The sequence below is a fragment of the Catenovulum agarivorans YM01 genome (genome assembly GCF_000281085.1).
Taxonomy (GTDB): Bacteria; Pseudomonadota; Gammaproteobacteria; order Enterobacterales; family Alteromonadaceae; genus Catenovulum; species Catenovulum agarivorans.
On sequence record NZ_JH767523.1, the window covers coordinates 268,442 to 326,112 of the forward strand.

The 57,671-nt window shown below is 39.4% G+C and carries 50 protein-coding genes (2 of these 50 running past the window's edge); 36 read left to right on the plus strand and 14 right to left on the minus strand.

The window, feature by feature from the left end; genetic code table 11:
- From rlmN to tsaA, 8 genes are all read left to right on the plus strand, one after another.
- Window positions 1–137, plus strand: partial view of a dual-specificity RNA methyltransferase RlmN gene (gene rlmN / locus WSC_RS0105835; protein WP_016954979.1) — the final stretch only. 988 nt of this gene lie to the left of the window's left edge; only the last 137 of its 1,125 coding nucleotides appear in the window; its start codon lies beyond the left edge, outside the window; it ends in the stop codon at window positions 135–137.
- Entirely contained in the window at window positions 121–915 is a 795-nt protein-coding gene (pilW, locus tag WSC_RS0105840; protein WP_016954980.1) for a type IV pilus biogenesis/stability protein PilW, read from the plus strand. The genes rlmN and pilW overlap by 17 nt, the downstream gene beginning before the upstream one ends.
- A complete protein-coding gene (locus tag WSC_RS0105845) occupies window positions 912–1,817 on the plus strand; it encodes a RodZ domain-containing protein (protein ID WP_016954981.1) in 906 nt (301 codons plus the stop codon). The genes pilW and WSC_RS0105845 overlap by 4 nt, the downstream gene beginning before the upstream one ends.
- 2 nt (window positions 1,818–1,819) lie before the next feature.
- Window positions 1,820–2,938 (plus strand): flavodoxin-dependent (E)-4-hydroxy-3-methylbut-2-enyl-diphosphate synthase, encoded by a 1,119-nt coding sequence (gene ispG, locus WSC_RS0105850; RefSeq protein WP_016954982.1) that lies wholly within the window; start codon window positions 1,820–1,822, stop codon window positions 2,936–2,938.
- A gap of 89 nt (window positions 2,939–3,027) precedes the next feature.
- Complete coding sequence (gene hisS, locus WSC_RS0105855; RefSeq protein ID WP_016954983.1) at window positions 3,028–4,302, plus strand: histidine--tRNA ligase; 1,275 nt, start codon at window positions 3,028–3,030, stop codon at window positions 4,300–4,302.
- Window positions 4,303–4,312: 10 nt separating this feature from the next.
- On the plus strand, window positions 4,313–4,942 hold the full coding sequence (locus tag WSC_RS0105860) for a YfgM family protein (protein WP_016954984.1): 630 nt from the start codon (window positions 4,313–4,315) through the stop codon (window positions 4,940–4,942).
- On the plus strand, window positions 4,942–6,153 hold the full coding sequence (gene bamB / locus WSC_RS0105865; RefSeq protein ID WP_016954985.1) for an outer membrane protein assembly factor BamB: 1,212 nt from the start codon (window positions 4,942–4,944) through the stop codon (window positions 6,151–6,153). Before WSC_RS0105860 ends, bamB begins: the two co-directional genes overlap by 1 nt.
- Window positions 6,154–6,169: 16 nt before the next feature.
- Window positions 6,170–6,865 (plus strand): tRNA (N6-threonylcarbamoyladenosine(37)-N6)-methyltransferase TrmO, encoded by a 696-nt coding sequence (gene tsaA, locus WSC_RS0105870; protein WP_157447201.1) that lies wholly within the window; start codon window positions 6,170–6,172, stop codon window positions 6,863–6,865.
- Window positions 6,866–6,906: 41 nt separating this feature from the next.
- Here the strand turns inward: tsaA and WSC_RS0105875 are convergent, their stop codons facing one another.
- Window positions 6,907–7,485, minus strand: a complete 579-nt coding sequence (locus WSC_RS0105875; protein WP_016954987.1) for a hypothetical protein — start codon at window positions 7,483–7,485, stop codon at window positions 6,907–6,909.
- A gap of 104 nt (window positions 7,486–7,589) precedes the next feature.
- Between WSC_RS0105875 and serB the strand changes: the two genes are divergently transcribed.
- The 6 genes from serB (at window position 7,590) to WSC_RS0105905 (ending at window position 17,301) form a co-directional block, all read left to right on the plus strand.
- Window positions 7,590–8,621 carry a phosphoserine phosphatase SerB gene (gene serB, locus WSC_RS0105880; protein WP_016954988.1) on the plus strand — a complete coding sequence of 344 codons (1,032 nt, stop codon included), beginning with the start codon at window positions 7,590–7,592 and terminating at the stop codon, window positions 8,619–8,621.
- A 70-nt stretch (window positions 8,622–8,691) separates the two neighbouring features.
- A complete protein-coding gene (locus WSC_RS0105885) occupies window positions 8,692–13,521 on the plus strand; it encodes an NAD-glutamate dehydrogenase (protein WP_016954989.1) in 4,830 nt (1,609 codons plus the stop codon).
- Between the two features lie 75 nt (window positions 13,522–13,596).
- Entirely contained in the window at window positions 13,597–14,607 is a 1,011-nt protein-coding gene (gene pyrD / locus WSC_RS0105890) for a quinone-dependent dihydroorotate dehydrogenase (protein ID WP_016954990.1), read from the plus strand.
- Between the two features lie 53 nt (window positions 14,608–14,660).
- On the plus strand, window positions 14,661–15,200 hold the full coding sequence (locus WSC_RS0105895) for a cell division protein ZapC domain-containing protein (protein WP_016954991.1): 540 nt from the start codon (window positions 14,661–14,663) through the stop codon (window positions 15,198–15,200).
- Window positions 15,201–15,218: 18 nt separating this feature from the next.
- Window positions 15,219–15,974 (plus strand): Nif3-like dinuclear metal center hexameric protein, encoded by a 756-nt coding sequence (locus tag WSC_RS0105900; RefSeq protein WP_016954992.1) that lies wholly within the window; start codon window positions 15,219–15,221, stop codon window positions 15,972–15,974.
- A gap of 13 nt (window positions 15,975–15,987) precedes the next feature.
- Window positions 15,988–17,301 (plus strand): RsmB/NOP family class I SAM-dependent RNA methyltransferase, encoded by a 1,314-nt coding sequence (locus tag WSC_RS0105905; protein WP_026016695.1) that lies wholly within the window; start codon window positions 15,988–15,990, stop codon window positions 17,299–17,301.
- A gap of 20 nt (window positions 17,302–17,321) precedes the next feature.
- Here WSC_RS0105905 and WSC_RS0105910 read toward each other — a convergent pair whose 3' ends face one another.
- The gene (locus tag WSC_RS0105910) at window positions 17,322–18,653 is read right to left on the minus strand and encodes a dicarboxylate/amino acid:cation symporter (protein WP_016954994.1); all 1,332 of its coding nucleotides are present in this window, start codon (window positions 18,651–18,653) and stop codon (window positions 17,322–17,324) included.
- 137 nt (window positions 18,654–18,790) lie between these two features.
- On the opposite strand from WSC_RS0105910, the gene WSC_RS0105915 reads away from it, so the two are divergent.
- The gene (locus WSC_RS0105915; protein ID WP_040393984.1) at window positions 18,791–22,597 is read left to right on the plus strand and encodes an Ig-like domain-containing protein; all 3,807 of its coding nucleotides are present in this window, start codon (window positions 18,791–18,793) and stop codon (window positions 22,595–22,597) included.
- Here WSC_RS0105915 and WSC_RS21960 read toward each other — a convergent pair.
- A complete protein-coding gene (locus WSC_RS21960) occupies window positions 22,594–23,769 on the minus strand; it encodes an N-succinylarginine dihydrolase (protein ID WP_016954996.1) in 1,176 nt (391 codons plus the stop codon). The genes WSC_RS0105915 and WSC_RS21960 overlap by 4 nt on opposite strands.
- Before the next feature lie 195 nt (window positions 23,770–23,964).
- Between WSC_RS21960 and topA the strand changes: the two genes are divergently transcribed.
- On the plus strand, window positions 23,965–26,604 hold the full coding sequence (topA, locus tag WSC_RS0105925; protein ID WP_026016696.1) for a type I DNA topoisomerase: 2,640 nt from the start codon (window positions 23,965–23,967) through the stop codon (window positions 26,602–26,604).
- Between the two features lie 64 nt (window positions 26,605–26,668).
- Here the strand turns inward: topA and WSC_RS0105930 are convergent, their stop codons facing one another.
- Both WSC_RS0105930 and WSC_RS0105935 read right to left on the minus strand, forming a co-directional pair.
- On the minus strand, window positions 26,669–27,373 hold the full coding sequence (locus WSC_RS0105930) for an SDR family NAD(P)-dependent oxidoreductase (RefSeq protein ID WP_016954998.1): 705 nt from the start codon (window positions 27,371–27,373) through the stop codon (window positions 26,669–26,671).
- Window positions 27,374–27,387: 14 nt separating this feature from the next.
- A complete protein-coding gene (locus tag WSC_RS0105935) occupies window positions 27,388–28,311 on the minus strand; it encodes a 2-keto-4-pentenoate hydratase (RefSeq protein ID WP_016954999.1) in 924 nt (307 codons plus the stop codon).
- 150 nt (window positions 28,312–28,461) lie between these two features.
- Here WSC_RS0105935 and modA point away from each other — a divergent pair, with 150 nt between their 5' ends.
- The 6 genes from modA to WSC_RS0105965 are packed head-to-tail and all read left to right on the plus strand — an operon-like array spanning window position 28,462 to window position 33,351.
- Complete coding sequence (modA, locus tag WSC_RS0105940; protein WP_157447197.1) at window positions 28,462–29,199, plus strand: molybdate ABC transporter substrate-binding protein; 738 nt, start codon at window positions 28,462–28,464, stop codon at window positions 29,197–29,199.
- A complete protein-coding gene (gene modB, locus WSC_RS0105945; protein WP_016955001.1) occupies window positions 29,187–29,876 on the plus strand; it encodes a molybdate ABC transporter permease subunit in 690 nt (229 codons plus the stop codon). The genes modA and modB overlap by 13 nt, the downstream gene beginning before the upstream one ends.
- Complete coding sequence (gene modC / locus WSC_RS21965; RefSeq protein WP_016955002.1) at window positions 29,869–30,996, plus strand: molybdenum ABC transporter ATP-binding protein; 1,128 nt, start codon at window positions 29,869–29,871, stop codon at window positions 30,994–30,996. The genes modB and modC overlap by 8 nt, the downstream gene beginning before the upstream one ends.
- 42 nt (window positions 30,997–31,038) lie before the next feature.
- Window positions 31,039–31,629 (plus strand): SMC-Scp complex subunit ScpB, encoded by a 591-nt coding sequence (scpB, locus tag WSC_RS0105955; protein ID WP_016955003.1) that lies wholly within the window; start codon window positions 31,039–31,041, stop codon window positions 31,627–31,629.
- On the plus strand, window positions 31,622–32,500 hold the full coding sequence (rluB, locus tag WSC_RS0105960; RefSeq protein WP_016955004.1) for a 23S rRNA pseudouridine(2605) synthase RluB: 879 nt from the start codon (window positions 31,622–31,624) through the stop codon (window positions 32,498–32,500). Before scpB ends, rluB begins: the two co-directional genes overlap by 8 nt.
- A 2-nt stretch (window positions 32,501–32,502) precedes the next feature.
- On the plus strand, window positions 32,503–33,351 hold the full coding sequence (locus WSC_RS0105965) for a DUF3025 domain-containing protein (RefSeq protein ID WP_016955005.1): 849 nt from the start codon (window positions 32,503–32,505) through the stop codon (window positions 33,349–33,351).
- On the opposite strand, the gene WSC_RS24605 is transcribed toward WSC_RS0105965, so the two are convergent.
- Genes WSC_RS24605 through WSC_RS0105990 form a run of 5 tightly spaced genes read right to left on the minus strand, consistent with a single transcriptional unit; the run spans window position 33,348 to window position 36,198 of the window.
- On the minus strand, window positions 33,348–33,500 hold the full coding sequence (locus tag WSC_RS24605; protein WP_016955006.1) for a DUF2897 family protein: 153 nt from the start codon (window positions 33,498–33,500) through the stop codon (window positions 33,348–33,350). The two genes, WSC_RS0105965 and WSC_RS24605, sit on opposite strands and share 4 nt — an antisense overlap.
- Window positions 33,493–34,179 carry a M15 family metallopeptidase gene (locus tag WSC_RS0105975; RefSeq protein ID WP_016955007.1) on the minus strand — a complete coding sequence of 229 codons (687 nt, stop codon included), beginning with the start codon at window positions 34,177–34,179 and terminating at the stop codon, window positions 33,493–33,495. The genes WSC_RS24605 and WSC_RS0105975 overlap by 8 nt, the downstream gene beginning before the upstream one ends.
- On the minus strand, window positions 34,172–35,305 hold the full coding sequence (gene dapE / locus WSC_RS0105980) for a succinyl-diaminopimelate desuccinylase (protein WP_016955008.1): 1,134 nt from the start codon (window positions 35,303–35,305) through the stop codon (window positions 34,172–34,174). Before dapE ends, WSC_RS0105975 begins: the two co-directional genes overlap by 8 nt.
- A 6-nt stretch (window positions 35,306–35,311) precedes the next feature.
- Window positions 35,312–35,662 (minus strand): arsenate reductase, encoded by a 351-nt coding sequence (locus tag WSC_RS0105985; RefSeq protein ID WP_016955009.1) that lies wholly within the window; start codon window positions 35,660–35,662, stop codon window positions 35,312–35,314.
- Window positions 35,656–36,198 (minus strand): PTS glucose transporter subunit IIA, encoded by a 543-nt coding sequence (locus WSC_RS0105990; protein ID WP_016955010.1) that lies wholly within the window; start codon window positions 36,196–36,198, stop codon window positions 35,656–35,658. The genes WSC_RS0105985 and WSC_RS0105990 overlap by 7 nt, the downstream gene beginning before the upstream one ends.
- Window positions 36,199–37,214: 1,016 nt before the next feature.
- Here WSC_RS0105990 and sohB point away from each other — a divergent pair.
- Window positions 37,215–38,291, plus strand: coding sequence for a protease SohB (sohB, locus tag WSC_RS0105995; RefSeq protein WP_016955011.1), 1,077 nt, complete (start codon window positions 37,215–37,217; stop codon window positions 38,289–38,291).
- A gap of 36 nt (window positions 38,292–38,327) precedes the next feature.
- On the opposite strand, the gene WSC_RS0106000 is transcribed toward sohB, so the two are convergent.
- On the minus strand, window positions 38,328–39,131 hold the full coding sequence (locus WSC_RS0106000) for a DUF2989 domain-containing protein (RefSeq protein ID WP_016955012.1): 804 nt from the start codon (window positions 39,129–39,131) through the stop codon (window positions 38,328–38,330).
- A 72-nt stretch (window positions 39,132–39,203) separates the two neighbouring features.
- On the opposite strand from WSC_RS0106000, the gene WSC_RS23965 reads away from it, so the two are divergent.
- The 6 genes from WSC_RS23965 to rmf all read left to right on the plus strand — a co-directional run bounded on the left by WSC_RS23965 (window position 39,204) and on the right by rmf (window position 46,170).
- Complete coding sequence (locus WSC_RS23965; RefSeq protein ID WP_016955013.1) at window positions 39,204–39,734, plus strand: TlpA family protein disulfide reductase; 531 nt, start codon at window positions 39,204–39,206, stop codon at window positions 39,732–39,734.
- A gap of 70 nt (window positions 39,735–39,804) precedes the next feature.
- On the plus strand, window positions 39,805–41,916 hold the full coding sequence (gene rlmKL, locus WSC_RS0106010; protein WP_016955014.1) for a bifunctional 23S rRNA (guanine(2069)-N(7))-methyltransferase RlmK/23S rRNA (guanine(2445)-N(2))-methyltransferase RlmL: 2,112 nt from the start codon (window positions 39,805–39,807) through the stop codon (window positions 41,914–41,916).
- A gap of 2 nt (window positions 41,917–41,918) precedes the next feature.
- A complete protein-coding gene (locus tag WSC_RS0106015) occupies window positions 41,919–42,158 on the plus strand; it encodes a glutaredoxin family protein (RefSeq protein WP_016955015.1) in 240 nt (79 codons plus the stop codon).
- Window position 42,159: 1 nt separating this feature from the next.
- Window positions 42,160–44,061, plus strand: a complete 1,902-nt coding sequence (gene uup, locus WSC_RS0106020) for an ATP-binding cassette ATPase Uup (RefSeq protein ID WP_016955016.1) — start codon at window positions 42,160–42,162, stop codon at window positions 44,059–44,061.
- Window positions 44,062–45,789 carry a DUF3466 family protein gene (locus WSC_RS0106025; RefSeq protein WP_016955017.1) on the plus strand — a complete coding sequence of 576 codons (1,728 nt, stop codon included), beginning with the start codon at window positions 44,062–44,064 and terminating at the stop codon, window positions 45,787–45,789. It begins immediately after the preceding gene.
- Between the two features lie 204 nt (window positions 45,790–45,993).
- Complete coding sequence (rmf, locus tag WSC_RS0106030) at window positions 45,994–46,170, plus strand: ribosome modulation factor (protein WP_016955018.1); 177 nt, start codon at window positions 45,994–45,996, stop codon at window positions 46,168–46,170.
- A gap of 57 nt (window positions 46,171–46,227) precedes the next feature.
- Here the strand turns inward: rmf and fabA are convergent, their stop codons facing one another.
- Together fabA and WSC_RS23970 are read right to left on the minus strand one after the other, a co-directional pair.
- Complete coding sequence (gene fabA / locus WSC_RS0106035) at window positions 46,228–46,740, minus strand: 3-hydroxyacyl-[acyl-carrier-protein] dehydratase FabA (protein ID WP_016955019.1); 513 nt, start codon at window positions 46,738–46,740, stop codon at window positions 46,228–46,230.
- A gap of 87 nt (window positions 46,741–46,827) precedes the next feature.
- Window positions 46,828–48,441 carry a S16 family serine protease gene (locus WSC_RS23970; RefSeq protein WP_016955020.1) on the minus strand — a complete coding sequence of 538 codons (1,614 nt, stop codon included), beginning with the start codon at window positions 48,439–48,441 and terminating at the stop codon, window positions 46,828–46,830.
- Between the two features lie 218 nt (window positions 48,442–48,659).
- Here WSC_RS23970 and thrS point away from each other — a divergent pair, with 218 nt between their 5' ends.
- From thrS to ihfA, 7 genes are all read left to right on the plus strand, one after another.
- Window positions 48,660–50,573 (plus strand): threonine--tRNA ligase, encoded by a 1,914-nt coding sequence (thrS, locus tag WSC_RS0106045; RefSeq protein WP_016955021.1) that lies wholly within the window; start codon window positions 48,660–48,662, stop codon window positions 50,571–50,573.
- 20 nt (window positions 50,574–50,593) lie between these two features.
- Window positions 50,594–51,133 carry a translation initiation factor IF-3 gene (gene infC, locus WSC_RS0106050; RefSeq protein ID WP_040393987.1) on the plus strand — a complete coding sequence of 180 codons (540 nt, stop codon included), beginning with the start codon at window positions 50,594–50,596 and terminating at the stop codon, window positions 51,131–51,133.
- A gap of 76 nt (window positions 51,134–51,209) precedes the next feature.
- Complete coding sequence (gene rpmI, locus WSC_RS0106055; protein WP_016955023.1) at window positions 51,210–51,407, plus strand: 50S ribosomal protein L35; 198 nt, start codon at window positions 51,210–51,212, stop codon at window positions 51,405–51,407.
- Window positions 51,408–51,423: 16 nt separating this feature from the next.
- Window positions 51,424–51,780: a 50S ribosomal protein L20 gene (rplT, locus tag WSC_RS0106060; protein ID WP_016955024.1), complete on the plus strand. Its 357-nt coding sequence runs from the start codon at window positions 51,424–51,426 to the stop codon at window positions 51,778–51,780.
- A 223-nt stretch (window positions 51,781–52,003) separates the two neighbouring features.
- A complete protein-coding gene (gene pheS, locus WSC_RS0106065) occupies window positions 52,004–52,984 on the plus strand; it encodes a phenylalanine--tRNA ligase subunit alpha (protein ID WP_016955025.1) in 981 nt (326 codons plus the stop codon).
- A gap of 17 nt (window positions 52,985–53,001) precedes the next feature.
- Window positions 53,002–55,389, plus strand: a complete 2,388-nt coding sequence (gene pheT, locus WSC_RS0106070; protein WP_016955026.1) for a phenylalanine--tRNA ligase subunit beta — start codon at window positions 53,002–53,004, stop codon at window positions 55,387–55,389.
- Window positions 55,390–55,391: 2 nt separating this feature from the next.
- Complete coding sequence (gene ihfA, locus WSC_RS0106075; RefSeq protein WP_016955027.1) at window positions 55,392–55,691, plus strand: integration host factor subunit alpha; 300 nt, start codon at window positions 55,392–55,394, stop codon at window positions 55,689–55,691.
- Between the two features lie 71 nt (window positions 55,692–55,762).
- On the opposite strand, the gene WSC_RS0106080 is transcribed toward ihfA, so the two are convergent.
- Window positions 55,763–57,671: the 3' portion of a glycoside hydrolase family 97 protein gene (locus WSC_RS0106080; RefSeq protein ID WP_016955028.1), read on the minus strand. The gene runs 71 nt beyond the window's last position; 1,909 of the gene's 1,980 nt are visible here — the last part of the coding sequence; its start codon lies off the right edge, out of view — the gene reads right to left on this strand; it ends in the stop codon at window positions 55,763–55,765.

The window sequence follows — 57,671 nt, forward strand, 5'->3', positions numbered from 1 at the left end:
CTACCGTTGTACGTCGCACGCGTGGTGATGACATAGATGCAGCTTGTGGCCAGTTGGTTGGTGATGTTGTTGACCGTACCAAACGTATGCTGAAAAAAAGGGAAAAAGGCGAAAACTTGAATGTTAAGATTGTTTAATCCATTAGCGGCTATCACAATTTCATTCATATTAGCTGCTTGTGTAAGTCAAAAGACTTATGTTGGTAGTGATAAGCCTGTTGTTGAAAAACAATCAACGCCAGTGGAAGCTGCGAAAAACCGAATTGCTTTAGGTTTAACCTATTTGCAAAAAGGTAATGCAGCTCAAGCAAAATATAATTTAGACAAGGCGTTAGAGTTTGCGCCTAAACTACCTGAAGCTCATTATTCATTGGCTTATTATTATCAAACTGTTGGTGAGATAGATAAAGCTGATGCAGCATACAAAAAAGTAATTTCGTTGAACAAAAAAAATGGCGATGCATTAAATAATTATGGTGCCTTTTTATGCCAGCAAGGGCATTATGCGCTAGCAAAAGATTATTTTTTACAAGCGGTTGAAATTGACAGCTATATTCGCGTTGCCCAAACATACGAGAATTTGGGTTTATGTTTGTATGATTCAGGTCAAGCAGAATACTATGGACAAGTTGAAAAGTATTTAACCAGCGCGCTTGGTTACAATGCTAAACTGGTAAAATCTCTCACTACTTTGGTTGAACTACACAAAAATAGTGGTGATATTGCTAAAGCATATCGTTATGTCCAGCGGTTAGATTTAGTCCAACAAAACAATCCGAGTGTTATCTATAGTGCCTATCAACTGGCCGAACAGGTGGGTGACAAGCGTGCAGCCAGCGTGTATGCCCGGCGTCTATTTGTCGATTTCCCACAAAGTTCCGAAACTCAACAATTAAGGCAAGCGTTGACTCAATGACAGAATTGACAGAACAACAAGAGAGTGCAGAGCCACAACCAACTGAAACGGTTGGAATTGTATTGCAAGCAGCTCGAATTAAACTAGGTTTGTCGGAGCAGGATGTCGCAGGCAGCTTAAATCTTAAAGTGACGGTTATTCAAGGTATCGAAAACGACGACTTTACTTTGATCCCTGTACCAACTTATATCAAAGGTTATTTGCGTGCCTACGCCAAGTTATTGTCACTTGATGAAAACCAAATAATTGCTTTGTATTACCAACAGCAGCCAGTTGAATATAAACCAGAAAACAAGTTAAAAAGCTTTTCGAAAAAAACCAGTCAACAAGCCCATGATAGTCGCTTAATGCTAGTGACTTACGGCATTATTTTGGTGTTAGTTGCACTTATTGTGGTTTGGTGGGTACAACGTGAAGCTGTTGTTGATGATTCTGCTGGTATCTTACCTACTTCTTCAGCTGCGAATCAAACCTTGCCAACAACAATTAGTGAGCAACAAGGGCCGATTCAAGCGCAAGCCGAAGTTGTCGCAGAGCCTGCTATATTGGCAGAGCCGGCCGCCGAAGATTTAAATCAAGGTGATTCAGATTTGAATGAATCCATTGTTGAAGCCGCACCTGCCGTTGAAGAAAACCTATTAACTGAAGCAGAAGTTCATAATTTGCAAATGACTTTTACTGGCGACTGCTGGATAAATGTTGTTGACTCAAATGGCGAAAGAGTAGCTTATGGGGTGAAAGAGCAAGGGCGTATTATTTATTTAAATGCCGCACCACCATATGAAATTACCTTAGGTGCGCCAGAAGTAGTTGATATAGTATTCGAAGACGAATCTATCGACATGAATCAATTTAAAAAAGGCATGGTAGCTCGTTTTAGTTTACCGTTAGGGCTTGAATAATTATGTTTAGTGAAACACCGATAAAACGCAAACAAACTAAAAAAATCTGGGTTGGTAAAGTGCCAATTGGTGGTGATGCACCAATAGCTGTGCAAACTATGACGAATACCTTAACCACGGATGTTGATGCAACTGTTGCGCAAATCAAACGCATTCAGGATGCAGGTGCAGATTTAGTTCGTGTATCTGTACCAACTATGGATGCAGCAGAAGCATTTAAATTAATCAAACAGCGAGTTGATATTCCGATTGTTGCAGATATTCATTTTGATTATCGCATCGCATTAAAAGTAGCTGAATACGGCGTTGATTGTTTGCGTATCAATCCAGGGAATATTGGTAATGAACAACGTATTCGTGCTGTGGTTGATTGTGCGCGCGACAAAAATATTCCAATTCGCATTGGTGTAAACGGTGGTTCACTCGAAAAAGACATTCAAGAAAAATACAAAGAACCAACAGCAGAAGCTTTATTAGAATCAGCAATGCGCCACGTAGATATTTTAGATAGGCTTAACTTTGACCAATTTAAAGTCAGTGTTAAAGCATCTGATGTATTTTTAGCGGTTGATTCATATCGTTTATTATCAAAACAAATCGACAACCCATTACATCTAGGTATCACAGAAGCGGGTGGTGCACGTACAGGTGCGGTTAAATCTTCAATTGGCCTAGGTATATTGTTAAACGAAGGCATAGGTGACACTTTGCGTATTTCGTTAGCAGCAGATCCAGTAGAAGAAGTTAAAGTTGGTTTTGATATCTTAAAATCACTTCGTATTCGCTCGCGCGGTATCAACTTTATTGCTTGCCCAAGCTGTTCTCGTCAAGAATTTGATGTAATTTCTACGGTTAATGCGCTAGAAGAGCGCCTAGAAGACATCACCACTCCTATGACAGTTTCTGTAATCGGTTGTGTGGTAAATGGCCCTGGTGAGGCGCTGGTTTCTCACGTTGGTTTGGCTGGTGCACAAAATAAAAGTGGTTTTTATTTAGACGGCGAACGACAAAAAGAGCGTATCGACAATAGCAATATTGTTGATACCTTAGAAAAACACATTCGGGCAAAAGCTAATAAATTAGACGATAGCAAACGTATTGAAATTCATTCAGTTGAATAACCACTTGTACCTTTGCCGTTAACTTTTCTATAATTCGCGGTTTGGCTAACACAAGCCGCGATTAAAACGATTTATCACAGGATTTCATAGTGTCAAAAAATATCCAAGCCATTCGAGGTATGAACGATTGTTTGCCGGAGCAAACACCAGTTTGGCAGAAAGTAGAAAATGTCTTACGTAATGTTGTTAGCCGTTATGGTTATAGCGAAATTCGTATGCCGATTGTTGAAATGACAGAGTTATTCAAACGCTCAATTGGTGAAGTGACAGACATAGTTGAAAAAGAAATGTACACTTTTGAAGACAGAAATGGCGACAGTTTAACTTTACGTCCTGAAGGTACAGCTAGCTGTGTTAGAGCTGGTAACGAACATGGTTTATTGTACAACCAAATTCAGCGCTTATGGTATATGGGGCCTATGTTCCGCCATGAACGTCCACAAAAAGGTCGTTATCGCCAATTTCACCAATTTGGTGTTGAAACCTTTGGTATGAACGGACCTGATATTGATGCTGAAGTGATTGCTATGACAGCACGTTTTTGGCGTGAGTTTGGCCTTGCTGACAAAGTGAAACTTGAGCTCAATTCTTTAGGTTCTAACGAAGAAAGAGCAAATTATCGCGATGCGTTAGTGAACTTTTTGCAACAACATGAATCAATTTTGGATGAAGATTGCAAACGCCGCATGGTAACCAACCCATTGCGTGTGTTAGACACTAAAAATCAAGAAATTCAGGCAGTACTAAAAGATGCACCTGTGTTAAATGATTATTTTGGTGAAGAATCTAAAGCACACTTTAAAGGTTTATGTGCCCGTTTAGACGCATTCGGTATCGAATACACTATCAATCCTAGACTGGTTCGTGGCCTAGATTATTACAATCACACTGTATTTGAGTGGGTAACGGATAGTTTAGGTGCGCAAGGTACTGTGTGTGCGGGTGGCCGTTACGATGGTTTAGTTGAGCAGCTTGGTGGCAAAGCAACACCAGCCGTTGGTTTTGCTATGGGGTTAGAGCGTTTAGTGTTAATGCTTGAAACTTTAGGTTTAGACAAAGATGTACGCAAAGCTGTTGATGTATTTGTGGTTATGTTAGGAGAACAAGCTGAATTGCAAGCACCAGCTGTAATTGAGCAGTTACGTGATAGCTTGCCAGATACCAGAATTCAATTAAACTGTGGCGGTGGCAACTTTAAGAAACAGTTTAAAAAAGCGGATAAAAGTGGGGCTGATGTCGCACTTGTATTCGGTGAACAAGAAATTATCGAAAATAAAGTGACAATCAAACCACTTCGCAGCAGTGAAGAACAAACAACAATAGAACAAGCGCAGCTTGTCGATTATTTAAATAAAGCGCTATAAGAGGTTATTAATGGATATTTATTCAACTGAAGAACAACAAGAAGAAGCGATTAAAAAGTTTTTATCAAAATATGCTAATGCGCTTATTGGTGGTTTTGTTGCTGGCTTAGTGGGTATCTATGGTTACAACTGGTATCAAGATAAAACAATCGCAGACCAAGAAGCTATGTCGCAAAAGTTTGCCAAAATTGAACAAGACAATACTTTAGTTAAAGCTGAAGCTGAATCTTTTATTAAAGAAAATGGTGATTCTGGTTTTGCTGTATTGGCTGCATTTAAATTGGCTAAATCTTTTGTTGAAGAAAAGCAATTTGAAAAAGCAGCAGAGCAACTTAAGTGGGTTGTTGCTAATAGTAAAGATCAAGCTGTTGTTGATTTAGCAACTTTGCGTTTAGCGCGTGTACAGGTTGCTTTAGGTCAATCTGAACAAGCGTATAAAGCGTTAACAGCCTCAAAAACTGAAGCTTTCACCGCACAATTTGCTGAGCTAAAAGGCGATATTGATTTCCAAGCGGGTCGTATCGAACAAGCGCGTGAGCAATATCAACTTGCTGCGGATAATGATGGTTTAACCGGTAATCCTGGCCTTAAAATGAAGTTGGATAATTTAGCTACTGATAATGGTACGGTTGCATTGTAATGATCAATACTAAAGCCTTAGCTAAGGCCGTAGTGCTAATGTCCTTATTGGCGGGTTGCGCTTCTAACGACGAAAACCCAGATACTCAACCAGCACCACGCCCTGAAATTAATAATCAGATTTCAGTTAAAAAGGTTTGGAATAATAGTGTCGGCGATGGTGTTGAAGGTTATTACTCCAGATTAAAACCAGCATCAGGTTACGGAAAATTATTTGTTGCAGACCGCCGAGGGGAAGTTGTTGCTTTTGATGCCAAAAGCGGTGATGAAGTTTGGCAAATTGATGTGCGTAAACCTGACGGTAGTTGGTTAAACTGGTTTGGTATTAATTCTACACCTGCAGTTCGAATTTCTGGCATGGTCGCCTCGTATGAACATTTATACGTAGGCACAGAAAACGGCCAAATTATTGCGCTTGATGAAAAAACGGGCGAAGAAAAATGGCGTGCCGAAGTTGAAGGTGAGGTGTTAGCTCCTGCTATAGCTGAAGATGGTAAAGTTATAGTTAATCTAGGCTCAGGCAAAACTGCGGCAATTGATGCTCAAGATGGAGAGGTGCTGTGGACCTCTATTTCAGATGTCCCTTCGTTAACCTTGCGCGGCGTTTCATCTCCAGCATACACCCAAGGCGGTGTTTTTGTTGGTAGTGCCGGCGGAAAAATCATTACTTACAATGCCAAAAACGGTCAGTTAGCATGGGATTTACCTATTGCTAAAGCTCAAGGGGCAACCGAACTTGCGCGTATTGTAGATATTGACGCAACTCCAATTATTTCTGGGTTTAACCTATACGCGCTGTCTGCTGGTGGCTCTTTAAGCATGGTAGATATTCGAAATGCGCGTTTAGCCTGGAAGCGTGAATATCGTGGTTATCAAAATATGTATTTAGATGCTGGTTCACTGATTATCAGTGATGATCACAGTGTAATTTACGCAATTGATAGTCGCAACGGTGTAGAAAAATGGGCCAACACTAAACTTAGAAATCGTCGTGTTACAGCCGCAGCTGTGTTAGATGGATATGTGATTGTTGGTGATTTCGAAGGGTATGTTTATTTATTGGATGTTAATTCCGGTGAGATAAAATATTCAACACAACTTAGCTCACAAGCGTTATTAGCACAAGCTGAGATTGTTGATGACATCGCATACATACAAACGCGTGAAGGCAAAGTTTATGCGCTACGCATAAAACAAGATGCAGCCCAATAGCGCTACAACATGGCCAATGCAAATCATTGGTCATGTCTCTTCTCCTTATAAAGAAAAGTTTTCGATTCCCCGTCAACCTAACTTAGTTCAGCACGCTAAAGGTTACATAGAGTTTTTACCCGATTTCAGTGATATAGATATGCTCTGTGGTATTGAGGCGTATAGCCATTTATGGTTGGTGTTTATTTTTCATCAAACAGCCGAGCAAGGTTGGAAAGCAAAAGTACGTCCACAGCGTTTAGGCGGTAATAAAAAAATGGGGGTATTAGCAACACGTTCTACCTTTAGGCCCAATCCAATTGGTTTATCTTGTGTTGCTTTTGATAAAGTCGAAAAACTTAAAAACGGCAAAGTACGCTTACATATTGAAGGACTAGACCTAGTTGACGGCACGCCTATTGTCGATATTAAGCCTTATGTACCTTATGCGGATGTTATCTCACAAGCTACTAGTGCCTTTGCTGCAGAAGCACCAGTAAGTAAGATGAACGTAGAGTTTGCCGAAGCATTAACCGACAAACTAGTCATCTGTGAACAGAAATATAGCAATTTTAAACAGTTTGTCATCCAAGTTTTAGCTCAAGATCCTCGACCAGTCTATAAACAAGGTAAAGCTGATAACAAAATGTATGGGGTTAAATTGGTTTATTGGAACCTGCAGTTTAAGATTGAAGGCGACAAATGCATGGTATATTCAATAGAGGATATTTAGACGGAGCTTCAGACAATAAGTCAGTTGAAGTTTTAAATTGTTTAATCACTTTTCTGCATCGCACTTTTATAAAAGGTTCGGCTTACAAACAACCCCGCCGCCGCAATCAAAAAGAATACTAAACGGCTATTTGAACTATTTGATAAAACAATCTGATCATGCGCTTGCTGCATCTGGCTTAAATTAATTGAAGCACGTAAGTAACCAAGGATCTTGTGTTGTTGTTTGAGCTCTATCACAATTGGAATAAGCTTAATACCATCAACGTCTAATACACCAGATTGCATTAAAATATCATCGTTGGACTGATCAAATATTACACGCCCTTGCATGTCGTGCACACTAATATTGTGTAGCCAGGCTGGTTTTTGTGTAAAATTTAAAATTTGATTGGCACTGTCGGCTAAATTATCTAAATCAAGTTGGGCTACAAAGGTAGTCGCCAATGCATAGCCTGTTTGATAATGAATTTCGCGCATATGCGCTCTTTGTTCTAGCTGGTGTTGCACCCACACAGCCGAAGCAATAACAATCAACGCAGCACCTAGAATAGCTTGAATAAATTTACGTGCCACCCAGCGTTTGGGGCTGGTAGTTTCTACCGCATAATCTCTAGACACCAAATATCACTCGTTAACTAGTTTCTGTATATAGCCATAGGTTATATGAATCCAACCGAATATTCAGTACAATTAGCGATAAAATTTTTAAATAGAGTATAAGCGTGGAAAACTTTCAAACTTTTGCAGTGCCTGCTGCAAACATAGTGTTAAATCAAGCTTTGATCGAATCATTAAACATAGCTGCCAACCAACAAGTGCTTATTAACAAAAACGCACTAGATCAATATCAGGTACAAGATTACGCAGGTCACCAAAATAAAGCAGAGTTAATCGCTTTTGCCAATGAGATAAGCGCGCAACAAGTAACAACTATTAGTCAGATAATTTCTGACCAGACAGTTTCTGATGCACTGCGGGTTATTTCGTTGCGGGATAGCGAGCAAGGTATAGGTTTAGCATGGCCTTTAACGGCTGCTCTTAGCGACGAACAGACGAATCAACTGGTCGAATTGGCTACACAAACTAACATCGAAATTTGGTCAGCAGCGGTACGCCCACAAATCCAACAACCAGGTTTAGTGTTGATGGATATGGACTCAACCACAATAAAAATTGAATGCATTGACGAAATTGCAAAGTTAGCGGGTGTCGGTGAGGAAGTTGCGAAAGTAACCGAGCTAGCGATGCAGGGCAAACTCGATTTTGCCGAAAGTTTACGTGGTCGTGTTGCGACGTTAAAAAATTGTCCGGTAGAAGTATTAGATACAGTAGCGAATAACTTACCACTGATGCATGGCTTATTGCGTTTAATTAAGGTGTTAAAACAAAATGATTGGAAAGTTGCAATTGCTTCAGGTGGTTTCACCTATTTTGCCGATAAACTTAAAAATGATTTAGGTTTAGATGCGGCAGTTGCCAATACGCTCAAAATAGCAGATGGTGTTTTATTAGGTGAGGTTGAAGGCCGAATTGTCGATGCACAAGTCAAAGCTGAAACTTTATTGTTGTTGGCTGAACAATTTTCTATCCCACATCAACAAACAATTGCTATGGGTGATGGTGCCAATGACTTAACTATGATGGCCGCAGCGGCGCTCGGTATTGCGTTTGAAGCTAAACCTATAGTTCAACAAAAAGCAGATGTTGCGATTAATAATCATGGTTTAGACGCACTTTTGTACTTAATTAGTTAAAAAAACTTTAATAATTCAAGCCGCTTAGCTAATCTTATCTAAAATAGAATAAGTCAAAGGCGGCTTTTTTATGTCGAATAAAAAACAATCAGTCTTATTAGACCAAGTAGAACAACTCATTCAAGCCAAAATTCCAGCAGAACAAGCTGATGTCGTGCGCACATTTGCTCGGCTTATTTACCGCGATATTGCCCCAGAAGATCTTACCAACCGTAATGATAGCGACTTATATGGTGCGGTATTAAGCTTGTGGCACACTTTCAATGCTAACTTACAAACTGTGCCGGGTATTCGTGTATTCAACCCTGAACTATCCCAGCATGGCTGGCAAAGCAATCATACAGTGGTTGAAATTGTCTCCGATGACCAGCCTTTTTTAGTTGGCTCAGTGCGTATGGCGCTAAATCGCCTTGGGATAGCAGCACATTGGTTATTATATCAAAGCGTAAGTGTTGAAGTTGACGAAGCTGGTTTAATTACATCCATTGAGAGTAGTCAGGCTGAAACTGCGGAAAACCGACGTACGGTATTTTTAATCGAGATTGATAGGCAGTCGGATAAAAAACGGTTAGACAGCATAGAAAAAACAATTGGTGATGTGTTAACTCAAGTTAATTTGACAGTTTCCGACTGGCAAATAATGCAAGATAAATGTTTGCAAATTATCGAAGAATTAAAAAATTTACCTAAGCAAGTTGCGAAACACCAAGTTGATGAAGCTAAACAATTTTTGTCTTGGATGGCTGACGGTAAATATACCTTTATGGGATACCGCCAATACAAGTTAGATGCGGTAAAAGGTGATCATAGTCTAGCTCGACTAAATGATACGAGTTTAGGTTTGATGAAAAATAGCAGCGGCAAGGATGTTCGCTTATTGTCTGAAATGCCTGGCTCAGCAAAAACTCAAGCGCTCAGTCATGATTTGATGGTAATGACTAAAACCAATCGAAAATCTCAAGTACATCGACCTGCATATATGGATTATGTTGGCATTAAAATTTTTGATAACAAGGGACAGGTTTCAGGTGAACACAGATTTATTGGTTTGTTTTCATCAGATTTTTATAACGACAGTGTTTTTGATATTCCATTGATCAAAGATAAAGTTAATCGAGTGATTGAAAATACAGGTTTCACCAAAGGATCACATTCCTATAAAGCCATCCACAATATTTTAGAAACTTATCCTCGTGAAGAAATTTTACATGCCAAAGAGCAAGAAATTTCCAATATCGCACTGGGTATCATGCAAATGCAAGAGCGTGGTATGTCGAGATTGTTTGTTCGCAAAGATATCTACGGACGTTATTTTTCATGTATGGCTTTTGTGCCTCGTGACCGATATACCACCCAACTAAGAAAGTCGACGCAAAAGTTGTTTCAAAATTATTTGTCATCTAATCGAGAGGTTGAATTTAATACTTATTTATCTGAATCGACCTTAGCTCGAACTCATTACATGGTCAGAGTAGAAAACAATAACTTTGATATTAACGAACACCAGTTGCAAACAAATATGATTGAATTAACTAAGTCGTGGGAAGATAAATTAGAACGTAGTTTGTTGTCGTTATATGGCGAAGAAAAAGGCCGAGCATTAGCGCGTAAATATGAACAAGCTTTTACCCGCAGTTATAAAGACAATGAACTACCTAATACAGCGTTAGTCGATATCGAAAAGCTTGAGAGTTTAAATCAAAATAACACGCTCGAGATGCTGTTGTATCGCCCACAAGAGGACGCAGACGAAAAACATCTAGTTAGACTAAAGCTCTTTCATCGTGACAAGCCTATACATTTATCGGACGTATTACCTATGTTAGAAAACTTTGGTTTGCGTGTGATAGACGAAAGACCATACAAAGTGACCTGTTTAGACGGTCATGTAAATTGGATTTTAGACTTCGCTATGTCGACCAGTGACGACTATGAGTTAGATTTAGATACAAGTCGAGACAATTTCCAAAATGCCTTTACCAACGTTTGGTTTAATCAACTCGAAGATGACGGTTTTAATCGTTTAGTACTGCAGGCAGAAATGTCGGGGCGAGAAGTTGCAATATTGCGTTGTTATGCAAAATATATGCGCCAAATTGGTAGTAGTTTTAGCCAAAGTTATATTGAAAATGCGTTAGCAACTTACCCTGAACTGGCAGGTATGTTGGTTGATTTATTTCATTTGCGCTTTAATCCTGAAAGCAAATTTAGCAAAGACGATCAAACTGCGTTAAACATTAGAATCGAACAAGCATTGGAGGAAGTCGTCAATTTAGATGATGACAGAATTATCCGACGTTTTGTCGATATGATGATGGCAACCCTTAGAACAAACTATTATCAACAAGGTGAACTAGGGCTTAAGGATTACATTTCAATCAAATTGGTGCCAAAAAAAATCCCAGAAATCCCAAAACCTGTACCTGCTTATGAAATATTTGTTTATTCGCCTGATATTGAAGGTGTGCATTTGCGTGGTGGTAAGGTCGCGCGTGGTGGATTACGTTGGTCAGACCGACGGGAAGATTTTAGAACTGAAGTATTAGGTTTAGTTAAAGCACAACAAGTTAAAAACACAGTTATCGTGCCAGTTGGCGCGAAAGGTGGTTTTGTGTGTAAACGCAATATCAAACCAACAGATAGAGCGGCATTTTTAGCAGAAGGTAAGCGCTGTTATCAGATTTTTATCCGTGGTTTGTTAGACATTACCGACAATATTTTACAAAACCAAGTGATCCCACCAGATTCTGTTTATCGTCACGATGAAGACGATCCATACCTAGTGGTTGCAGCTGATAAGGGGACGGCGACATTCTCTGATATCGCCAATGCTATTTCAGAAGAATATGGCTTCTGGCTTGGAGATGCATTTGCATCAGGTGGTAGTGTCGGTTACGACCACAAAAAAATGGGCATCACAGCAAGAGGTGCGTGGGAGTCGGTTAAACGTCACTTTAGAGAAATTGGAATAAACTGCCAAACCACTGATTTCACTTGTGTTGCTGTTGGCGATATGGCTGGAGATGTATTTGGCAACGGCATGTTGTTGTCAGAGCACACTCAGCTACAAGCGGCATTTAACCATATGCATATTTTTATCGATCCGACACCCGATGCCAAAACAACCTATGCCGAACGTAAACGCTTGTTTGATGCTGTGCAAGGCTGGGGCGAATATGACACAAGTCTAATTTCAAAAGGTGGTGGTATTTTCTTACGCTCGGCCAAGTCAATAAAATTGACTGCGGAGATGAAAAAAATGCTTGGCACCACAGCGGATACTTTAGCGCCAAACGAGCTTCTACAATTAATTTTACAAATGCCAGCCGATTTATTTTGGAACGGTGGCATAGGTACTTATATTAAAGCCAGCAATGAAACGCATGCAGATGTAGGCGACAGAGCAAATGATGCTGTGCGGATAAACGGTAAGCAGGTTAAATTTAAAATTATTGGTGAAGGCGGAAATTTAGGCTGTACGCAATTAGGCAGAATAGAAGCCGCAAAAAGAGGCGTTAAAGTTGATACCGACTTTATCGACAATGTTGGTGGGGTTGACTGCTCTGATAAAGAGGTAAACATTAAAATTCTCCTCAATTCATTAGTGCAAAACGGTGAATTGACTCTGAAGCAGCGCAATAAACTCTTGTACGATATGACGGATGATGTGGCGAAAATTGTTTTGAAAGACTGTTATCGCCAAACTCATTCGTTATCTATTACCGAATACAAAATTAAATCCAGCTTAAAAGAACAAATTCGTTTTTTACATGCATTAGAAAAAGAAGGTTATTTAGACAGAGAGTTAGAGTTTTTACCCTCTGACGATGAATTGGCTGAACGCCAAGCGGCAGGACATGGCTTAACTCGACCTGAGCTTTCAGTGTTAATTGCTTACGCCAAAATGGTGTTAAAACATAAACTCAATATTGGCGATATCACAGATAACAGCCACATTGGCAAACTACTAGTTAACTACTTTCCAAAAGCGCTGCAAAGCAAATACAAAGCAGCGATGCAAAATCATCCACTACGTAGTGAAATTATTGCCACTGAAATTACCAATCAAATTGTTAATGATATGGGCATGAATTTTGTTCACCGCATGGGAGAAGAAACAGGTGCACCTGTTGGCGAAATTGCTATTTGTTATACGGTTGCGCGCGAGATTTTTGGTTTGGGTGACATCTGGGCACAAATCGAAGCTTGGGATAATAAAGTATCGGCGCAAATTCAATCCGATGTTTTGTATCAGTTGCGTCGAACAATCCGCCGAACAACACGGTGGTTTTTACGCCATCGCAATAAAAACATCGGCATAGAAAAAACCATCGAGAAGTATCGTCCAGTATTTGTTGAGCTAAGCGAGAACTTAGATAAATATTTAGTCGAATCTGAACTTGAGTCTTTAGCAGCGTCAGCAAAAAAATTAACTGAAGCAGGGGTTGATGCTGATTTTGCGAAAAAAATATCCTATATCAGCACCTTATTCTCAGTTATGGATATTGCTGAAGTGGTTGAAGAAAGTGCGCGACCCGTCGAGTTGGTTGCAAGTGTTTATTATAAATTGGGCGCACAAATGGACTTACATTGGTTCTTGGAACAAATTAATAAACAGCCTGTAGCAAACCATTGGCAAGCATTAGCGCGCGCGGCTTATAGAGAGGAGCTAGATTGGCAACAAAGGTCTATTTCTTCAGTGGTTTTACGTGGATGTACAGAGCAATGTTCGGCCGAAGATATGTTAAATGATTGGAATGAAAGGTACGCCGATATTCTAGCTCGTTGGAAACATATGTTGGCTGATTTTCGCGCAACTCAAAGCCATGAATTTGCAAAATTTTCAGTTGTTTTGCGTGAATTGATGCTGTTGAGCCATCATTGCGATACAATGCAGTAAATTTTAGGACAGGGGTCTTAGCCAGGTTAAATTGGCTCGAAAGACCTCTGCTGTTATACGCCAGTAGAGGGCAGCATGTATCCGTTATTAAGATCATTTTTATTCACTCAAGACGCTGAGTGGTCGCACGATTTCACCATTAAAAATTTAAAAAAATTACAAGGTGGCCCGTTAAGCTGTTTATTTAGCCAAAACGTGCCGAATAAACCTGTAAACGTCTTTGGCATTGATTTTAAAAATCCAATTGGCTTAGCCGCAGGGTTAGACAAAAACGGCGAATGTATCGATGCTTTTGCAGCTATGGGATTTGGCTTTGTAGAAGTAGGTACAGTTACACCTAGACCACAACCAGGTAACGACAAACCTAGATTATTCCGTTTGCCAGAAGCGCATGCCATAATCAATCGTATGGGTTTCAACAACAAAGGTGTCGACTACTTAGTTGAGCAAGTTAAACAAAGTAAATACGACGGTGTGTTAGGCATCAACATAGGTAAAAATAAAGATACGCCAAATGAAGAAGGCAAAAATGATTACCTAATTTGTATGGATAAAGTTTACGAGCATGCAACTTATATTACGGTAAATATCAGCTCGCCAAATACACCGGGTTTACGTAGTTTACAATATGGGGAAGCGTTGGACGACTTATTAGGTGCAATTAAAGAAAAACAGGCGTTATTAAATCAGCAATATGGGGCATACCGACCTATACTAGTCAAGATTGCACCGGATATGGATGACAGTGAAATTGAGCAAGTTGCTAATAGCTTAACTCAAAATGAGATTGATGGTGTTATTGCAACTAATACCACGTTAGCTCGTGACAAAGTAAAACATTTACAACATGGTGAAGAGGCTGGTGGATTGAGCGGCATGCCGGTACGAACACAAAGCACTCATGTTGTTAGTGAACTGAAAAAATTAGTAAACGGTAAAATGCCAATTGTTGGAGTAGGGGGAATTAGCAGCTCACAATCGGCCAACGAAAAACTGCAAGCAGGGGCAGATTTGCTGCAAGTTTATACAGGCTTTATTTATCGAGGTCCAAATTTGATAAAAGAAATCGTTCAAGGACTTGAATAAACGATAATTTTTTGACATCTTGAACGCAATCTAACCATAGGAACAAGGTTTTCATGCTCCAAGCAAAAGCAGACTGGTACTGGTTTTACGACCTAGAGTCTCATTCTTTGCGTTTAAATATGACTGAGTTTACATTTGTAACAGCTTGTAAACCGAGCAAGCTGTTACCACATGCTAAACAAACTCAATCTTTTAGCGTGGCAGACAATCAAAAATATTGTGAATATTACGCAATTGTTGAAGAGCAGTTAGCAGCTTCCGAGGCGGCTTGTGTGCAAATTGCCTTGAATGCGGTAGCACAAACAAAATTTGTTCGCCCTGAGCAGCCAAAAAGCTGGTATTTTTTGCCGCAACACAAAGCAGCTAAGCGTACTCTATTTGATCAAGTTGTTGTGTTGCAATCAGATTATGCTAGCGCTGAGTTTCTGATACTGGAAGAAAACAAAGACTGTGCTAACTTAATGTTATTGTCGAAAGAATTACAGCTAGATGAAAGAAAAACCATGCAACAGTTTGAATGTGTAAAAGTTCTCCAAGACAGAATTGCATCTCTATCCAAACCGAATTTGTCTCACGGCAAATGCCAAGCTTAAATAATTCTCCAATTTATTATGCAAACTAAAAAACTAGAACAACTGTTAAATCAGTGGTTAAGCCCTGAAATAATTTCCGACTATTGCCCAAATGGTTTGCAGCTCGATAGTGAAAAAACTATTGAAAAAGTGGTAACTGGCGTTAGCGCAACACAAGCTTTAATTGACAGTGCAATTGCCTTGAAGGCTGATGCTATATTGGTACACCATGGATATTTTTGGAAAAGCGAACCAGCGCAAATTGTTGGTATGAAATATCAAAGGCTTAAGAAACTAATTAAAAATGACATTAGTTTGTTTGCTTATCACTTACCGCTAGATGTACACCCAGAGTTTGGCAACAATGTTCAATTGGCGAAACTGTTTGAATTAGAAGTAATTGATCCGGTAGAGGGGATCAAACCCAAGGGCATATTAATGCAAGCAGAAACTAAATCTGCAACCGCTTTAGCTGACTTTGCTAGCCTAGTCGAACGTAAATTAGCACGTAAACCTCTGGTAATTAGTGGTGGAGATTTTTTGATCAATAAAGTGGCAATTTGTACTGGTGGCGGTCAGTCTTTCATTGAACATGCATTAGCCGCAGGTGTCGATTTGTTCATTACAGGCGAAGTCAGTGAACAAACTGTGCATGTAGCAACGGAAATGGGCATCCATTTTATTGCTGCTGGTCATCATGCAACTGAGCGTTATGGCATTAAAGCTTTGGGTGAATATTTAGCTGCTAACACTGATATTCAAGTTGAATTTGTTGATATAGACAACCCCGCTTAAATTGAGAAACTGAATGAAACGTCGTTGTAAAAAGTCACCCCATCCGCAGTTATTGTTAACTATGGCTCGCAAAGCAATATGGGCAAGATGGATAGAATTAGAAGAAATTAAACCCTTTGATCGATGGTTGAAATCTCAATTTAAACAAAGCGGTAACTTATCTCGTCACGACAAGTTGACCATAAGCAAAGAATTATTTTTAGCAGTAAAGTTTGCCCAAGCCGCAGATTATTTTGAAACCTGTTTTATCGCCAATGAATTAGTTGAGCTTGTAGAATGGGATAAAACTTGGTCGTTATCTTCGGCTAAGCACATCCAAAACAATGAGTTTTGGTTTTGGTTAACCTTGTTGCAAGGTGAAGAACCTAAGGTGACCAATGGTGAAAACAAGCGCCTACAATGGTTTAAAAATCAAACGGGTAAAATTAATGCAAGCCTTGAATTATGGGCGGTTCGTTTTGGTATAAGGCCATGCTGGTTGCCTATGTTAACACAAAGAGCAATTGCCAGTGGCTGGGACGATAGTCAGTTAAAACAGTTTATTCAGCAACAAGCCGACTCTTTACCCGTGTATCTGCGCGCAACAGCGACAACAAACATTAGTCAGCTATACAAAGATTTAAATGCACAAGACATTTTAATCAGCAAAGATGGCGATGTGTTAAGTGTTGATGGCGGCGCTGATGTCACTCGCACTAGCCAATTTGCGTTAGGTCAGTTTGAATTACAAGATTTGGCGAGCCAGCAAATTGTCCAAGCAGTTGATGTTAAACCCGGGATGAAGGTATGGGATTGCTGCGCAGGAGCGGGTGGAAAAACCTTAGCGCTTGCAGACAGGCTTAACAATAAAGGCTCAGTGACTTCTACTGATATCCATAGTTATAAGCTGGATGAGCTTAAAAAACGTGCGAAACGCGCTGAATATTTTAATATTCGCACTTTTGTTTGGAGTGGTGATAAAGCGTTAGATTTACCCAACGATGTAAAACGCCAAAATGGCTTTGATCGAGTGTTAATTGATGCACCATGTACCTCAGCTGGTACATGGCGACGTAACCCTGATGCTAAATGGCGTTTTAGCCAACAAGACAGTGATGAGCAAATAGCCATTCAACAAAGTATCTTAACTAATGCGCAAGCGTCCGTGCGTAAAAACGGTAAATTAGTGTATGCAACCTGTAGTTGGCAAATAGCCGAAAACGAGGCGCAAGTCAGTTGGTTTTTAGCTAAGTTTGCTGACTTTAGGTTAGAATCTCAAACTTTGTTGGGCGGCATCGAACAGGCGTCCGATACCATGTTTGTTGCGGTATTTTGCAAAGTGAATTGATTGACTGACAGCAAAATGGTTTATCCCATTTTGCTGTTGTTTTCTTCCATCAATGCTAATTGTTTGTCAGTTGCGTTAAATACTGACTCGTCTAATTGCTTCTCAGACTTGGCAATTAAACAAGTAACGGCCGCATCACCCGTTACATTGACGGCAGTGCGAGTCATATCTAATAATCTATCCACTCCCAAAATAAGTGCTATGCCTTCAACCGGTAAACCAACTTGTTGAAACACCATTGCCAATAATATTAACCCGACACCTGGCACACCAGCGGCGCCGACAGACGCTAGGGTGGCGGTAATCAATACAGCAACATAATCAGCAAAGGATAAGTCAATACCATATACTTGGGCGATAAAGACTGTGGCAACGCCTTGCATTATCGCTGTTCCATCCATATTAACTGTTGCGCCTAACGGTATGGTGAAAGATGCAACTGAATTATTTGCGCCTAATTTTTTCGTTACTGTGTTTAACGTGATTGGCATAGTTGCATTACTGCTTGCAGTACTAAAGGCAAACATAAGTGTGTCTTTCATTTTTATTAAAAACGGCAGTGGGTTAAGTTTGCCGAGTAAAATCATTAAACTCGGATAGGTAATCAGCGCATGCACAAACAGCACCACTAGAACTGTTATAAAATATTGTGCTAGTTGAGCGATTTCTGCTAGTTCTAAGTAGGTAAATAACTTAGCCATTAAACAAAAGACCCCGTATGGTGCTAATCCCATTAAAATGGTCACCATGCGCATCACAACTTTGTTCAAATCTTCAAATAACCCAGCGATACGTGCGCCAGCACTGCCTGATAGAGCCATAGCTATACCAAACAAAAGGGAGAATACAATAATTTGTAACATATTGCCTTCAGCCATGGCATTAATCGGATTGGACGGAAACATGTCTATAATCACTTGCGCAAAGCTCGGTGCTTGTTTGGCATGGTAATCTTGTGCTGGGGTTAAATTCATCCCTTCACCAGGTGAGATTATTAACGCAATTGATATTGCAAAGGTGATGGCGATAGCTGTGGTAAATAAATACAAACCGATTGATTTTGCACCTAATCGGCCGATTTTGGCCGAGTCATTTAACGAACAAACACCACAAACTAAAGAAATAAATACAAGTGGTACAACCAACATTTTTAAGCTGGTAATAAAAATACTTCCCCCAACGTTAAAAAGTCCTTCAACAAAAAATTCTTTGAGTGAAAGATTAAAAACAATTAGGTTTATCAAGGTGTCGTCGGTTTCCGATACGCCTAAGCTAAATAGCCGACCGATAATTATGCCTAATACCATGGCAATAAGAATATGCAGAGTTAGATTTTTATTTATGTTTTGCAAACTAGTCCCCTAAAATCTTTATCAAATTGTAAAATAGTTAGCTATTTTAGCGCTCAATGATTGTTACTATCTAAAGTTATGAGCTAATATTACCGAGATTACAACAATTTAAAACTTAAGACCATGGAGTGCAGAGAATGCTAAAGCAGTATCGCTACTGGTTCGTTTCTATCTTGGCTATGATAATGGTGGCTTGTGGGGGCGGTGGCAATTTAGATAATGGTAATGGAGACTCAACTGAGGCGACCTACCAAATAAGTTTAACTGCGGTTGATTCTACAGGTGCAGCGTCTAATCAAACAAGTCAGAATAATCCTCTCACAGTAACAGCAACACTGACGTTAGATGGTGTAGCCGCCTCTGGACAAATTATTAGTTTTTCTACTCAAAGTGGTGTACTGGTGCCGGCAAGTGGTCAGGTGGTGACTAATTCTAGTGGCCAAGCACAGGTCATTTTAAAGCCGGGTATTGAGCTAACGGCTGACTCACTTATAGCCCAATTTAATAACGATGGACAAACGGTAAGCCAGCAACTTAATTATACCAACCAAGGTGATGGCGAGGAGGTGTCGGAAGATACCTACACTATTAGCGTTGATACCTATATTTGTAATACAGCTAGTTTTGATACTGTCGCGGATGTTGAAGCAAACTGTACTCAAGGTGCGATTGTCACAAGCACTACCCCCCTGTATTTTCTCGTCAGTGTTCTGCAAAACTCTAACCAAACAGCAGTATCAAATAAATTAATACGAGCAACCGCCGGTACTGGTACTTTGTTACCTGAAAATGGCAATGCCATATTGAATAATGGTACGGCGATTTTTAAATTGTTTAGCGATGGCACACGCGGATCAGATGAAATTAGCCTGACTTTTGATGACCAAACACAAACCCAAGTTTATCAAATTAATACTAGTCAAGTGACGCCAACACATGGTTACGCTTTAGCACTCAGCTTAACTGATGTAAATGGTACAGCAATAGCTGAAAATGAAATCTCTAAAGCAACCTCGGGAGTACTGCAAGTTACCCTTACGTTGGATGGGCAGGCTGTTGCTGGAGAAATTGTTACGGTAACAAGTAATGTAGGCGTATTAAAACCTGCATCAGGTAGCTTATTAACAGATACTAATGGTCAAGCCAAATTAGTTATTGGTGCCGGCAGCACACAAAGCTCAGGCACCCTGTCTGCGTCAGCAACCATTGCTAGCGGCACTCAACAAATAGAACTTGAAGAGTCATTAAATTTTAAGTCAGCTGGTGATGATATTGCGCAGGCGCCTTCAGATTACACATTAGACATCAATTTGTTTGCATCAGACGAAGTGACACCATTAACCAATGTATCTCGTGAAAATAAAGGTATTTTGGTGGCAACTTTAAGAGATAGTGCTGGAGATCCAGTAGAAAACGAAGTGGTTACATTTACAACCTCGTTGGGCGGTTTATTTCCAGCGTTAGGCACGGCACTGACTGATAATAATGGTCGAGCGACGATTGAACTTGAAGCTGGTGAAGTAAAAGGGGCAGGCAGTGCAACTGTCACTTATTTAGATGCTTCACAGAGTGTAGCTTTTACCTCTGCTGGTGATGCAAATGTAGCAGCGGAAGAACATGATATTACTATCACTATTTTTGACTGTAATGGAGTAGATAACCCAGTAATTCCATTTACTAGTTGTGCTCAAAGTCCAAACGTATCTTTAACACGTCCAGGCAAAGTATTGGTTAGAGTCAACAGAAAAGGCAGTAGTACTGATGTTATAGCGAATAGCTTAATTACAGCAACGGTTGATGCTGGTTCGGTTAGTCCAACCAATGGTCGTGTGGTTACAAATGCGCAAGGTTATGCAGTATTAACTTTATTAGCAGGTGAAGATGATGGGGCAGGCCAATTAACCATTCAAACGTCAACATCAACTCAAAACGCTTTTTATACAATTAATACGGTAAATATTGCTATGGGTAATGGCTCAGAAGCAAGTTTTGAAGAAGGTGTGATCGCCTCTGATTTAAATGGTGGTTCGTTAGCTGTTGGTAATACCACAGTATTAACTTTATCTATTGTTGATAAAGATAACAATAACGAGCTATACCAAGACCCAGTTACCGTAAGTCTAAGTTCTGCTTGTGCGAGTCAAGAGCCAGCAAAAGCATTTATCGACCAAACAGTGACAGCGATAAACGGCATAGCAACAGCCATATATAGAGCGGACGGTTGCCAAGGTAAAGACAGTATTTTAGCTCAGGCAAGTGCTGGTACCAGTTCTTTAAGTGCAACTTTATCTATCGATATTGACCAGGCCCCTGCTTCGTATATCAAGTTTGTCAGTGCCGAAGTTGATGGCGATCCTGAAGCTAGAATTATTACTTATCCAGGCACTGGGCGAACTGAACAAGCGAACATAGTATTTCAAGTTATTGATAGCAACGACAACCCATATGCTAACCAGACTGTAAACTTTTCCGTTACTGCTGAAGGCGCAGGGATTACTGTTACACCTTCAACTGCGAAAACAAATAGTAATGGTGAAGTTACAGTAACGGTTCGAGCTGGTAAGTCACCCACACCTGTGCGGGTAATTGCTGAAGTCGTTGATAGTAACGGTGATTCATTGTCGCCTAAAATCCAATCAACTTCTGATTTATTAAGTGTTTCGTCTGGTTTACCAGACCAAAATAGTTTCACATTGGCAGCAGAGACATACAACATCGAAGGTTGGGATTTTGTCGGTGATGAAACAGCTATTTCAGTTTATCTATCTGATCATTTTAATAATCCAGTTCCAAATGGTACATCAATCAGTTTTGTGACAACCCATGGGCAAATTCAACCTGAGTGTGTTACCGATAATGGGCGTTGCAGCGTGCAATATACTGTTACTCAGGCTAAACCAGGTAAAGAAAATGTATCTCGTGTTGATGAGATCGCGCAAGACTTATCCAATGGTATGTGTGATGTAGGTAATGACGATGATCCGACTAATGATACAACCGCGGCGGATGGACTACCTTGTTATGGTATTTCCAATACTACGTCGGGTGTGTTAGGCCCATTAAAATTAACCGGCTACAAAGCAGGGCGATTGTCTGTGTTAGCTTATGCTGTTGGTGAAGAAAGTTTTGTTGATGCCAATGGTAATGGTCAATTTGATTCCGGAGAGAGCTTTGTCGATGCTAACGATAACGGTCAGTATGATACTGGAGAAAGTTTTGTTGATGCAAACGGTAATGGTCAGTTTGACGCTGGGGAATATTTTGGCGATATGAGTGAAGCTTTCATTGATTGGAATGAAGATAATCTTTATTGTGGTCGCTTGGCTGATGGCACAGCTGCTTCGGGAGCTGAACCTATTACTAACCCAGCCACAGCTGCGGCGGATTCAACACCTGATGGTGCTTGTTTACCAGGTGGTGATGATGAAGAATTTATTGATTTTGGTGGTGATCAACAAGGTAATTTAGACTTGCCAAATCAACAGTTCGATGCAGCAGACGGTATTTACAACGGTATTTTATGCCAGTCGGACGATGGTAGCTGTAATCAAGACTTCATCCATGTACGCCGTGATATCACTATAGTATTGTCTGGTAGCACGCCTTACTTTAGGGTTATCGACTCAGCGACAGATGCAGATTTGACCGTGGCAGATTTGGTTAACAATACAAGTGTTAGTTTTATCGCTTACATTACGGATGAAAATAGTAATCCAATGCCAGCTGGCACAACAGTGACTATTTCTACTGACAATGGAGTTGTGTCCGGTGTAAGTAGCCACACTTTTGGTAATACAACAGATCCAAGACCGTCGGGCTTTAGTTTTACTTTGGGTCGAGAATCTAGTCCAAATAATAAATCCTCAGGTACTGCAACTATAACAGTGACAACGCCAAAAGGATTTGCTAAATCACACCCTATCTCTGTGATAGACGCAGGCTAAATTCTATAATCATCTAGTTTAAGCGAAGCCAATTCGGCTTCGCTTAATACCACTCTTAAACGCAAACAGGCTGGCCCGCCGCCATTTGCCATACTTTCAGACAAATCTAGGTAATAAATCTGTTGAATCGGATTGTCTTCATTTAGTAATTTATTCAAGACAGCTTGTACGGCTTGATTCGCTTTACATTCGTACGGCGCTATTAAAGCCATATACTCGCCTTTTTTATCATCTACGCATACCAACTGCGAATTAAACAAATAACTGCTTACAGCTTGTTTTAGCGATAAATCTGATGCTTTTATTTCGATAGGGTAAAAAGTAGAAGTAGGGTATTTGCTTGAATATAATTTTTTTAGGGTTTCTATCGTATCTTGTGTGTTTATAAAAGCTTGCTCATGAAACAGTAGCACGTTTTTATTTGCTACCGAAATAACATCGTTATGGAAAACACCGGCATTGATTGCTTTGGGGTTTTGCTGCACAAACAAAGTATCTTTTGGATTAAGTTTATGGTTACGCGCAATAGCTTCACTTGCTTGTAGAGATTGGCGCGATGGAAATTGCAATTGCTCGGTTGATCTTTCGCAAAATGAATCATGCCCATAAACAAAAATGTTAATAGCGGAGTGTCCATAATCAGGGCAGATCCTTAAATGATTTGCCGAACCCTCATCATAAAACCATGGATGATTTGGCAAAGGGGCGTGATGAATAAAATATTCAGAATCAAATAGTCTAGTTAAGTTTTTTTGCGTTTGTTCAACTTCAATCAAACGATGAAAAAAATGGGCTAAATTTGCCGGGGTCACATGCGCCTTTCTATCTAAGCTGTCACACGAAGGTGTTATTGTTGCGGCATTTGCTGCCCACATAGCAGAAGCTGAAAGTAAAGCGGATTTTAGTTTGCTCGGACAATTTTGTAGTTGTGCTTGAGTTAAACCAAGTGTTTTTAATACATTAGCATCAGGCCGTGTGACTAATGGCAGTTTGAACTGTTTAATCCCCAAAGAAGCGATTAAGCTGACTTTCTGTTGCCATTGTTCTATTGCTCGGCTGTGGTTAGCTGCTAACCCTTGGTGTTGTGTAGAGGCAATATTACCCTTTGATAACCCAGCAAATTCATGGGTTGGTGCGATTTGTCCGTCAAAATTAACTTCGTAATATTTCATAGCTGCACCTTTTAAAATACAAAATAGCCACTATAGTTCGCATTATAGTTGAAAAAGCGAGCAATTAAGCTTGGATATAAAAAATGTTAAGGAAATTGCTTGCTACTCAGCGAATTTGTCGATATATCTTTAAAAAAGAAGCGTGCAGTCATACACCACTGTACTGGATTAAATTTAAATAGTATTTGATATCTAATGGGAAAGTCACTCGTAATAGTCGAATCGCCAGCAAAGGCAAAAACGATAAATAAATATCTTGGTAATGACTATGTAGTTAAATCAAGCGTTGGTCATATTCGTGATTTGCCAACATCTTCAAAGGGAAAAACTAGTCCAGCAGTTAGTACTAAGGGCATGTCACCTGAAGAAAAAGCAGCACATAAAAAGAAAAAAGAAAAAGCTGCATTAGTTGCGCGTATGGGTGTTGACCCAGAGCATGACTGGCATGCTGAATACGAAATTTTACCCGGCAAAGAAAAAGTCGTCGCTGAATTACAAAAGCTTGCTCAAAATGCTGATACAGTTTATCTCGCAACGGATTTGGATAGAGAAGGGGAAGCTATTGCTTGGCATTTACGCGAAGTAATAGGTGGTGAAGACACTAAATACAAACGTGTTGTTTTTAATGAAATTACCAAAAATGCGATTAAAAACGCCTTCTCTCAACCAGACGAACTCAATATTGATAGAGTAAATGCACAACAAGCAAGACGCTTTTTAGATCGTGTTGTTGGTTTTATGGTATCACCACTATTGTGGAAAAAAATCGCACGTGGTTTATCAGCGGGACGTGTGCAATCTGTTGCTGTGCGTCTTGTGGTAGAACGTGAACATCAGATAAAAGCATTTGTTCCAGAAGAATTTTGGGAAGTAAATGCCGATACTACAACGCAAGGGAAAGCCAATTTGCGTTTGGATGTTGCTAAGTATCAAAACAAAAACTTCCGCCCAACCAGCAAAGCTGAAACCGATAGTGCATTAGCACAGCTAGAATCGGCTAAATACACAGTTGCAGATTGCGAAACTCGCCCCACATCGAGTAAAGCCAGTGCTCCATTTATTACTTCAACGCTACAGCAAGCCGCGAGTACGCGCCTAGGTTTTGGCGTTAAGAAAACTATGATGTTGGCGCAACGCTTATATGAAGCGGGTCATATTACCTATATGCGTACCGACTCAACCAATTTGAGTAGCGAAGCTGTTGCAGCATGTCGCGATTATATTCAGGACGAGTACGGCAGCGCTTATTTGCCTGAAAATCCAGTTATCTATGGCAACAAAGACAATGCACAAGAAGCGCATGAGGCAATCCGTCCTTCACAAGTAGGTGTATTTTCTGGACATCTAGGTAATGATTTAGACCCAGATGCTAAACGTTTATACGATCTAATTTGGCGTCAGTTTGTTGCATGTCAAATGACACCTGCAAAATATAAAGCAAGCACTATCACAGTTGCTGCAGCTGAGTTTGAATTAAAAGCTAAAGGCCGTGTATTGGTATTTGATGGTTGGACTAAAGTTCAGCCGCCAGTTGGTAAAAAAGGCAATGAAGACCAGTTATTACCGGATGTTAAAGTTGGTGAAACTTTGTCGTTAGAAAAACTCAATCCTAAACAGAATTTTACCAAACCACCAGCGCGTTTCAGTGAAGCTGCTTTGGTTAAAGAGCTAGAAAAGCGCGGCATAGGTCGCCCATCTACTTATGCATCTATCATAAGTACGATTCAAGATCGTGGTTATGTACGGTTGGAAAATAAACGTTTCTACGCTGAAAAAATGGGTGAGATTGTTACTTCTCGTTTGTTGGATAATTTCAGTGATTTAATGAGTTATGACTTCACCGCAAACATGGAAGGTCACTTAGATGACATTGCTGAAGGTGAATTAGACTGGCACAAAGTACTAGATAATTTTTACACCGACTTTAAGGGCAAATTAGATTTAGCCGAAGAGGATGCTGATAAAGGTGGTATGCAGCCCAATCAGCCAATTCCTGTGGCAATAGATTGCCCTGAATGTAGTCGTGAAATGACCATTCGAACTGCGTCGACCGGGGTGTTCTTAGGATGTTCTGGTTATGCGTTACCACCAAAAGAGCGTTGTACTAAAACCATCAATTTAACTTCTGGTGAAGAAGCTGTTGATGCTAACGACGAAGAAGCTGAAACTCAGGCATTACGTGCTAAACACAGATGTAAAAAATGTGGTACGGCGATGGATAGCTATTTAATTGACACAGAACGTAAATTACATGTTTGTGGTAATAACCCGAGCTGTGATGGTTACGAAATCGAGAAAGGTCAATTTAAGATCAAAGGATATGACGGCCCTGTTATCGAATGTGATAAATGTAGCGCAGAAATGCAGCTCAAAAATGGCCGTTTTGGTAAATACTTTGGTTGTACCAATGATGAGTGTAAAAACACTCGTAAACTATTAAGAAACGGTCAACCTGCGCCACCAAAAGAAGATCCAATTCCATTACCAGAAATGCCATGTGAGAAATCTGATGCGTATTTTGTATTGCGTGATGGTGCAGCAGGGATCTTTTTAGCTGCGCATAATTTCCCGAAATCACGTGAGACACGTGCGCCAAAAGTATCTGAATTAGTGCGTTTTAAAGACAGATTACACGATAAGTTTAAATATTTAGCCGAAGGCCCTGAAACTGATAGTGAAGGTAACCCAACAGTGGTTAAATTCAGCCGCAAAACTAAAGAGCAGTATTTAGGCTCAGAGAAAGACGGTAAAGCAACCAGCTGGTCAGCTAAATATATTAACAACAAGTGGGTTGTTGAAGAGAAAAAGGCTAGGGCGACTAAAGCTAAAAAGTAATGTAGTTCAGATATATTTAAATTCCCGATAAAGATAAGGCCAGCAATGCTGGCCTTAATTGTTTTTAGAAGTTATCTTCTACTTGCGGTCTTAATACTAACTCATGCATATGAGTATTGGTGTCTGTATCCAGTGTATGCAAAATAGCTTTTGCAACTGCTGCCGCAGTTAAGTACTCTGGCCGTTCGGCCGCTCTAAACTCAGTATCTACACCACCCGGATAAACGGATAACATTTTAATATTGTCAGCTCTAAGTTCTTTGCGCATTACTTTTACGTAGTGATCAAGCGCTGCTTTTGACGCTGTATAAGCCGCAATACCTGGGTTAGCAAATAAACATACGGTTGATAATACATTGACTATAGTCGCACTGCCGTTTTGATTAGCTGCTTGTTTCAAAGAAGGTAAACATAATTGCATCATTTGCACTGGCGAACAAAAATTAATTTTCATCATCCATTCCAAATCAGCAATTGATATCTCTTCGCCTTTGCCACGAGCCGTGTTAATGCCAGCACAGTTAATTAAAATATCAAAATCGCCCATTTTATCTTTTGCACTATCGATAAAATCAGTTAAAGCGGCTTGGTCAGTAACACATAAACTACGACTAAAATGTTTGGTATTGATTGTTAGACTATCTTGGGTGCGTTGTAATTTATCTGGGTTTCGGCCGGTTAAACTCAGTTTGTAGCCAAGTTTACTTGCTTGAATGGCTAATTCACGGCCTATGCCTGAAGATGCGCCAGTAATTAAAATATGCTTCATGTTAGTCCTAATAGTTATTTGTTTTCTTGTTTTGTATTGCTTACAAAACTCATAGTTACTTGTGGTTGTTCTGGCCAATTTACAAATTGGTAGCGGATCTGTTTATTATTATTTTCGACAGGGCGTAATTTCCCCAAACTGCCTAAACTAATTTTGTCCCCAGCTTTTAAAGCTAAACCTTGCTGATTAAACTTTTCAATTAACCAAGCAAGTGCATTTAATGGATGACGTAATATAGATTCAGTATCTGCGGTTTGAATCAGCTCTTTATTCTCATCTGTTACTAAAATCCGTGTATTGCCGAGTTTATGGGCAAACTCTTCAGTTGCTGTTACTTTAATTGCATCACCCAATACAAAATAAACTGACATGATATTATGGGCAATCAGTTGATTAGCATTAACTTGTGTTCGAATTTTTTCATCTTTCATATTAAAAGGTAAGGTGACTAATTCAAATGCCGGGTATAGCTTGGAAATATGTTGTAATAGTTGAAGATGCGAGCTTGCTTGCATGATTTTGTCAGATTTAATTTCAATGACTAAATCGGCTTCATACATAGGGTTTACTGCAAAATTAGTTGGGATCTGGCTGTTGTTCGCTAAAAACTGACCAGTAAAAATACTCGCATAAGCAGGCTCTTTTGTATCAAACATTTCTTGGACTTTTACATGGGTAAAGGCAATTTTGTATCCCGCGGTTAATGTATTGCTATCTTGCTTGTGTTTGATAAAAGCTTGTTGCAGGCAATAAGCCTGTGACGGCCGATTAATGTTTATAGGTTCAATTATGTTATTTGGTAGCAGTGTGGCGGCTAGTTGAATCTGTTTTTGCTGGGTTTCGTCTAACTTACATTCTAATAAGTTAGCTTGAGCGCCCGAGCCCAATAACAAAAGTGCTGTGCTATAAATAAGTGAAAAAATATTGATTTTGCGCATATATAATAAGAGTTTGTGCAGTCAGTCCTTAACAAAGATGATAGCATTATCTTTGTTTAAAATATCAGGTAGTTAATCACAATATTCATGGGTTGTTGTTTTAGTTGGTGTGCAAAGCGACTTATATATCCGTTAGCCATTTTTATCCTAGTGCTAACTCAGCCTGTATTTGCTCAGCAAAAAGTTTATGTGGCTGTGGCGTCTAACTTTATTAATGTATTTGAAAAGCTTAAAACCAGTTATATTTCACAGCAGCAAGACGAACCATCAGATGCGGGAGCAGATGTCGAAATAGTTGCTTCGTATGGCTCATCCGGTAAGTTATTTGCACAAATTGTTCATGGTGCACCTTTTCATATATTTTTATCGGCCGATACAGATAAACCAAAAAAATTAGTCGAATTAGCGCTTACACAAAATCAAACTGTTGATACTTATGCGTTAGGTCAATTAGCGCTTGTGGCCAATAACTCTGAAATATCCCCAATAGATATGTTAAAACAACAAAAATTTAAACATATTGCGATAGCCAACCCTAAATTGGCACCCTATGGATTAGCTGCTCAAAATGTTATCGATAGTTTAGGGCTGAAGATAAATCGCCGACAAATAGCAATGGGGGAAAATATTTCACAAAGCTATCAATTTTTTACCAGTAAACATGCACAACTTGCATTTGTTGCTTATGCACAAGTTTTTGATCAACCAGAGATAAATCTTTGGTTAGTTCCAGATAATTTATATCATCCGATAGAACAAGGTATGGTGTTGTTAAAATCGGCTGAACACAATAATGCGGCAACTCAGTTTTATCAGTTTTTACAAAGCCAGCAGGCGCAATGTTTAATTGCTTCGTTAGGCTATAAGAGTCAAACATGTTTGCATTAACACACGAAGAGCTACAAGCCTTATGGCTAACGGTAAAACTAGCAAGTTTAGTGACTTTTATCTTACTGCTAATAAGTACGCCTTTAGCTTGGTGGTTGGCAAAGAGTCGTAGTCGATTTGCACCAAGTATATCAGCTTTAGTCGCATTGCCTTTAGTTTTGCCACCAAGCGTGTTGGGGTTCTATTTTCTCATTGCTTTTGCGCCTCAAGGGCCTATTGGGCAACTTAGTCAGTGGTTGGGGTTAGGTAGCTTAGCTTTTAGCTTCACTGGGCTGGTTATCGCCTCTATTGTTTATTCTTTACCTTTTGTTGTTCAACCCATTCAAAATGCTTTTAGTACTTTTCCACATGAGCAGCTTGAAGCTGCTGCGACTTTAGGCGCTAGTCCGTTTAAAGTGTTTTATTCGGTAGTTTTACCTAATGTTAAAGTAGGGTTGATAACTGGCGCTGTTTTAGGTTTTGCGCATACTGTTGGTGAATTTGGTGTCATATTAATGATAGGCGGCAATATACCGGGTGAAACCCAAGTGGCGTCGGTGAAGATATACGAATACGTTGAAGCTATGGATTATTCGCAGGCACATAGATTATCGGCAATTTTATTGGTGTTTTCTTTTGTTGTGTTATTGGCGGTTTATCGCTTTCAGAAAAAAGTGAGTGTGACAGGGCGTGACTGAAGCTAACAAAAATTTCATTAATTTTAACTTTGAGCATGCTTATACAAACTTTGATTTTTGTTTTTCAGCCGAGGTACCAGCTCAAGGTATAACTGCAATTTGGGGGCAATCAGGTTGTGGTAAGTCAACTTTGTTGCGCTGTATTGCGGGTCTAGAGCCACAAGTAAAGGGTGAACTTTCAATAAACCAGCACTGTATGCAAGATAAACAGAATTTTGTCCCTGCGCATCAACGCAATATTGGTTATGTATTTCAGCAAGGCGCTTTGTTTGCACACCTTAATGTTGAAGAAAATTTAACCTACGGCCTAAACAATTATTTAGCTAACAACAAAGCTAATTCTCAACAGTTAACTTTTACGCTTGAAAGTTTAGTCGAGTTGATGGGTTTACGATATTTATTAAGGCGCTCGGTCGATAAGCTGTCAGGTGGCGAGCGCCAGCGTGTTGCAATCGCTCGAGCTTTATTGTCGCAACCAAAATTATTGTTGATGGATGAGCCTTTAGCTGCACTTGATCAGCAGAATAAACAGGCATTGCTCAAACTGTTGGAACAAATAAAACAGCAACTGAAGATACCAATTTTGTATGTTAGCCACGACATAAATGAAGTCTGTCGATTAGCAGACCATTTATTAGTTATCCAAGATGGTAAAATTGTCGAGTCAGGTGATTTAAATTCTGTGCTCGCGAGCTTAAGTCAATATCAATGGATGCAAGAGCAGGTTGGTGTTGTGTTGCAAGGGCAAGTTGTTGCAAATATCGCAGACTGGCAACTCGACAAAATAAATTGCCATGGTACTGAGTTATTGTTGGCTAATACGCGTGCTGAAATAGGTGATAATATTCGTATCCGCATTTTGGCTAAAGACGTCAGCATTAGTCGTGAGCAACAAGCGCAATCTAGTATAGTCAATCGGATTGCATGCCGCATTAAAGCTTTTGCAGAAACGGCGTCCTCTACCAATATGCAGTTGCAGTTAGTAATTGAAGATAATCAGGCAGAATCAGATGACGCTTATCTATTGTCGACCATTACCCGTTATTCACTAGAACAACTTAATTTACAAATTAACGATTTGGTATACGCACAAATTAAAGCTGTCTCCATTGTTAGCTAAAGCCAGAGGGTTAAGCATACTTTTAATTGGTTGGAAAAAATTATGGCACGCAAAAATAACGACGAGCAATACATTCAAATAATCGAAGCGGCAATTTTTGCCTATGGCAAACCTATGCCTGTTAAAGAATTGTCTGAAACAGTATTGGCTGAATTTAAGTTATCACAGCGTAAAATTACTGGCTTGCTGAAAACTTTGCAGCAAAAGTACCAAGAAGGTCATGGTATCGAATTAGTTAAGGTTGCCGCAGGTTATCGCTTTCAAACTAAATCGACTTTAAGCCCGTGGATTAGTTTATTATGGCAAGAAAAAGCGCCTAGGTATTCTAGAGCTATGTTAGAAACACTTGCACTTATCGCATATCGCCAGCCTATTACCCGTGGGGAAATAGAGCAGGTTAGAGGTGTTGCTGTATCCAGTAATATAGTGCGTGCTTTACAAGAGCGTGGTTGGGTTAAAGTTATCGGCCATAAAGAAGTTGCCGGTCGGCCAGCTTTATTTGCAACAACCCCATCGTTTTTGGACTATTTTGGTTTACAATGTCTAGAAGACTTGCCTCAAGTCACAGAAGCTTTAGTGAATGACACTAAAGGTATTGCTAATTTGTCAGATTCGGGAGAATCAGATGTCTGAAAAAATTCAAAAAATCTTAGCTCGAGCCGGTAAAGGTTCACGTCGTGAAATGGAAAAAGCCATTAGCGATGGACGTGTTAGTTTAAACGGCACTGTGTGTGCTTTGGGTGAACGTGCAACAGAGCATGATGAAATTCGTTTTGATGGTCATATCGTCAAGTTTAAATCTGAAAATGATATTCCGTGCCGAGTATTAATTTACAACAAACCTTTAAGTGAAGTATGTACGCGCAACGATCCAGAGCAGCGTAAAACAGTGTTTGATCGCCTGCCAATTTTAAAACAAGGGCGTTGGATAGCAGTTGGTCGTTTGGATATTAATACAACAGGCTTGTTGATATTTACAACGGATGGTGAACTAGCTAATAAACTTATGCATCCATCACACGAAGTTGAACGTGAGTACGCTGTGCGTGTATTTGGTGAAGTAACCGATAATACCATTCAAGCTTTGCGTCAAGGTGTTCAGCTTGAAGATGGGCCTGCTAAATTTAACAAAATTTCATTTGCCGGTGGTGAGGGCATTAACCGTTGGTATCACGTGACTATTAGTGAAGGTCGTAATCGCGAAGTTAGACGTATGTGGGAATCTCAAGAGGTTCAAGTGAGTCGCTTATCACGTATTCGTTACGGCGATATCGAACTACCACGAACTTTACCTATGGGCGGTTGGGCTGAATTAGAAGTTAAAGAGGTAAACTACTTACGTAAATTGGTAAACATGAAGCCAATTGAAATGCGTAAAGAAGTAGGCCGCAATAATAAAATTAAAAACCTCAAAGCAAACCGTATTCGCAAAGCCATTCGCAAATCTGAATTGCGCGAGCAAGGTGTTAAACCTGCCAATAAAAGACGTCGCAAAGGAAGTTAAATTTGTCGGCTGTTAAACCTAAAAAATGGCTTGCTGATGTTAGTTATCAGCAAGCTGATTTATCCAAAGGTATATATCAAGATTTAGCTGTTTTATATACGGATTTACTCAAGCTTGATAATTTTCCTATGCCAGCACAACTAAGCAAACAGATTGCGGATAAAGCGCCAGCTTTCGCAATTGCACAGCGCAAGTTTGTTGAGCAAGACGAAGATAGCCCTGAATTGGCTGAATTAGGTTATGAGGCTTTTATTAATCAAACAGGGCTTATACCAACTCGCAAAGACAATTGGCACGACTTTTTTAACGCTTTGATTTGGGGATTGTTTCCTGCAAGTAAACAAGCCATCAATCAATTACATGTAGCAGATATAAGTGAACATGGTTTAAAAAAACGCACCAAACAACGTGACGCTTTAACTTTATTTGATGAATGCGGAATTATTTTAGCTTATACACATGATGAGCAAAAAAATGCGTTGCGCAATCATATGTGGGTGGAAAGTTTTTGGGATAAGCGCTCACAATGGTATCAAAGCATTCGACCCTTTGTGTTTGGTCATGCAATGTATGAAATGGCGTTGGCACCTTATATTGGTTTAACCGCCAAAGCCTATTTTATAAAAGTAGACCCCTGCTTTTTTTCTGAAACTTTATCTAATCAATATCGGATTTTAGATAGCTTGTTAGCTAAAGAAATGCGGGTGGACAAAACTTTGAGTGACAATAAAAAATTGTCCCCTTTGCCTATTTTAGGTGTGCCGACTTGGTATCAAGATAACCAGCAACAAAGTTTCTATTTAAACACCAATTATTTTAGGCCGAAAAGGCGAGTTAGCGACAAGGGTTAGTCTTCTTTGTCTTTATCCTGATCATATCCTTGGGTATTTTTAAAATCTTTTGGCATTTTAAATTTGCCCGAGCCCATCAAACTGACAATAGGTCCAAGAATAAATAATAAAGCCAAAATGATAATGGCTGCGATCGCCCAACTAGACATAATACGCCTCGACATAGGTTTGATATAAATCAGCTAAATTATCTAGCAGAGTTTGTTTATATGCTAGAGGTTGCTCAGATAAAATTTGTGTACATTCCGACAGCTTGAAAGCTTGTTGAGCAATTTTCGCCGTTGGTAAATGGCTAATATGCCAAGGCTCAGCGGCAACCCCTGTTTGTTGATTATCTGTATATACGTGAACAAAGCCAAACTGACTCATATTTTCTAATAGCCACAGATACATAGGGTAGTTTGGGCCACCTGATTTATATTCATCAGGTGTAAGCTGAGGGCGGTTTTCAGCGTCAAACTGCTTAGCGTCGTACACATCAAAATCTGTTCCCCAATGATGGCGACTGAATCCCGGAATGGCACTATAAATACAGATCTTGTTTATCGCATCAATTTCAGAATATTTGCTTAAATCAACTTGCTGTTGCTGGCGATTAAATACAGGACGTTTACCTTGTGTTTTGTCGTTCCAAATAAGCTGCTGGCGGGCAAAACTTCTAAAACTGCTGGCTAGACGCAAATCAAAACCTGCTTGTTGTGACGCAAGTTGCAAAGCTTTTATTGGCTCCGCAACTTGCTGATGTACAAAATGGTTTGGATACAACTCGATTAAATGACTTGTATCCAACCCCATTAATTGCAGCTGATTAAAAACCGGCTTAGTCATTTGCCAATAAGTTAATCAGAATTTTTTCGTACATGTCGGTCAACAACTCAATGTCTTCCATTTTGATACATTCATTGAGCTTATGAATGGTTGCATTGACAGGGCCTAGCTCAACTACTTGCGCACCAGTAGGCGCAATAAAACGGCCATCAGAAGTACCGCCTGTGGTTAAAAGCTCTGGGGTAATATGTGTGGTGTCTTCAATTGCTTTTACTGCAGCTTCTACTAATAAACCTTTGTCGGTTAAAAAGGGTAAGCCGTTATAAGTCCAATCTAAATCATAGTCTAAACCGTGCGCATCTAAAATGCTGTGTACACGTTCGACCAAAATTTCAGCTGTTACTTCTGTGCTATATCTAAAATTAAATTGTACATGCATTTCACCTGGAACAACGTTAGTTGCACCTGTGCCAGCATTGATGTTAGAAATTTGGAAGCTAGTTGGAGGGAAATAATCGTTACCTTTATCCCACTGAATTTGTGATAACTCAGTCAATGCAGGCGCTGCCATATGCACAGGGTTTTTTGCAAGGTGGGGGTAGGCAACGTGCCCTTGCACACCTTTTACAATTAAGTCGCCACTTAATGAACCTCTACGGCCATTTTTAATCACATCACCCACTTTATGCGTGCTCGAAGGTTCACCAACCAAAGCCCAAGTGATTTTTTCGTTACGCGCTTCTAATGTATCGATAACACGGGTCGTACCATTGATAAAAGGGCCTTCTTCATCGCTGGTAATTAGAAATGCGATAGAGCCTTTATGATCTGGATGTTTTTCAACAAAACGTCTTGTAGCCACTAACATAGCAGCCAAGCTGCCTTTCATATCGGCTGTGCCACGGCCGTGCAGATAACCATTGATTTCAGTTGGTTCAAATGGCGGTGTATGCCATTTATCTAGTGGCCCTGTTGGTACAACATCAGTATGGCCAGCAAAACAAAATACTGGGCCTTCTTTGCCTTTGCGCGCCCACATATTGGTTGTATCGTCAAACACCATAGATTCGATATCAAAACCTGATGCTTTTAAATAGTCAGCCATAAACTCTTGGCAGCCAGCGTCTTCAGGGGTAACTGACGGACGAGAAATAAGGTCTTTTAAAATATCAATAACTTCAGACATGAAAACTTACTCGCTTAAAAATGCTTTGTCCCAATCTTGGGCTTTAAAACCAACACTAAATTGACCTTGGTTATCAACCACAGGGCGTTTAATAATAGACGGATTTTCCAGTGCCAGTTCAACTGCGACTTCTGCGGTTAAATTCTGTTTAGTCTCGTCTGGCAAAGCGCGCCACGTTGTACCACGTTTGTTGATTAACATGTCGGCTGGGATTTGACTCAACCAAGCTTCTACTTGTGTTTTATCCACACCATCTTTTTTAAAATTGTGGAACTGAAATTCAATATTGTTTTCTTCTAAATATTTTTTTGCTTTTTTAACTGTATCGCAGTTAGGAATACCATATACAACTAACACGTTTGCTCCTGAGATCGGTCTGCCGGTGGATAAACTTCTATACAAAAGTCTTGTGCGGCGGTTACTTTGTTAAAGTGGCATTGTACTACATATTGGCTAGGTAAGTTAGGTAGCGTCATGGATAGGTGGAGCTTTTTATTGCTGTGTAGTTTGTTTTGCAAACTGAGCAGTTTTTGCCGGTGGAATGTCAATAATACTTGGCCTGTTGTTACTTGTTGCTGCTCGGCAGCCATCAGTTTAAAGCCGTTACGCATCATATCTTTGACTATGTCTGGTAGCCTAATTTCAACTATCAAGCCTTTAGTAGTTTTTATCCGTAACATAGTTAATAGTGGCTCTATAAATACAATTACGCCATCAACCGGGCTAACTAATTGCTCTCCGTATATTTCAATACATACACCTTCACCCGCTAACTGGTGGCTTATCAAATTACTTGGATGGTTAGATATATTGTTCACATGGCCATTACATGGCGCGGCAATTCGCCATAGGGCTTGTTGGGTTAATATTGCGGTCTGATCTGAAAGTGCCATTAGGGTGTACTAGCAAAAATAAACAATTGTCGTAGATTGCTAATCTACAGGTATTAGTGATTTTTTTAAAGGCTCGAATAAGTTCATAAGTGGCTTATTCACAGCAGCTTTTCAACTGACTATTTACGAAGGTTAAGTTTAAAACTTAGTCGAAAATATCGCCAAATTGTTCAAGGAATCTTGTGGGTAATGTGGATAACTTTGCGCTATTTAGCCTTTTTAGGGATCTTTACTCACAAAAGACAGTTGTTGAAGAGTAAATTAGCATAACTTCATCAGAGTTATAAAATAACTAACAGAAACTGTAGATAAGTATGTGTATTAGCTAGTGGGTAACTTTTAAGTTGTTGAAAATAAACAATATAAAAACTGATCAAAAAGTGATCGCCTAATCTAATTGCTCGATCTATACCTAGTTTTAGAGTCAAAAAATTGCTCGGTTTGGTCAATAATTAAACCAATGTTATTAACATATTTAGCTTAAATGAGTGAATTAATAATATATTTTAATTGTTATCTCTCACTGGTGAATAAATATTCAGGTTTGGTGGTAAATTAATCGAGTGTTCGCGCGTATAAATTGTTTATCCACTAAAGGTGTGGATACTTTTGTGGGTTTATATGTGATTATGTTTTAACTTATTGAAAAATATGATAAAAAATAAGTGGTTGAATTTTGATCAGCGTTTGAATCTACGATTTTTATACCCAAGCTATTTGAAGATGCGCATTTCAGAGCTATCACAGCGTTTTTAGTACAAGGCATGTTAATGAGGGAATGTAGGCACCTTTCAAATTAACATAACGCAGTAATAGAAACGATGTGAAGCTCCCGAAGGGCAAGGCTAAAAAGCATTTATACTGCGTTATTGATTTTGAACAGGGATAACCATTATCTTCAATCAATGCCTTGTCTAAATGCTTTTTATTCTTGCTGAAATCTCGCATCTTCAAGTAGCTTGGGTATCATTGCTTATGATAAGCTTGTAACATTATGAAATTTAAAGGTGTTTAGCATGGAATTTTTATACGATTATGGTTTGTTTTTAGCAAAAACCATAACTTTTGTTGTCGCTATCGTGGTTATTTTGGTTGCTGCGGCACAAAGCAAAAAATCTGCAAAAAATAAAAAGGGTGAGTTGGAATTAACCAACCTTTCTGAAAAGTTTAAAGAAATGAAAGATGCACTAGAAGCACGTCTTTTGACTAAAGAGCAACTCAAACACAAAGAAAAAGCCGCTAAACAAGCTGAGAAAGAAGCGCAAAAGGCAGCAAAAAAACTAGCAAAAGAAAATGCGAAAAAATCAGATGATGAAAAGCAAGCAAGCAACAATGATAAAAAGCGTTTGTTTGTGGTTGAGTTTAAATCTGGCATTGATGCACAAGAAGTTGAAAACTTACGCGAAGAAGTCACAGCTATTTTGGCGGTTGCCACAGAGCAAGACGAAGTATTGATTAAATTAGAAAGTGGTGGTGGTGTTGTGCACGGCTATGGACTAGCAGCAAGCCAGTTAGCACGCTTAAAACAAAAGAATATTCCGCTAACTATTTCAATTGATAAAGTAGCTGCAAGTGGTGGATATATGATGGCGTGCGTTGCAGATAAAATTATTGCTGCACCATTTGCTATTGTTGGTTCAATTGGCGTAATTGCCCAACTACCAAACTTTAATAAAATTTTGAAAAAGCATGATATTGAGTTTGAACAAATCACAGCGGGTGAGTTTAAACGCACCTTAACTATGTTTGGTGAAAATACCGATAAAGCGCGTGAGAAATTTAAAGCTGAATTAGAAGAAATTCACCAATTGTTTGTTGAACACATAGGCTCATTCCGTCCTGATTTAGATGTGAAAAAAGTTGCAACTGGTGAACATTGGATGGCTTCACAAGCTAAATCGCTTGGTTTGGTTGATGATTTACAAACCAGTGATGATTATCTGTTAGCACAAATTGATAATGCAGACGTATATCAAGTGAAATTTGCAATTGCAAAAAATGTATTGGAAAAATTACCTTTTGCCGCGTCAGCAACCATTGAAAAGGTGATTTTAGGTTTAGCTGATAAAATGCGTAATATACGTTTCAGTTAAAGAATAAAGCTCATGTCGTACAGCCTAAAAGGTAGTTTACCTTTTAGGCGGTTCAAAAGTTCCTGATTCTAGCGAAGCTTCATATTCACTTGCTAAGTCATTTAGTTGTGAAATTGGCACGCCTTCGGTTCTCAATACAGCTCTAAGCGGGGCTAAATCTATATCACTAACACCAAAGTCTTTAGCAAGTTTGCCCCACACATAAGCATGTTTAAACTTCTCTTCTTTTAAATACAAAGTGCTCAGTGTATTTAAAATCTCTGGGTTGATCTTGTCGCCTTCGTTATAGAGTTCCAACGCCCGATACAAAGTATCTATGGTTAAATCCCGGTCAAATTTAACGTAATAGGTCGCAAGCTTAAATTGTAATTCTGGGGTTTGTAAAATACCGCTATCGCGTAACCCGAGAAATCGGCTCATTGCATCTTCATCACCGTTACGTGACCAATGCCAATACAATAAGTTTGGATCTTGGCTGTCAGCTGTTACTTTAGATAAGCGCTCTAACTCGCGCACAGAGGTTACAAACCCTTTAACCCGGCCAGTTTGTTTATCTTTAAGTTTGATGTGTTCAATAAATGAGGCTTTTTCGACACAGCTAGAGTACTTTTCCAAATCCATAATGAGTTTAAACCTTACTTGGTCACTCGGATTTATCGATTCGTTATAACGACCGAATATCACTTCTTTACGTTCTTTTTTACACCAAGCGTCGTCATTTAAATCTTCGCAAAATTGTGCTGTGTTTTCACAAATTGATTTTAAGGTAACACCTTGGTCACAACCGAATAAAAATGTTAAAGGTAGAAAGCAAATAGGCAATAAACGGGTCTTGTTCAAGAGACTCTCTCCGTTGTTTTTAATTATATAATGCGGCAACTCGTAGTTGTTTAGAACTAAGGATAAACCAAAATGTGGTTAAAAAGAATTGCAAAATGGGCGTATGAAGCGATTTTTATAATATTAATAATGGTGGCTATTTTCTGGTTTCAGTCGCGAAATATGCTGGAGTCAGGCCATCAAATCGACCAGCTAACAGTTCAAGGTCAAATTGATCATAATTTAACAATTCAATTGGCAGAAGTGAATATACAACTGCAAAACAATAAAAAACCAACTTTAGTTTATTTTATAGCACCTTGGTGTAGCGTTTGTCATATAAGTATAAATAACCTGCAAAGCTTATACATGTCGCATCAGCGAGAGGTCAATCTGCTGGTTGTTGCGTTAAGCTATCAAACAGTCGATGAAGTTAAAGATTTTGTTGCAAAACACGAGTTAAGTTTTCCTGTATATCTAGGGGAACAAAGTGTCGCCGAAGCATTTAATGTCAGCGCTTTTCCAAGTTATTATTGGTTAGATGAAACCGGCACTGTCACCGCAAAAGCTATGGGCTACACCACAGAAACCGAATTAAAACTAAAGCATTGGTTTTATTTTTAAATATGCGTTATCTAGTCGCAATCTAAAGCAGCTAGGGTATAATGCCGCCTCAACATTATTGAGGTAAACAATGGCAAAGTTTTTAGTCACAACATCCAAAGGGTTAGAAAACTTACTTGAAAGTGAATTAACCGCACTTGGCATCGAAAATATAAAACTCTCAGTATCTTCAGTTTGGTTTGAAGGCACTATGGAGCAGGCCTACCGCCTTTGTTATACCTCAAGATTGGCCAATAAAGTATTGTTAGAGCTTGCTAGCGGCGATTGCGTAAATAAAAACGATTTATATAAAATTACTCAATCAGTTGATTGGCCTATGCAATTCAACGACAAAGTGACTTTGAGTGTTGATTTTAACGGCACCAATGATGCTTTGCGCAATACCCAGTTTAGTGCCCAAGTGATTAAAGACGCTATTTGTGACTTGTTTAACGAAGAAATTGGCCGTCGACCAAATGTTGATAAAACAAACGCAGATATTCGTATTCAAGGTCGTTTAATTAAAAAACAAGCGCATATCTTTTTAGACTTTTCTGGTGCGAGTTTGCATCAACGCGGTTATCGCACGCAAGCAGGTAGAGCGCCAATCAAAGAAAATATCGCAGCCGCTGTAGTTATGCGCAGTGGTTGGTTGGATAATCCATCTGCGCCGTTAGTCGACTATTTCTGTGGCTCAGGTACTTTGTTAATTGAAGCTGCACAAATGGCTTGCCAAATGCCTGCGCAACAATATCGCCGTAAATGGGGATTTGACGCATGGCTTTCGCACGACAAAGCTTTGTTCGAACAAATTAAAATTGAATACGATGAAAAAATCATAGCTGATGCAGATTTTCAATTATACGGTTTTGACATTAATAACCGTGAATTAACGGTTGCAAGGCAAAATGCCGAAGATGCAGGTGTTGCAGGGTATATTCATTTTGAACGGCAAAATGCTGTTGAACACACGTTAAAAGTAAAATCAGAGACAGGTTTTATTATCTCTAATCCACCATATGGTGAAAGGTTAGAAGACCAAGTAGCTATTGCGCATTTGTATTTAGATTTTGGCCATAATATTAAACAGCAACATGCTGGTTGGTCATTAACTGTTATTTCATCGGCAGTTGATGCGTTGCGTTACTTAAAACTCTCGGCTAATAAAAAATACAAAGTTAAAAATGCCGCGCTTGATTGTATAGTGGCGAATTACCAGATAGAAGCTGCGCAAGATGCAAACCATCCGCGTGAAGGTTTGGCGCTTGAGTTTCAAAACCGCTTAAAGAAAAACTTTAAACAATTTGCCAAACAAGCACGACAAGCCGATACCGAATGTTACCGCGTATATGATGGTGATTTACCCAACTACAATGTCGCTATAGATATTTATCAAGACACATTAGTTGTTTATGAATATGCTGCCCCTAAAAGCATTCCAGAAGAAAAAGCCCAAGCTAGGTTAAACGAAGTACTGTTAACTGCGCCATTTGTATTAGGAACTGACCCTAGCAAAATTGCGCTAAAAGTGCGTAAAAAACAAAAAGGCAACGAGCAATACAAAAAAGCCGCAGATCGTGGCGAAGTAATGACAGTGCGCGAAGGCCAAGCGCTATTTAATGTAAACTTATATGATTATTTAGATACAGGTTTGTTTTTAGACCACAGAGATATGCGCAAACTGATTGGTCAAGTGAGTCGTGGTAAATCTGTACTTAATCTATTTTCATATACTTGTAGTGTCAGTGTGCATGCTGCTTTAGGTGGTGCAACTCAAGTGACTTCGGTTGATTTGTCGAAAAAGTATTTGGACTGGGGTAAACAAAATTTTGAGTTAAATGGCATTAACGCCGCTTGGCATCCGTTTGTTGCTATGGATAGTATCGATTGGTTAAAACGCACCAACAATCAGTTTGATTTAATTTTTATTGATCCCCCTAGCTTTTCTAACTCGAAAAAATTAAGTAATGACTTTGATGTACAAAGAGATCATGTGCAATTAATCCGTTTAGCATTGGAGCACTTAAAATCGGGGGGGGATATTTATTTCTCAAACAATTTACGCTCGTTTAAGTTAGATGAAGAAGCGTTAGCGGAAATGGGATTACAGTGGCAAGACTTAACCCATAAAACTATGCCGTTCGACTTTAAGCGTAAAGCGAATATCCGCCAAGCTTGGCGCTTATTTAAGCCTCAGAAATAACAATGGAACAAACACAATTATTATTGCTAGGCACAGAAGGCTGCCACTTGTGTGAAGTCGCCTTTAAGGTATTGGCTAATATAGGCTTAGCAGAGCATATCGTTTTAATAGATATTGCAGATGATGAAAAAATGGTTGAGCAGTTTGGTAAACGCATACCTGTATTGCAAGATAGCTTAACTAAAGAATGTTTAAATTGGCCGTTTGACGAGCAGCAAGTGATTGAGTGGTTAGATAACTAATATGAATTTATACCGAATTACCAATGGTCATTTAGCTTTTGGTGACCATGCACTTTTAAATGGTGCTGAGTTACAAATAAACAAAGGTGAAAAAATTTCAATTTTAGGCCGCAACGGCACGGGTAAATCAACTTTACTTAAAGTGATCAGTGGTGAGCAGAATTTAGATACAGGTGAAGTAAATTTACGTGCAGGCACTGTGATTTCACGTTTGCCACAAGATCCACCGCGTAATACTCAAGGCACTGTTTATCAATATGTCGCTGAAGGTTTAGGCGAAGCTGGCAAAGCATTAGGCGAATTTTATGCGTTGAGTAGTCAAGCTGATGCCTGTTTAGATAAAATGTCAGCCGTACAACAGCAAATTGAAAAATTGGATGCTTGGTCATTAGAGCCAAAAATTCAGCAAGTTATTTCTCGCTTGAGTTTGTCATCAGATACTTTGTTAACCTCAATGTCAGGTGGTTGGTTGCGCAAAGTCGCTTTAGCTCGTGCTTTGGTGATAGAGCCGGATATTTTATTGTTGGATGAACCAACTAACCACTTGGATTATCAATCTATTGCTTGGCTAGAAAACTTCTTAAAAGAATTTAACGGTGCAGTGGTTTTTATTTCGCATGATAGGGCGTTTGTCCGTAATTTATCAGATTCTATTTTAGATTTAGACCGCGGTAAGCTGATCCGTTTTGAGCGTGGATATGACCAGTATTTAGTTGATAAAGCTGAATATCTAAAAATAGAAGAAGAAACCAATAGAAAGTTTGATATTAAACTTGCCCAAGAAGAAGCTTGGATACGTCAAGGTATTAAAGCTCGACGTACCCGTAACGAAGGGCGTGTTCGCCATTTAGAACAAATGCGCCGTGATAGAGCCGCACGTCGTGATGTGCAAGGCACAGCAAACTTGAAGTTAGAAGAAGACAAACGTTCAGGTAAGGTTGTTGCTGAAATTCAAGGTTTAAATCATTCGTTTGCTGAGCAAAAAATTGTTACTGACTTCAACGGCTTAATTCTACGTGGTGACAAAATAGGTTTAGTTGGGCCAAATGGCTGTGGTAAATCTACTTTTATTAAATTGATTTTGGGGCAATTAGCCCCAGATTCAGGCACAATTAAAGTCGGTACTAATCTAGATGTAGTTTATTTTGACCAATATCGTTCGCAGTTAGACGAAGAAAAGTCGGTGATGGACAATGTTGCTGATGGCAAACAGGATGTGGTATTTAACGGCCAAACACGCCATGCATTAGGTTATTTACAAGACTTTTTGTTTAGTCCACAGCGCGCACGTTCACCGGTGAAATCATTATCTGGTGGCGAGAAAAACCGTTTATTGTTGGCTAAATTGTTTTTGAAACCAGCTAACTTATTGGTGCTCGATGAGCCAACAAATGACTTAGATGTAGAAACCTTAGAATTACTCGAAGAGTTATTAGACCAATATTCAGGTACTTTGTTGTTGGTATCGCACGACCGTGAGTTTGTGAACAATACAGTTACTTCAAGTTATTACTTCCATGGCAATGGTGTGATTGAAGAATTTGTTGGTGGTTATGATGTTATCGTGCCAACAATAACGCAAAGAAACCAATCGCTAGGACAAACAAATAAAAAAACAGATAGCAAAGCTGAACCAAAAAGCCCTGAGCCAGTCGAAAAAACACAAAATAACAAAACAAAACTGTCGTATAAGCAGAAACGTTTGTTAGAATCTTTGCCACAAACTATTGAACAACTTGAAAGTAAGATAGAAACTTTGCAATTAGAAATTAATTCAGCAGAGTTTTTCAGTAAAGAACAAAGTTACACCCAAGCTAAATTAGATGAATTAGCCAAAGTTGAAGCTGAGTTAGAAACTGCTTTTGAGCAATGGGAAGAATTAGAAAGCTTACAGAATAATTAAATGATGAATAAACTAACAAAATTATCGATTGCCTTAATAACCGCTAGTGCAAGTGCATTTGTGCAAGCAAATGCGATTAACTACAGCTTAGAAACTATTAGTACAGCCGAAGAGTTTAAAGATAGCTTCCCGATTGACATGAATGACAGTGGCGAAGTGATTTCGGCTAATTTAAGCATTTTTGAACATCCAATCGATTTGTCTTTGTTGGATTTAGATGACAGAGATTTGACCTTAGCTGCAACTTTAGCTTCAGGTGGTGTTAATAATGTCAGCTACCTAGAGAGAGTAAAAAAAGGTAATTTTGATGCCGCTAGCTTACGTGTTGTGCTTGAGTATATACGCACTAATGCCAATGATGGTCGTTATCAACAAGCCGCTTCGTATCGTTCTTCCTTTGCAGAAGATAATGAAAGCGAAGAGTTAGTGATTTTTGATTCAATTAACCCAGAAACAGAAGAGTTATCTTATTTTAATAACGAACAAGCGCGCGCCATCAACAATCTTTCCTGGATAGCAGGAGATTCAAGTTCGACTTTTACCAAAGCGGAATTTAATGATGAAACTTGGTTAATGCCAAACTTTATCCGACGTGGTTTTGTCAAAACGAAAAATCGAGTAATAGAACTTGTTCCACCTTACGATGAGATTGTCGGTGGTGTTAGTTATGCAACCAATGTGTCTGATTCTGGTTGGGTTGTTGGTTATGGTTCAGTTGCAGAAACCAATAGTATTTTGTCGCTAGAATTAGCTTGTAAAGCTGGCGACGACTCAGATTTAGATAACCCAAGACCAGAAGATGTTTGTTTGTGGGGCGTGTTTAACGGTAATGTCGCGAATCAACGAAGCTATTTCAAGACTCATGCATTAATGTGGAAAGTGAATGCCAATGGTGAAGTGTCGCAGCCGATTGATTTAGGTATAGCGCTAGATGATAGCGCCGCAGTCAACTCTGCTAGTTATTTCAGCCGAGCATTTGCGGTGAACAATGATGGGTATGCCGTTGGTGATTCACATGTGGTTACGGTTGATGATGTCGTCAGGCTTCAAGCTGCACTATTTCATAATGGGAATGTGCACATAATTACCAATCCTCAAACTTATCGCGAAAGTAGGGCGGTTGATATTAACGACAATAATATCGTTATAGGCACCATGATAGACTTGGCCGGTTTAAGTTCTGTTCGTAAGAGCTTTTATTACGATCTGAATTCCGCTGACACAGTTGTACAAAAAATTGATGATTTTGCAGTAGGCGCTAATACATCAGCTAGAGCAATTAATAACCAAAACGTTATTGTTGGTCAAACTGAAACTTCGACATTATCAGGTGGCTTAACGCCCAAACATGGTTTTGTTTATTACACAGATACAGATGAAATGTACGATCTAAACGACTTATTAACTTGTGATACAGACATGACAATAGTCGATGCGGTTGCGATTAATAATGATGGTTCAATATTAACTCATGCATCTTTTACTCAAACCGCTCGAAATATTATGGGGCAGCAACTGGTTGACTCTACAACTGGAGAGTTTGTTCGAGAGCAGGTTGAATATAGTGTGCGGTTAGTACCCGATGCGAAAGGAACATTTGATTGTGTATTGCCGGAAGACGAAGCGAAAATAAAACGAAAGGGTGCTGCAAGCTCTTGGTTTCATTTGGGTTTATTTTTTATTACATTTTTGTTTAAAAACACCTTTTCTAATAGAAAAACGATCTAACGTAATTGACCATAGGTAAAGTGGTAGAAACTTCCATTTAATCAGCTGGTTACTTAACATTCTGTTTGTTAAGTAACCAGTGTCCAGCAAAATTCCCTGTTGCAATACCATACTAATTTAGCTAATTTGAATTTGAAGACGCAGTAAAAGCGCTACTTCAAATCAAATATCCAAAAACCAAAAACGGATTAAGGAATTGCTTAAATGAAAAGACAAAAGCGTGATCGTTTAGAAAGAGCTCAGTCTAAAGGCTATCAAGCAGGTCTAACTGGTAAAACTAAAGAATGTTGTCCGTATCAGGAAACTGATACCCGAGCCCAGTGGTTGGGTGGATGGCGAACGGCGGTAGATGACAGAGTTTCGTTTTTTGGAGGAAAGTAAGAAAAAAGCCCGCAAGGGCTTTTTTCTTATCTGGCACTAAATTTTATCTAAGTAAAATTAAAAACCAGAAGTGTCTTGGAATAAACCAACTTTTAAATCTTTCGCTTCGTAGATTACTTTACCATCTACCGCAACAGTTCCGTCAGCCATACCCATAAATAATTTACGCTTAATTACACGTTTCATATCTATACGGTAAGTAACTTTTTTAGCGGTTGGTAAAATTTGGCCAGTAAATTTAACTTCACCTACACCTAATGCACGGCCTTTACCAGGTCCACCAGACCAACCTAAGAAGAAACCAACCAATTGCCACATAGCGTCTAAACCAAGGCAACCCGGCATTACAGGATCACCTGGGAAGTGACAATCAAAGAACCATAGATCTGGTGTGATATCTAATTCAGCTTCAATGTAGCCTTTATTAGCAACACCACCTTCTTCATAGATAGCAGTAATGCGATCCATCATTAACATATTTGGCGCAGGAAGTTGGCTATTACCTGGGCCGAAAAGTTCGCCACGGCTACATGCCAATAGGCCTTCTTTATCAAAACTATTTTGTTTCATATAGGCTAAGTCAATATTTGTTTAAAATTCGGCGCATACTTTAGCGAACACGTGTGCGCTAAACAAGTCTGAGCAGCTAATTAATTACTATTTATTAAAAATCTTGGTTAATTTATGCCAAATAGAAGCTGTTTCTTCATGTTGTTGGCTAAATTTATCTAATTCGGCTCCAACCAAATCGAACAGACCTTTATGGTCGTCCGTTTCGGCTACTTTACCAGTTAGCAGTTCTGCTGCCTGAGTAACGTGGTCAATTGCATAAATTTTGAAAGTACCATTATTGACCGCTGTTTTTATTTCACTGGTTAGGTTTAAATTAGCAATGTTTGCTTTAGGAATTATGACAGCATGCTCCTCAGAGGGGGCTTTAAGTTTTGCTAGTGTATAAAAACCTTCAATTTTTAAATCGACACCACCAACTGCTAATACATTACCTAGTTGATCCATAGCGCCGGTCACAGCAATGTTTTGTTTAATTGGCACATTAGCAATAGCAGATAACAAAGCATAAAGCTCTGCAAGTGATGCACTGTCACCATCTACTTCGTGATATGACTGTTCAAAGACTATGTTTGAAGAAATAGGTAAGGGCTCGTTTCTAGCAAACACTTTAGAGACGAAAGATGACAAAATCATCATAGCTTTTGCATGGATATTTCCGCCCAAATCTGACTTGCGTTCAATATCGCTAATATCACCTTCACCGACAAATATATTGGCAGTGATACGCGAAGGCTCACCAAATTCAGCTAAGGCTGTTTCAACAACGGTTAAGCCATTTATCTGACCAATAACTGCGCCGGTAAAATCTACCTTGATACTATTATTTTTAATTTGTTCATAATTAAATAAACGTGCGGTTGCGTTAAAACCTTCTAATTCACGCACCACTTGTTCTATTGTGTGTTGGTTAATACTTTGGCCAATGCGTTGTTGAATCTGTTCTATATAATTTAAGTCAATCGACATCCATTTTTGGTCTTCGCATTTACGCGCGAGTGCCCAAACCAAGGCGTTAAATGCAGTATCGTCAAACTTGTGAGATAAATCAGTCAGTAGGGCGTAAAGCGCATTTAATGTTGTTTGATTTACTTCTACAGCGTAATCCGCTTCGTGAATGCGCTCATGGCTAATTTGTACAAGTGCAGGGCATACGTACAAGAGTTGTTGGATAGATTCGTAATCACCCAAAATAATTATAGTTTTATCTAGTTTGATTTTACTGTGTCTAAGTTGTTTAAACTCAGCTTGTTGGTAATCTTTAGTTAACCATTGAGTATCAAAAACATCGGCGACCGCAGTTTTAATCAATAAATCGGCACAATCTAAATCTTGTAATAATAGGTGAGCGGAGAAAATAAGGTAGTCATTGTCACTTTCAAAAATCTCGCCAGTAAAAAAATGTGCTTTACCACTGGCTGTATGTTTAAAGCGGCCAAATAAGGTTTCTTTACCACAATTTGAAATAAGCTGGTTGTCTAAGCCCAACCAAGATAGTAGTTGGGCTGTTTGTGGTTGGCCACACAACAAATGTACTGGCTGAGTTACCTTTTGGGTAATGCCAACAAAAGCACTCAGCTGGGGTAATAAGGCTTTTTTGCTTATGTCTTTGCTTGAGTATTCAAAGTTTGTTAATTTTTCCTCAATACTCAATTGCTCAACTGTCAATTCAAGTTTTGCAATATCATTTAAGTTCGACATAAGTACTAACCCGTCCATACATTTATTTTAGGCGGCGCAATATAACAAATATAAGTCAATATACCCAATCAATTTGAATATGCATATTTCTAGAAAATTATCTAACTTGCTTGTTTTAATTGCTTTTAGATATGAGTATCATACTCGGCTTCGAAATTCTGCTAACTAATATAAACAAGTGGCACTTGGTAGGTGTCACCACTGGTAAAGGAAAGACAATGCCTATTATCACTCTTCCTGATGGCTCAACAAGAGCTTTTGAGCAAGCTGTAACAGTAATGCAAGTTGCTGAATCAATTGGCCCTGGTTTGGCCAAAGCAACTATTGCTGGCCGTGTAGACGGCCAACGTGTTGATGCATGTGACTTAATTGAACAAGACGCTAAGTTAGAAATTATCACAGCCAAAGATGAAGATGGCTTAGAGATTATCCGACACTCATGTGCGCATTTATTAGGTCATGCAATTAAACAGCTTTTCCCTGACGTAAAAATGGCAATTGGTCCAACCATAGATAATGGTTTTTACTACGATGTCGATTTAGACAAGTCTTTAACTCAAGAAGATATCGAAGCGCTTGAAAAACGCATGTTGCAGTTGGCCAAAACTAACTATGACGTTGTTAAAAAGCGTGTGAGCTGGCAAGAAGCGCGTGATGCCTTTGAACAGCGTGGCGAACCTTACAAAATGGAAATATTAGATCAAAATATTTCTAAAGATGACAAACCAGCGTTGTATCACCATGAAGAATACACAGATATGTGTCGTGGTCCACACGTTCCTAATATGAAATTCTGTCAGCATTTTAAATTGATGAAAGTTGCTGGTGCATACTGGCGCGGTGACTCTGACAATAAAATGTTGCAACGTGTATACGGCACAGCATGGGCAGATAAAAAGCAATTAAAGTCTTATATAAACCGTTTAGCTGAAGCTGAAAAGCGCGACCATAGAAAAATTGGTAAAGCCCTCGATTTATTCCACTGGCAAGAAGAAGCACCAGGTATGGTGTTTTGGCACAATGATGGTTGGACTATCTACCGTGAATTAGAAGATTTTGTTCGTGAGAAATTACGCGAATACGATTACGAAGAAGTGAAAGGTCCAATGATGATGGACCGTGTGCTTTGGGAAAAATCAGGTCACTGGGATAAATACGCAGAAAACATGTTCACGACTGAATCAGAAAAGCGTGAATATGCAATTAAACCAATGAACTGTCCTGGTCACGTACAAATTTTCAATCAAGGTTTAAAATCGTACCGCGATTTACCATTGCGTATGGCTGAATTTGGTTGTTGTCACCGCAATGAACCATCGGGTGCATTACACGGTTTGATGCGTGTACGTGGTTTTACCCAAGATGATGCACATATTTTCTGTACTGAAGAGCAAGTTCAAAGTGAAGTGAGTGATTGTATCCGCATGGTTTATGACACTTATAAAACTTTTGGTTTTGAAAACATCGCGGTTAAATTATCAACTCGCCCTGAAAAGCGTATTGGTGATGATGCTATGTGGGATAGATCAGAACAAGCGCTTTCTGAAGCATTAACAGCCAATGGCATTGAATTTGACCTTCAGCCAGGTGAGGGCGCATTTTACGGCCCTAAAATCGAATTTACTTTGTACGATTGTTTAGATAGAGCATGGCAATGTGGCACAATTCAGCTAGACTTTGCGCTACCGGGTCGTTTAGGTGCAAGTTATGTATCTGAAAACAACGATCGCCAAGTTCCGGTAATGATTCACCGTGCGATTTTAGGTTCAATTGAACGTTTTATCGGTATTTTAACTGAAGAGTATGCGGGTCATTTCCCTGTGTGGTTATCACCATGTCAGGCGGTTATTCTCAATATTACCGACAAACAAGGCGAATATTGCGAAAATATTGCTAAAATATTGAACAAAAATGGATTTAGAGCCAAAGCTGACTTGAGAAATGAGAAAATTGGCTTTAAAATCCGCGAGCATACTTTAAAGCGTATCCCATACATGTTAGTTGTTGGGGATAAAGAATTAGAGAATGGTCAAGTTGCAGTACGTACACGCAAAGGTGAAGACCTAGGTGTTATGTCGATAGATGATGCTGTTGCATTATTAAAAAGCGACGTTGACTGTAAAAAATTATAATTTTCGTGGAGGAATGAACCATTAAAGGTGGTAGAAAAAGCCCAGAGGCAGGCAAAGCTCGTATTAACGATGAGATCGATGCTAAAGAAGTGCGCTTAATTGGCGCGGATGGTGAGCAAGCTGGTGTTGTTAGTTTGCGTCAAGCACAAGAAATGGCAGATGAAGCTAAGTTAGACTTAGTTGAAATAAGTCCGAATGCGGCACCGCCAGTCTGTCGAGTGATGGACTATGGCAAGTTTCTTTACGAAAAAAGTAAATCTGCTAAAGAGCAGAAGAAAAAGCAAAAGCAGGTTCAGGTTAAGGAAATTAAATTCCGACCTGGAACTGATATAGGCGACTATCAGGTAAAACTACGCAACCTGACGCGCTTTTTAGAAGATGGTGACAAAGCTAAAGTAACAATTCGCTTCCGCGGTCGTGAAATGGCACACCAAGAGATCGGTATTGATATGATGAATCGTATCAAAGACGACTTATCTGACTTGGCTCAAGTGGAATCTTTCCCGACTCGAGTTGAAGGTCGTCAAATGATCATGGTGTTGGCACCAATTAAGAAGTAGTAACGGCTTAAAGTTGTTAGTTTTTAACTAACACGCCTTGCTGCATAATGTAAATTGACAATGCGGAGTAAACTCAATGTCAAAAATCAAAAGCCATAGAGGTGCTGCGAAGCGCTTCAAAAAAACTGCTAATGGCGGTTTTAAATGCAAACAATCACACTTGCGTCATATTTTGACCAAGAAAAGCTCTAAGCGTAAACGTCACCTTCGTGCGAAAACTCAAGTTCATCAAAATGATGTTCCATTGATCGTTCGCATGTTGCCATACGCATAAGATAGGAGACTGAATAATGCCTAGAGTTAAACGTGGTGTAGTTGCACGCGCAGCACACAAAAAAGTATTAAAGCAAGCTAAAGGTTATTACGGTGCTCGTAGCCGCGTATTCCGTGTAGCTACTCAAGCTGTAACTAAAGCTGGTCAATATGCATACCGTGACCGTCGTCAACGTAAACGTCAATTTCGTCAATTATGGATTGCACGTATTAACGCTGCTTCACGTCAAAACGGTTTATCATACAGCTGTTTCATCAATGGTTTGAAAAAAGCTTCTGTTGAAATCGATCGTAAGATTTTGGCTGATATCGCAGTATATGACAAAGCAACTTTTACTGCTTTAGTTGAAAAAGCGAAAGAAGCTTTAGCTTAATTCGTTTATCAAAATACTGATTTTTGTTGAAAGGGGCGTGGTTAACACAGCCCCTTTTTTGTGTCTACTCCACCTCACTTCTCTACCTTTCCAATACTCAGAAACCCCTTTTCCGACTAATCTCAGCTAAATCGCTAATTTGCTGATATTTGACTACATTTTTACGTTAAATCAGTTAAAATACGCGGTTTATTTTTCAAGCTAATTCTGGGGAAAATTCTTAATGAATTTAGATGCTATCGTAGCAGCGGCAGAGCTTGCTATCACAGAAGCAAATGACCTAGCAGCACTAGATGAAATTCGAGTGCAATATTTGGGTAAAAAAGGTCTTTTTACCGAACAAATGAAAACTTTGGGTAAATTGCCACCTGAAGAAAAGCCCAAAGCCGGCCAAGCCATCAATCAAGCTAAGCAGCAAGTTCAAGCTTTGTTAAACGATAAGCGTGATGCGTTCCAACAAGCTGAATTAGACAAAAAATTAGCTGAAGAAAGTGTTGATATTACTTTGCCAGGCCGCGAACTAAATGCGGGTGGTTTGCACCCAGTGTCAAAAACCATTCAACGTGTAGAATCGTTTTTTGCTGATTTGGGTTTCCAAACTCGTGTTGGCCCTGAAGTTGAAGATGACTGGCACAATTTTGATGCATTGAATATTCCTGATAATCATCCAGCGCGTGCTGATCACGATACTTTCTACTTTAACCCTAAGTTAGTTTTGCGTACGCAAACTTCAGGTGTGCAAATTCGCACTATGGAAGCTGAGCAACCGCCACTTAGAATTATTTCTCCTGGCCGTGTATATCGCAACGATTACGATCAAACACACACGCCAATGTTCCATCAAATTGAAGGTTTATTGGTGGATAAAGATGTCACTTTCGCGCAATTAAAAGGCATTTTGTTTGATTTCTTACAATTCTTCTTTGAAGAAGAGTTAGAAGTTAGATTCCGTCCATCATTCTTCCCATTCACTGAACCTTCAGCTGAAGTGGATGTAAAAACTAAAGATGGCAAATGGTTAGAAATCCTAGGCTGTGGCATGGTTCACCCTAACGTTTTAAAAGGCGTAAATATCGACCCAGAACAATACACAGGTTTTGCTTTTGGAATTGGGGTAGAGCGCTTAACTATGTTGCGTTATGGCGTTAACGATTTGCGTTCATTTTTTGAAAATGACGTACGTTTTTTAAAACAGTTTAACTAGGAATTGTCGGAGAGAATATGAAATTTAGCGAATCTTGGTTAAGAGAATGGATTAATCCGAACGTTAGCCAGCAAGAATTAGTCGAACAAATTACTATGGCCGGCCTAGAGGTTGATGCTGTAGAGCCAGTTGCTGGCGAATTTAGTGGTGTGCTAGTGGGTCACGTTGTTGAATGTGGGCCACACCCAGATGCAGAAAAATTACAAGTGACCAAAATTGATGTTGGTCAAGACGAGTTATTAGATATAGTTTGTGGTGCTAAAAACTGTCGTTTAGGATTAAAAGTTGCGGTTGCTACTATTGGTGCTGTGTTACCAGGCAATTTTAAAATTAAAAAAGCTAAACTACGCGGTGTGCCTTCGTTTGGTATGTTGTGCTCTGAAGCTGAATTAGGTTTAGCCGAAGAAGCTCCTGGCATAATTGAATTGCCAGCAGATGCGCCAATTGGTCAAGACATTCGTCAATATTTAAAATTAGACGATGTATCAATTGAAGTTGATTTAACCCCAAATCGCGCTGATTGTTTAAGCATTCAAGGTTTAGCGCGTGAAGTTGGCGTATTAAATAACCATGACTTAACGCCTGTGGCTATCTCACCAGTTGTTGCGAGTATCGACGCGCCTGTATCAATTGAACTTGCTGCTGAGCAAGCTTGTGCTAAATACGCTGGTCGAGTGATCAAAGGAGTTGATGTAGCAAAAGCTTCACCATTGTGGTTAGTTGAAAAATTACGTCGTAGTGGCATTCGCTCAATTGACCCAATTGTTGATGTAACTAATTTAGTTATGTTGGAGTTAGGCCAACCAATGCACGCGTTTGACTTGAACAAAGTTGAAGGTGGCATTGTTGTACGTTTAGCGAATGACGGTGAAAAGCTCACTTTGTTAGACGGCCAAGAAGTTAGTTTAAAAGCTGATACTCTAGTGATAGCCGATGAAACTAAGACACTTGCTTTAGCGGGTATTTTTGGTGGTCAAGACTCAGGTGTAACAGAATCGACTCAAGACATTTTATTGGAAAGTGCATTTTTTGCGCCTGATTTTATGATGGGTAAAGCACGCCAATACGGTTTACATACAGATTCATCACACAGATTTGAGCGTGGTGTCGACCCAAGTATTCAGCGACAAGCCATTGAACGTGCTACCCAATTAATTTTAGATATTTGTGGTGGTGAAGCTGCGCAAGTGTCTACTGCTGAAGTTGCAAGTGCATTGCCTCAAGCTAAAAGCGTAACTTTACGTGCGGCTAAACTTAAATCTAAATTAGGTATTGAGATAGCAGCTGATACTGTAACTGAAATGTTGACGCGTTTAGGTTTAACTGTTGAAACAACCGAAGCTGGCTGGAATGCAGTTATTCCAGGTTATCGTTTTGATATTTCGATTGAAGAAGATTTAATCGAAGAAGTTGCACGCATTTATGGATATAACAATATTCCTATGCAGCGCCCAGTTGCGCAGTTGAATATGAGTGCTAAACCAGAAGCGGTTAAGTCATTAGATTTCGCCAAAAGCTGTTTGGTTACTCTAGGTTATCAAGAAGCTATTACATATTCGTTTGTTGATCCGAAAAAACAAGATGCCTTGCACAACAATGCTGAAGCTTTAGTGTTACCCCATCCGATTTCTGCGGATATGTCGGCAATGCGTTTGTCTTGTTTAGCTGGTTTGTTAGGTGCTGTTATTTATAACGCTAACCGTCAACAAAGCCGCTTACAGTTATTCGAATCGGGGTTGATTTTTACCCCTGATAAAGATGCTGAGAACGGTATTCGCCAAACACGCGTATTGGCTGGCGCTATCACAGGTTTACGTCATGGCGAGCACTGGACATTGGAAAAACGCCCAGTTGATTTCTTTGATATCAAAGGTGACGTTGAGGCTTTATTGCAACAGCTTGATAATAAAGCTGAATATGAATTTAAAATAGAATCGCATTCTGCCTTGCATCCTGGCCAATCTGCTGCTATCTATAAAAATAGCCAGTATTTAGGATTTATTGGTGCAGTACACCCAGAAGTGGCGAAGAAAATTGGTTTGAAACCAAAAACTTTCGTATTTGAACTATTAACTGATGTATTGCTAACAAGTCAGGTACCGGCTGCTCAAGCAATTTCTAAATTCCCGTCTAACCGACGCGATTTAGCTTTTGTAGTGGATAAATCTGTCCAAGTTGGTAAAGTGTTAAACGAAATTAAAAAAGTTGGCGGAAATCAATTAGTTGAACTAAACTTGTTTGACGTCTACCAAGGAGAAGGGATAGCTGCTGATAAGATCAGTTATGCGATCGCTTTAACATTGCAAGCGGTAGAGAAGACGCTAGAAGAGAAAGAAATCTCGGCAATCGTTGACAAGGTTGTTGAACACTTAAACACCCAATTTGGTGCTACATTGAGAGATTAGGTATGGCATTAACAAAAGCCGAAATAGCAGAACATTTGTTTGAAAAGCTTGGTATGAATAAACGCGATGCCAAAGAATTAGTTGAAATATTCTTTGAAGAAATTCGTGTTGCTTTAGAAAGTGGTGAACAGGTTAAATTGTCTGGTTTCGGCAATTTTGACCTACGTGATAAAGGTGAAAGGCCGGGTCGTAACCCTAAAACGGGTGAAGATATTCCAATTACTGCTCGTAGAGTTGTAACTTTTAGACCGGGTCAAAAACTGAAGAGTCGCGTAGAAAACGCCGAACCTAACGAAGAGTAGCCTACTAGCTTGTTTTAAATAAGACACGGTTAAACAACCGTGTCTTATTAGTACTATGAGTTATTGCTAACTTACTTCTGCTTGAAAGTCTGAGCTTGTTGTCCTTCAGTGACGACCATAACAAAACCATCATTTCCTTGTAATGATACTTTGGTTTTTGCACCGATTTGCATATCAAACATGATCATATTGCCATAACCTTCACCTGACTGAATAATACGCCCTGTATTGCTGCCAAGAAAGCTTAGATCTAGCTCAACATCTTTAGCCGTAGTTTCACCGTTGATACCAGCTATATACCAGAGGTTGCCTTTTTTACGTGCAAATACCGCGAGTTTGCCTGGTGTGCCAGCAATGTATTTAGAATCATCCCAGCTGGCAGGTAATTGCTTAAGTAAATCTATCGCATAATATGGCGCTGATGGCATACCATCAGGTGTTTCAACTATATGTTGTACGCCTGATACAAATAACACTGCTTGTGCTAACTCTAATGCATTAGTGGTTTTACGCTTAATTTCACCAGTTAATTCATTAAAAGTTGTTGGTGTGTAATCCATAGGATCATATAAATTACGCGTAAATGGTAAAACAGTACTATGGCTTGCCGCTTTATCCGCTGAATTTTGGAAGAAGGTGACCATTTCTAAACCGTGTACAGCTTCAACTGTCATTAGGTTAGGGTAGGTACGGTTTAACCCTCTAGGTAAAGTTGCACCGTGGAAGTTGATCATAAGTTCAAAATCAGCTGCGTCTTCTAAGATATCTATGTAGTAATCAATCATAGATTGGCCATCACCTGCAAAAAAGTCAATTTTAAGACCCGCAATGCCCATTTTCTTTAATTCAGAAAATTCAGCTAGTCGTTGATCTTTGTCTAATAACTTGTGTCTTGGTGTGTATGGTGTTTCGTTCCACTCACCAGATGAGTTATACCAAACAAATAATCCAACATTTTTTGTTTTTGCATAATCTGCCAATTCTTGCAGTTTTTCAAAACCGATTTTTCTATCCCAATCCGCATCGACTAGCGTATATTGCCAGTTCATATTCGCAGCGTGATCGATAAATTCTTTTTGCACCGAATAAATTGTGTAGTCGTCTTTTAATAAACCCCAACTCCACGAAGATACACCTGGCTTAACAAAATCGATATTTTCTAGCTGGTTGGCTTTGGCTAAATCTGTGCCTAAAGTTGATTCGGCAACTGTCGCCAAATCACCTAAAGAGATAATTCTCCATGGTGATTGATACGGGAAAGTACCATTAGCCAATAGTTTTTTATTGGTGAAGACTTCAGCCGCCATAGGTTGGTCTATTGTATAAACCCCTTCAGGTGATTCAGGTGCTAGGCGACTTGCATGGTGATGTCTATCAATACCAGTTTCAGAGATAGCTAACCAAGTGTTGTCAGTTTTGTATAATGCCGGAAATACCCAACCAGCACCTGTAGGTGACTTAGTATCAACAGCTACATCAATTAAATAGTGTTCTTCATAACTCGGGTTGGTATTCGACCAGCCAGTTTGCGCTACAGCGATGGGTTGAATAAACGCGCTTGCATCTGCTTTTAAATCAAATTCGGTGAGCTCATCAACAAATTGATAAGCTTGTTCAGCTTCACCTTCAATTGAATATTTAAATGCAACACCGTCGTTTGAAACATTAAAGGTAATCTGTAGTTGTTGGCCTTGTGCATTGTTTAGGGTCAAACTTTGGCTGGTTGCTGTGTATTCAATATTGTGTTTTTTTGCAGATAATAAGCTGTAGTTATCTTGATAAATTGTTGCTTTTGATTTGTCAGTAACTGTGAGTGTTTTGTCGAAAGTGTAACCTTCGAGCATAACCCCAAGCTTAGATGGTTCAAGCACCAATTGACCTTGATTATAAACGCTATATTCCACTTCACCTTGTTTATTTAGGCTGACATCTACTTTGATGTTTTTGTTTGGACTTTCAATCGAAATTTGCTGTGCAGTG

What these genes read in the sequence shown, in the direction of transcription:
- dapE (WP_016955008.1), bottom strand. Translation starts at nt 35,305, where the DNA reads ATGTCTGAAGTTATTGATATTTTAAAAGACCTTATTTCTCGTCCGTCA.
- rplT (WP_016955024.1), top strand. Translation starts at nt 51,424, where the DNA reads ATGCCTAGAGTTAAACGTGGTGTAGTTGCACGCGCAGCACACAAAAAA.
- modB (WP_016955001.1), top strand. Translation starts at nt 29,187, where the DNA reads ATGTTTGCATTAACACACGAAGAGCTACAAGCCTTATGGCTAACGGTA.
- rlmKL (WP_016955014.1), top strand. Translation starts at nt 39,805, where the DNA reads ATGGCAAAGTTTTTAGTCACAACATCCAAAGGGTTAGAAAACTTACTT.
- WSC_RS0105900 (WP_016954992.1), top strand. Translation starts at nt 15,219, where the DNA reads ATGCAAACTAAAAAACTAGAACAACTGTTAAATCAGTGGTTAAGCCCT.
- WSC_RS0105860 (WP_016954984.1), top strand. Translation starts at nt 4,313, where the DNA reads ATGGATATTTATTCAACTGAAGAACAACAAGAAGAAGCGATTAAAAAG.
- topA (WP_026016696.1), top strand. Translation starts at nt 23,965, where the DNA reads ATGGGAAAGTCACTCGTAATAGTCGAATCGCCAGCAAAGGCAAAAACG.
- WSC_RS0105895 (WP_016954991.1), top strand. Translation starts at nt 14,661, where the DNA reads ATGCTCCAAGCAAAAGCAGACTGGTACTGGTTTTACGACCTAGAGTCT.
- tsaA (WP_157447201.1), top strand. Translation starts at nt 6,170, where the DNA reads ATGCAAATCATTGGTCATGTCTCTTCTCCTTATAAAGAAAAGTTTTCG.
- pilW (WP_016954980.1), top strand. Translation starts at nt 121, where the DNA reads ATGTTAAGATTGTTTAATCCATTAGCGGCTATCACAATTTCATTCATA.
- WSC_RS0105845 (WP_016954981.1), top strand. Translation starts at nt 912, where the DNA reads ATGACAGAATTGACAGAACAACAAGAGAGTGCAGAGCCACAACCAACT.
- rmf (WP_016955018.1), top strand. Translation starts at nt 45,994, where the DNA reads ATGAAAAGACAAAAGCGTGATCGTTTAGAAAGAGCTCAGTCTAAAGGC.
- pheS (WP_016955025.1), top strand. Translation starts at nt 52,004, where the DNA reads ATGAATTTAGATGCTATCGTAGCAGCGGCAGAGCTTGCTATCACAGAA.
- fabA (WP_016955019.1), bottom strand. Translation starts at nt 46,740, where the DNA reads ATGAAACAAAATAGTTTTGATAAAGAAGGCCTATTGGCATGTAGCCGT.
- WSC_RS23970 (WP_016955020.1), bottom strand. Translation starts at nt 48,441, where the DNA reads ATGTCGAACTTAAATGATATTGCAAAACTTGAATTGACAGTTGAGCAA.
- WSC_RS24605 (WP_016955006.1), bottom strand. Translation starts at nt 33,500, where the DNA reads ATGTCTAGTTGGGCGATCGCAGCCATTATCATTTTGGCTTTATTATTT.
- uup (WP_016955016.1), top strand. Translation starts at nt 42,160, where the DNA reads ATGAATTTATACCGAATTACCAATGGTCATTTAGCTTTTGGTGACCAT.
- WSC_RS0105990 (WP_016955010.1), bottom strand. Translation starts at nt 36,198, where the DNA reads ATGGCACTTTCAGATCAGACCGCAATATTAACCCAACAAGCCCTATGG.
- ihfA (WP_016955027.1), top strand. Translation starts at nt 55,392, where the DNA reads ATGGCATTAACAAAAGCCGAAATAGCAGAACATTTGTTTGAAAAGCTT.
- scpB (WP_016955003.1), top strand. Translation starts at nt 31,039, where the DNA reads ATGGCACGCAAAAATAACGACGAGCAATACATTCAAATAATCGAAGCG.
- thrS (WP_016955021.1), top strand. Translation starts at nt 48,660, where the DNA reads ATGCCTATTATCACTCTTCCTGATGGCTCAACAAGAGCTTTTGAGCAA.
- WSC_RS23965 (WP_016955013.1), top strand. Translation starts at nt 39,204, where the DNA reads ATGTGGTTAAAAAGAATTGCAAAATGGGCGTATGAAGCGATTTTTATA.
- WSC_RS0105975 (WP_016955007.1), bottom strand. Translation starts at nt 34,179, where the DNA reads ATGACTAAGCCGGTTTTTAATCAGCTGCAATTAATGGGGTTGGATACA.
- WSC_RS0106015 (WP_016955015.1), top strand. Translation starts at nt 41,919, where the DNA reads ATGGAACAAACACAATTATTATTGCTAGGCACAGAAGGCTGCCACTTG.
- ispG (WP_016954982.1), top strand. Translation starts at nt 1,820, where the DNA reads ATGTTTAGTGAAACACCGATAAAACGCAAACAAACTAAAAAAATCTGG.
- pheT (WP_016955026.1), top strand. Translation starts at nt 53,002, where the DNA reads ATGAAATTTAGCGAATCTTGGTTAAGAGAATGGATTAATCCGAACGTT.
- rpmI (WP_016955023.1), top strand. Translation starts at nt 51,210, where the DNA reads ATGTCAAAAATCAAAAGCCATAGAGGTGCTGCGAAGCGCTTCAAAAAA.
- rluB (WP_016955004.1), top strand. Translation starts at nt 31,622, where the DNA reads ATGTCTGAAAAAATTCAAAAAATCTTAGCTCGAGCCGGTAAAGGTTCA.
- WSC_RS0105930 (WP_016954998.1), bottom strand. Translation starts at nt 27,373, where the DNA reads ATGAAGCATATTTTAATTACTGGCGCATCTTCAGGCATAGGCCGTGAA.
- WSC_RS21960 (WP_016954996.1), bottom strand. Translation starts at nt 23,769, where the DNA reads ATGAAATATTACGAAGTTAATTTTGACGGACAAATCGCACCAACCCAT.
- WSC_RS0105915 (WP_040393984.1), top strand. Translation starts at nt 18,791, where the DNA reads ATGCTAAAGCAGTATCGCTACTGGTTCGTTTCTATCTTGGCTATGATA.
- sohB (WP_016955011.1), top strand. Translation starts at nt 37,215, where the DNA reads ATGGAATTTTTATACGATTATGGTTTGTTTTTAGCAAAAACCATAACT.
- WSC_RS0105885 (WP_016954989.1), top strand. Translation starts at nt 8,692, where the DNA reads ATGTCGAATAAAAAACAATCAGTCTTATTAGACCAAGTAGAACAACTC.
- WSC_RS0106025 (WP_016955017.1), top strand. Translation starts at nt 44,062, where the DNA reads ATGATGAATAAACTAACAAAATTATCGATTGCCTTAATAACCGCTAGT.
- bamB (WP_016954985.1), top strand. Translation starts at nt 4,942, where the DNA reads ATGATCAATACTAAAGCCTTAGCTAAGGCCGTAGTGCTAATGTCCTTA.
- pyrD (WP_016954990.1), top strand. Translation starts at nt 13,597, where the DNA reads ATGTATCCGTTATTAAGATCATTTTTATTCACTCAAGACGCTGAGTGG.
- WSC_RS0105905 (WP_026016695.1), top strand. Translation starts at nt 15,988, where the DNA reads ATGAAACGTCGTTGTAAAAAGTCACCCCATCCGCAGTTATTGTTAACT.
- WSC_RS0105935 (WP_016954999.1), bottom strand. Translation starts at nt 28,311, where the DNA reads ATGCGCAAAATCAATATTTTTTCACTTATTTATAGCACAGCACTTTTG.